The sequence below is a fragment of the Chelatococcus sp. YT9 genome (assembly GCF_018398315.1).
Classification (GTDB): domain Bacteria; phylum Pseudomonadota; class Alphaproteobacteria; order Rhizobiales; family Beijerinckiaceae; genus Chelatococcus.
Map to the genome: position 1 here is coordinate 3490921 of NZ_JAHBRW010000001.1, position 57671 is coordinate 3548591.

The 57671-nt window shown below is 60.9% G+C and carries 46 protein-coding genes (1 of these 46 running past the window's edge); 23 read left to right on the plus strand and 23 right to left on the minus strand.

The window, feature by feature from the left end:
- The first annotated feature begins 610 nt into the window (after positions 1–610).
- On the plus strand, positions 611–1261 hold the full coding sequence (locus KIO76_RS16180) for a LysE family translocator (RefSeq protein ID WP_213324226.1): 651 nt from the start codon (positions 611–613) through the stop codon (positions 1259–1261).
- 563 nt (positions 1262–1824) lie between these two features.
- Here KIO76_RS16180 and KIO76_RS16185 read toward each other — a convergent pair.
- Both KIO76_RS16185 and KIO76_RS16190 read right to left on the minus strand, forming a co-directional pair.
- Positions 1825–2844 carry an LLM class flavin-dependent oxidoreductase gene (locus KIO76_RS16185; RefSeq protein WP_213324227.1) on the minus strand — a complete coding sequence of 340 codons (1020 nt, stop codon included), beginning with the start codon at positions 2842–2844 and terminating at the stop codon, positions 1825–1827.
- Positions 2845–3018: 174 nt separating this feature from the next.
- Positions 3019–3870 (minus strand): sulfite exporter TauE/SafE family protein, encoded by an 852-nt coding sequence (locus tag KIO76_RS16190; protein ID WP_213325292.1) that lies wholly within the window; start codon positions 3868–3870, stop codon positions 3019–3021.
- 552 nt (positions 3871–4422) lie between these two features.
- On the opposite strand from KIO76_RS16190, the gene KIO76_RS16195 reads away from it, so the two are divergent.
- The 5 genes from KIO76_RS16195 (at position 4423) to KIO76_RS16215 (ending at position 10289) form a co-directional block, all read left to right on the plus strand.
- Entirely contained in the window at positions 4423–5694 is a 1272-nt protein-coding gene (locus KIO76_RS16195) for an ABC transporter substrate-binding protein (protein ID WP_213324228.1), read from the plus strand.
- A gap of 163 nt (positions 5695–5857) precedes the next feature.
- Positions 5858–7819, plus strand: a complete 1962-nt coding sequence (locus KIO76_RS16200) for an FAD-dependent oxidoreductase (protein WP_213324229.1) — start codon at positions 5858–5860, stop codon at positions 7817–7819.
- Positions 7816–8742: a carbohydrate ABC transporter permease gene (locus tag KIO76_RS16205; RefSeq protein ID WP_213324230.1), complete on the plus strand. Its 927-nt coding sequence runs from the start codon at positions 7816–7818 to the stop codon at positions 8740–8742. The genes KIO76_RS16200 and KIO76_RS16205 overlap by 4 nt, the downstream gene beginning before the upstream one ends.
- Positions 8743–8754: 12 nt before the next feature.
- A complete protein-coding gene (locus KIO76_RS16210) occupies positions 8755–9591 on the plus strand; it encodes a carbohydrate ABC transporter permease (RefSeq protein ID WP_213324231.1) in 837 nt (278 codons plus the stop codon).
- An 8-nt stretch (positions 9592–9599) separates the two neighbouring features.
- Positions 9600–10289, plus strand: coding sequence for a GntR family transcriptional regulator (locus KIO76_RS16215; RefSeq protein WP_213324232.1), 690 nt, complete (start codon positions 9600–9602; stop codon positions 10287–10289).
- Positions 10290–10664: 375 nt separating this feature from the next.
- On the opposite strand, the gene KIO76_RS16220 is transcribed toward KIO76_RS16215, so the two are convergent.
- Positions 10665–11384, minus strand: coding sequence for a response regulator transcription factor (locus KIO76_RS16220; protein ID WP_213324233.1), 720 nt, complete (start codon positions 11382–11384; stop codon positions 10665–10667).
- Between the two features lie 406 nt (positions 11385–11790).
- A complete protein-coding gene (locus tag KIO76_RS16225) occupies positions 11791–12261 on the minus strand; it encodes an NUDIX hydrolase (protein ID WP_213324234.1) in 471 nt (156 codons plus the stop codon).
- A gap of 308 nt (positions 12262–12569) precedes the next feature.
- Between KIO76_RS16225 and KIO76_RS16230 the strand changes: the two genes are divergently transcribed.
- The 3 genes from KIO76_RS16230 to KIO76_RS16240 all read left to right on the plus strand — a co-directional run bounded on the left by KIO76_RS16230 (position 12570) and on the right by KIO76_RS16240 (position 15247).
- The gene (locus tag KIO76_RS16230) at positions 12570–13493 is read left to right on the plus strand and encodes a DMT family transporter (protein WP_213325293.1); all 924 of its coding nucleotides are present in this window, start codon (positions 12570–12572) and stop codon (positions 13491–13493) included.
- Between the two features lie 139 nt (positions 13494–13632).
- Complete coding sequence (locus KIO76_RS16235; RefSeq protein WP_213324235.1) at positions 13633–14040, plus strand: VOC family protein; 408 nt, start codon at positions 13633–13635, stop codon at positions 14038–14040.
- A gap of 166 nt (positions 14041–14206) precedes the next feature.
- Complete coding sequence (locus KIO76_RS16240) at positions 14207–15247, plus strand: aldo/keto reductase (protein ID WP_213324236.1); 1041 nt, start codon at positions 14207–14209, stop codon at positions 15245–15247.
- A gap of 10 nt (positions 15248–15257) precedes the next feature.
- Here KIO76_RS16240 and KIO76_RS16245 read toward each other — a convergent pair whose 3' ends face one another.
- The 8 genes from KIO76_RS16245 to mgtE form a co-directional block, all read right to left on the minus strand.
- On the minus strand, positions 15258–15785 hold the full coding sequence (locus tag KIO76_RS16245) for a chromate transporter (protein WP_213324237.1): 528 nt from the start codon (positions 15783–15785) through the stop codon (positions 15258–15260).
- Positions 15778–16443, minus strand: coding sequence for a chromate transporter (locus KIO76_RS16250; RefSeq protein WP_213324238.1), 666 nt, complete (start codon positions 16441–16443; stop codon positions 15778–15780). Before KIO76_RS16250 ends, KIO76_RS16245 begins: the two co-directional genes overlap by 8 nt.
- Positions 16440–17276 (minus strand): hypothetical protein, encoded by an 837-nt coding sequence (locus tag KIO76_RS16255; protein WP_213324239.1) that lies wholly within the window; start codon positions 17274–17276, stop codon positions 16440–16442. Before KIO76_RS16255 ends, KIO76_RS16250 begins: the two co-directional genes overlap by 4 nt.
- Positions 17277–17516: 240 nt before the next feature.
- Positions 17517–19286, minus strand: a complete 1770-nt coding sequence (locus tag KIO76_RS16260; protein ID WP_213324240.1) for a S8 family serine peptidase — start codon at positions 19284–19286, stop codon at positions 17517–17519.
- A gap of 34 nt (positions 19287–19320) precedes the next feature.
- Positions 19321–20016 carry a hypothetical protein gene (locus tag KIO76_RS16265; protein WP_213324241.1) on the minus strand — a complete coding sequence of 232 codons (696 nt, stop codon included), beginning with the start codon at positions 20014–20016 and terminating at the stop codon, positions 19321–19323.
- Positions 20013–20573, minus strand: a complete 561-nt coding sequence (locus KIO76_RS16270; protein WP_502761859.1) for a sigma-70 family RNA polymerase sigma factor — start codon at positions 20571–20573, stop codon at positions 20013–20015. The genes KIO76_RS16265 and KIO76_RS16270 overlap by 4 nt, the downstream gene beginning before the upstream one ends.
- Positions 20574–20740: 167 nt before the next feature.
- Entirely contained in the window at positions 20741–21181 is a 441-nt protein-coding gene (locus KIO76_RS16275; RefSeq protein ID WP_213324242.1) for a hypothetical protein, read from the minus strand.
- 137 nt (positions 21182–21318) lie between these two features.
- Complete coding sequence (gene mgtE, locus KIO76_RS16280) at positions 21319–22698, minus strand: magnesium transporter (RefSeq protein ID WP_249729619.1); 1380 nt, start codon at positions 22696–22698, stop codon at positions 21319–21321.
- A 305-nt stretch (positions 22699–23003) separates the two neighbouring features.
- Here mgtE and pyrC point away from each other — a divergent pair, with 305 nt between their 5' ends.
- The 9 genes from pyrC to KIO76_RS16325 all read left to right on the plus strand — a co-directional run bounded on the left by pyrC (position 23004) and on the right by KIO76_RS16325 (position 36218).
- On the plus strand, positions 23004–24044 hold the full coding sequence (gene pyrC / locus KIO76_RS16285; protein WP_213324243.1) for a dihydroorotase: 1041 nt from the start codon (positions 23004–23006) through the stop codon (positions 24042–24044).
- A gap of 186 nt (positions 24045–24230) precedes the next feature.
- Positions 24231–27689 (plus strand): pyruvate carboxylase, encoded by a 3459-nt coding sequence (gene pyc / locus KIO76_RS16290; RefSeq protein WP_213324244.1) that lies wholly within the window; start codon positions 24231–24233, stop codon positions 27687–27689.
- 626 nt (positions 27690–28315) lie between these two features.
- A complete protein-coding gene (locus KIO76_RS31405; RefSeq protein WP_349629390.1) occupies positions 28316–28849 on the plus strand; it encodes a cold-shock protein in 534 nt (177 codons plus the stop codon).
- Between the two features lie 332 nt (positions 28850–29181).
- The gene (locus KIO76_RS16300) at positions 29182–30351 is read left to right on the plus strand and encodes a patatin-like phospholipase family protein (RefSeq protein WP_213325296.1); all 1170 of its coding nucleotides are present in this window, start codon (positions 29182–29184) and stop codon (positions 30349–30351) included.
- 53 nt (positions 30352–30404) lie between these two features.
- Positions 30405–31142, plus strand: coding sequence for an acetoacetate decarboxylase (locus KIO76_RS16305; RefSeq protein ID WP_213324246.1), 738 nt, complete (start codon positions 30405–30407; stop codon positions 31140–31142).
- 325 nt (positions 31143–31467) lie between these two features.
- Positions 31468–32061: a hemerythrin domain-containing protein gene (locus KIO76_RS16310; protein WP_213324247.1), complete on the plus strand. Its 594-nt coding sequence runs from the start codon at positions 31468–31470 to the stop codon at positions 32059–32061.
- Positions 32062–32409: 348 nt separating this feature from the next.
- Positions 32410–33210 carry an N-acetylmuramoyl-L-alanine amidase gene (locus tag KIO76_RS16315; RefSeq protein WP_213324248.1) on the plus strand — a complete coding sequence of 267 codons (801 nt, stop codon included), beginning with the start codon at positions 32410–32412 and terminating at the stop codon, positions 33208–33210.
- A gap of 859 nt (positions 33211–34069) precedes the next feature.
- On the plus strand, positions 34070–35107 hold the full coding sequence (locus KIO76_RS16320; protein ID WP_213324249.1) for a LacI family DNA-binding transcriptional regulator: 1038 nt from the start codon (positions 34070–34072) through the stop codon (positions 35105–35107).
- Positions 35108–35225: 118 nt separating this feature from the next.
- Positions 35226–36218 carry a dienelactone hydrolase family protein gene (locus KIO76_RS16325; protein ID WP_213324250.1) on the plus strand — a complete coding sequence of 331 codons (993 nt, stop codon included), beginning with the start codon at positions 35226–35228 and terminating at the stop codon, positions 36216–36218.
- Positions 36219–36261: 43 nt separating this feature from the next.
- Here KIO76_RS16325 and KIO76_RS16330 read toward each other — a convergent pair whose 3' ends face one another.
- The 6 genes from KIO76_RS16330 to KIO76_RS16355 all read right to left on the minus strand — a co-directional run bounded on the left by KIO76_RS16330 (position 36262) and on the right by KIO76_RS16355 (position 43589).
- Positions 36262–37038 carry an ATP-binding cassette domain-containing protein gene (locus KIO76_RS16330; protein ID WP_213324251.1) on the minus strand — a complete coding sequence of 259 codons (777 nt, stop codon included), beginning with the start codon at positions 37036–37038 and terminating at the stop codon, positions 36262–36264.
- The gene (locus KIO76_RS16335; protein ID WP_213324252.1) at positions 37035–39329 is read right to left on the minus strand and encodes an ABC transporter permease; all 2295 of its coding nucleotides are present in this window, start codon (positions 39327–39329) and stop codon (positions 37035–37037) included. The genes KIO76_RS16330 and KIO76_RS16335 overlap by 4 nt, the downstream gene beginning before the upstream one ends.
- 224 nt (positions 39330–39553) lie before the next feature.
- Complete coding sequence (locus KIO76_RS16340; protein WP_213324253.1) at positions 39554–40636, minus strand: substrate-binding domain-containing protein; 1083 nt, start codon at positions 40634–40636, stop codon at positions 39554–39556.
- 155 nt (positions 40637–40791) lie between these two features.
- The gene (locus KIO76_RS16345) at positions 40792–41742 is read right to left on the minus strand and encodes a sugar-binding protein (RefSeq protein WP_213324254.1); all 951 of its coding nucleotides are present in this window, start codon (positions 41740–41742) and stop codon (positions 40792–40794) included.
- A 66-nt stretch (positions 41743–41808) separates the two neighbouring features.
- Positions 41809–42849, minus strand: coding sequence for an ABC transporter permease (locus KIO76_RS16350; protein WP_213324255.1), 1041 nt, complete (start codon positions 42847–42849; stop codon positions 41809–41811).
- Positions 42849–43589: an ATP-binding cassette domain-containing protein gene (locus KIO76_RS16355; RefSeq protein ID WP_249729620.1), complete on the minus strand. Its 741-nt coding sequence runs from the start codon at positions 43587–43589 to the stop codon at positions 42849–42851. Before KIO76_RS16355 ends, KIO76_RS16350 begins: the two co-directional genes overlap by 1 nt.
- A gap of 357 nt (positions 43590–43946) precedes the next feature.
- On the opposite strand from KIO76_RS16355, the gene KIO76_RS16360 reads away from it, so the two are divergent.
- The 3 genes from KIO76_RS16360 to KIO76_RS16370 all read left to right on the plus strand — a co-directional run bounded on the left by KIO76_RS16360 (position 43947) and on the right by KIO76_RS16370 (position 48763).
- Positions 43947–44705, plus strand: a complete 759-nt coding sequence (locus KIO76_RS16360) for an SDR family NAD(P)-dependent oxidoreductase (protein WP_213324257.1) — start codon at positions 43947–43949, stop codon at positions 44703–44705.
- 776 nt (positions 44706–45481) lie between these two features.
- On the plus strand, positions 45482–46834 hold the full coding sequence (locus KIO76_RS16365; RefSeq protein WP_213324258.1) for a porin: 1353 nt from the start codon (positions 45482–45484) through the stop codon (positions 46832–46834).
- A gap of 642 nt (positions 46835–47476) precedes the next feature.
- The gene (locus KIO76_RS16370; protein ID WP_213324259.1) at positions 47477–48763 is read left to right on the plus strand and encodes a porin; all 1287 of its coding nucleotides are present in this window, start codon (positions 47477–47479) and stop codon (positions 48761–48763) included.
- A gap of 275 nt (positions 48764–49038) precedes the next feature.
- On the opposite strand, the gene KIO76_RS16375 is transcribed toward KIO76_RS16370, so the two are convergent.
- From KIO76_RS16375 to KIO76_RS16390, 4 genes are all read right to left on the minus strand, one after another.
- Positions 49039–50436, minus strand: a complete 1398-nt coding sequence (locus KIO76_RS16375) for an O-antigen ligase family protein (protein WP_213324260.1) — start codon at positions 50434–50436, stop codon at positions 49039–49041.
- Positions 50437–50542: 106 nt separating this feature from the next.
- Positions 50543–52060 (minus strand): undecaprenyl-phosphate glucose phosphotransferase, encoded by a 1518-nt coding sequence (locus tag KIO76_RS16380; protein WP_213324261.1) that lies wholly within the window; start codon positions 52058–52060, stop codon positions 50543–50545.
- Positions 52061–52176: 116 nt separating this feature from the next.
- Positions 52177–53307: a glycosyltransferase gene (locus KIO76_RS16385; RefSeq protein WP_349629391.1), complete on the minus strand. Its 1131-nt coding sequence runs from the start codon at positions 53305–53307 to the stop codon at positions 52177–52179.
- A gap of 93 nt (positions 53308–53400) precedes the next feature.
- Positions 53401–53964, minus strand: a complete 564-nt coding sequence (locus KIO76_RS16390; protein ID WP_213324262.1) for a polysaccharide biosynthesis/export family protein — start codon at positions 53962–53964, stop codon at positions 53401–53403.
- A 174-nt stretch (positions 53965–54138) separates the two neighbouring features.
- On the opposite strand from KIO76_RS16390, the gene KIO76_RS16395 reads away from it, so the two are divergent.
- Positions 54139–56292, plus strand: coding sequence for a GumC family protein (locus tag KIO76_RS16395; protein WP_213324263.1), 2154 nt, complete (start codon positions 54139–54141; stop codon positions 56290–56292).
- Between the two features lie 180 nt (positions 56293–56472).
- The gene (locus tag KIO76_RS16400) at positions 56473–56928 is read left to right on the plus strand and encodes a cupin domain-containing protein (RefSeq protein ID WP_213325298.1); all 456 of its coding nucleotides are present in this window, start codon (positions 56473–56475) and stop codon (positions 56926–56928) included.
- Between the two features lie 27 nt (positions 56929–56955).
- On the opposite strand, the gene KIO76_RS16405 is transcribed toward KIO76_RS16400, so the two are convergent.
- On the minus strand, positions 56956–57671 hold the 3' portion of the coding sequence (locus KIO76_RS16405) for a GNAT family N-acetyltransferase (protein WP_213324264.1). The gene runs 502 nt beyond the window's last position; 716 of the gene's 1218 nt are visible here — the last part of the coding sequence; its start codon lies beyond the right edge, outside the window; it ends in the stop codon at positions 56956–56958.

Here is a 57671-nt window from a genome sequence, read left to right on the forward strand (position 1 = left end):
AGGGGAATGGTGCCTGTGCGTTTAGGCCTGCGAACGGGGTGTTCAGAGGGCCGCTGAGCAATTTTGACGTGGCCGACCAAGGGCGCGACCACATCGTTCAGCGAGCGCGAATGGTGCGGGGAGATGGACTGTTTTCTAGCGTAGCTCGATCGCGCATGGATAGGATTGGAATTTGAGCTCGGGCGAGGTCGTGGCCGCAAGAAGGATAAGCCGAAGCTGGGAATATCGGGGTATTTTCCCGGGTATTATAAAATGATCTAAAAATTTAATATAAAGGAAATCAGTATCTTATGATAAAGACTCGACGGCCTCCGTCTCCGCCATCTTCCCCTTAACCTATTGATATTCAGCGGGTTTAGATGGCCGGCGTGCTTGATCGAAAAGCTACGCATGAATTAATCTCGATGGGTTCTTCGGACTCATCGCGTAATCGGTCCACCAGCCGGGCGACGCAGGACTATCGGGCCTAGCGGCCTGTGTGCGTGGTTCTCGTCATTGCGAAGAGCCTTCGGGAGCATTCCATCTGCCTCCACGCTCTAGACGCATGTCGGCTTGCCGTTTAACTCGGCGTGCGACTCCAGCGTTCACGCGATCATCGGTGCCGTTCTTCATGTCGGACTTAACTCAGCTCCTTGTCTACTTGGCCGCCGCTCTCGTCCTGGCCGTCACGCCTGGTCCCAGCATATTCTACGTTGCCTCGCGGACGCTGGCTGGCGGTCGGGCGGAGGGTATCGCATCCAGTCTGGGAACAGGGCTCGGAGGCATGGCCCATGTCGTCGCTGGAAGCCTTGGGGTATCCGCCATCGTGCTTGCGAGCGCGGAACTCTTCACCTTGCTGAAGCTGATCGGTGCCGCCTACCTGGTGTGGCTCGGGTTCCGTACCTTTCGGACCGCGCGCCGTGACGCCGCGGCAGCCTTGGCGAGTGGCGTCGCCGCGCCTCCGATAGGGGCGAAGCGGGCGTTCCGTGAAGGGGTGTTGGTCGAAGCGCTCAATCCGAAAACGGCCGCTTTTTTCCTCGCTCTTATCCCGCAGTTTGTCGACCCGCAAGCGGGGCATGTAGCGCTTCAATTCGTGGTGCTTGGGTTCGTGTCCGTGGCGCTCAACACACTTGCCGACACGGTCGTCGCCTTTGCCGCGAGCAGTATCCGCGAAAGCGCGGCGGCACGCCCAGGTTCGATCCAACGGCTGCGCGAGTTTTCGGGCGGCGCGATGATCGCGCTTGGGATCGGCCTCGCCCTTGCGAAACGTCCCGTCACATAAGGGGCCGGCCTCGTCACGGCTGAAAGCTGCGGTTTGCGTTGGCGACGCGGTAATCGGCGGTTGATGTGGAAATGATGGCTAAGCCCACAACCGCCGGTGGCGGGAGCGTCAGATCTGGCTCGGGGCATCGGCAATATGACGGTTAGATCGCAAGCCGTGCCAGTTGCGTTGCGAGAGGTGCATGGCTGGCATGATCCATGCTGCGTTGCACAAAGCCCGGGCGGACCTCATATCACCTGCGGCTGAAGACGTTGGGCTCCGCACCCCTCCCGGCGTAGAGCTTGTTTTCGGCCGTTCCCCTCTGGAATGTTTCGATTTCGGAACATTTTGACTGGGCCGGCTCTCCTTAGGGAAAGTCGGCCCTTTTTTTGGCGTACTGCTGAACAAGCTTGCAAACTGGGTATGGATATCCGGCGGATGATCAAGGGCGGCATTGGCCAGAGTGAAGAACTTCCGCCCGAGGATTCAAGCGCCTCGCAAGTCTGATCTGCAATCTCACGAGGCGTTCGTTCGGTCGGCTATTCGGTAGTAGAAGGCCCGTGCTAAGCCGATAGACGTTTGCCTCAGCGCCACCCCATGGCTGGCGCAACGTGCGTGAGAATCGCATTGATCACATGGGCGTTGTAATCAACGCCGAGCTGGTTTGGCACTGTCAGCAGTAGCGTGTCGGCTTCGGCAATCGCCGTGTCTTCCTTCAATTGCCCGATGAGACGGTCCGGCTCGGCGGCGTAGCTGCGCCCGAAGACTGCGAGCTTCTCCGGTTCGATATAGCCGAAATGATCCTCGTTCTCATTGCCGCCGAAATAGGCCCGATCGCGATCATTCACCAGTGCGAAGATGCTGCGGCTGATGGAAACGCGCGGCTCATGCGCGTGCCCCGCGGCTTTCCAAGCTTCGCGATAGACCCGGATTTGCTCCGCTTGCTGCACATGGAAAGGCTCTCCGCTCTCGTCGAACTTGAGTGTGGAGCTCTGGAGGTTCATGCCAAGCTTGGCGGCCCATTCCGCGGTGGCGTTGGTGGCTGCGCCCCACCACACCCGGTTGCGCAGCCCTTCGGAATGCGGCTCGAGGCGTAGCAACCCTGGAGGATTGGGGAACATCGGTCGGGGATTGGGCTGGGCGAAGCCTTTGCCACGCAGCACATCGAGGAACACTTCGGTGTGACGTCGGGCCATGTCGGCATCGGTCTCGCCCTCGGCGGGTTGATAGCCAAAGTAGCGCCATCCATCGATGACCTGCTCGGGCGATCCACGGCTAATGCCGAGTTGAAGACGCCCATTGGCGATCAGATCCGCCGCGCCGGCATCCTCCGCCATGTACAGCGGGTTCTCATAGCGCATGTCAATGACGGCCGTCCCGATCTCGATGCGGCTGGTCTTCGCGCCAACAGCCGCCAGCAGCGGAAACGGAGAGCCGAGCTGGCGTGCGAAATGATGAACGCGAAAATAGGCCCCGTCCGCACCCAATTCCTCGGCGGCGACAGCAAGGTCGATTGATTGCAGGAGCGCGTCGGATGCCGAGCGCGTTCCGGATTGGGGGGAGGGCGACCAATGCCCGAATGATAGGAAGCCGATCTTCTTCATGAGAATGCTGCGCCCCGGGTGACGTTGTCCCCGCTTATGTAGGCCTCGAACAGCGCGGCCGCCAGCCGATGGTCAGCGGCCGGCCCCTCGCGGTGTGATGCGACACGGGGCGGCAAATTTGAGAGAGCCCAGCGTGCAGATCAAGCCGAGGTGAACGGCTACATCAACGTTCTGTTAGGTAACAAGGCTGAGGAGAAAGCGGGCGCTTACCAGGAGCAGGAAGACGCCGAAGGCGATCTCGAGCTTGCGCTTGGGCATGGCGTGGGCGAGCCTGACGCCGAGCGGGGCGGTGAGCACGCTCGTCGGAATGAACAGGATGAGGCCGACCAGCGAGACATAGCCGAGAGCCAGGGGCGGCTGGAGCGCGGCGACTTGCGGAAATTCAGCCGCGCGCGGCCAGCCGGCGTAGATATAGCCAAGCGTGCCGGGTATCGAGATGAGGACACCGAGACCCGAGGACGTCGCCACGGCTTGGTGGATCGGCCGGCCATAGAATGTCATGAAGAGATTGGAAAGCTGGCCCCCGCCGATCCCCATGAGGCTGGACAGCACGCCGATCAGCCAGCCATAAACCGTCATGATGCCCTTGCGCGGCATCTCAAGGCCGAGATTCCATGAATCCTTTCCGAACAGCAGGCGGATTGCCGATACACCGGCGACGACCACGAATACGGCTTTGAAGAGCGCCTCCGGTGCATATCGCGCCACGAAACTGCCCATGGCGACCCCTACCACGACCGGTATCGCCCACTGCCGCAGGATCGTCATATCGACCGCGCCTCTCGCTCTATGGGCGTTGAAAGAGCGGATGGAGGTCGGGATGATGATCGCAAGGGAGGTGCCGATGCAGAGCGGCATGCGGACCTCCTCGGGCACGCCCGTCACCCGGAAAAGCTCGTAGAGCACGGGCACGGCTACCGCCCCGCCGCCGACGCCGAATACACCAGCCAGAAGACCCGTGACCGCTCCCGCGCAGAGCAAGGCGACCACCAACCAGGTGAGGTCGTACAACGGTATTCCATACATGCCGGAGATCCACAGAAGCGATGTGTTGGTGGCGGGGCTGGCGATGATGCTGGAGTAGCCTGCTGCGAGAGCCAAGCAAAGACCCGAGACGGATTTATTCTGGTGGGCTTCGCGCGGTGGGACACCGTCAGCGCCTCTCAGGCTGATGATTGCCATTGTTTCACGGATCGCGTGAGGGCCCTGAGTAGGCGATCGAGCGAGGTGTTCTCGAGCCTGTCAACAATAGTGCATGGATGTGATTAGACGCCGCCGCTAACAGTCCGGCGCTGATGGGTTTGAGCATTCAGGTTCGCCAGAGCTTCATTCTCCCCACCTCGGCAACTGCGCCACGAAAGCGCGACACCTCGTTCCGGCGCACGAGCCTCTTGGGTCCGGTTCTGTCTTCGAGAGGACGCAGATCGCCACGGTCATGGGCATTTGCAACTAACATGTTAGTTGACTGTAATTCGGCAATTAGCTAGGTGTTACGTGGATTTGGCGCCGCCCCATTCGACGCATGCGCGCTGAACCACACAAGCCGCTTGGGCGGAAACAATGGGGAGGGAACATTTCATGCGGTGGATTTTGGCGGTGGCTACGGGTATCGGCTTTGCCGTTACAGCGGCCCAGGCTGACGCGGCGACGTTGCGCATCTTCGCGAATTCGGCTCATCAGGCAGCGTTGCAGGGCAATCCCAAAGTGCCAGGCAGCAATCTCCAGGAAAAATTCGAGAAAGACACGGGCATCACCCTTGATTGGGAGACTGTTCCGTGGCCGCAGATGCAGCAGAATCTCCTCCGTGCGCTCTCGTCCGGGAGTTCTCAGTTCGATGTCGTGATGATCGAGAGCAGCTGGCCGGCGCGCGACGTGCTCGACAAGCTGGTCACCTTCGAGACGCCTTCAGGGTCTGCGGAAGCCAGGGAGTTTGACGCCATCTTCCCGCGCATGCGTGCGGCCTACACACTGGCCGGACAATTGAAGGGAATCCCGATCCGTTCCAACCCGCAGATCGTTCACTACAACAAGGCGATCTTCGAGGCGCGGGGCATTACGGAACCCAAGACTTTCGCAGATCTCCTGGCGGCCGCGGAGAAGGCGAGCTTCAAGCGGGACGACGGCGCGCCCGTGTACGGGCTCGCCATCAAACCCGATGAAGATATCATTGCTGTTGTCAAAGCCATGGGCGGCAATATTCTGACGGACGATTTCGCCGTGGTCCTCAATTCCGCCGAGACGAAAGCCGCTGTTGAGCGACTGAGAGACCTGTTCAACAAGGGTGCGCTTCCGCCCAATTTCTTCTCGATGGACGCGACCTCCGTTCAGACCATGATGCGTGAGGGACTGGTCGCCATGTCGTTGTTCGGCGACAACTATTTCAACCGTTTCAATGACCCTGCTTCGTCGCGCATCGCTGGCAAGGCCGGCTTCTTCGCCATTCCTGGCACCCCACCCCAGACTTACGCTCCGGCCAAAGTGGCGTTCTGGGCGGCCGCCTTGCCCAAGAATGGCCGGCCGGACAATCAGGAGGCCGCGAAGACCTTCATCCGCTATCTGGCCTCGGCACCGGTGCAGCTCCAGATGGCGTTGAACGGCAATGGCCCCGTCCGGACCGACACGCTGCGGGACGAGGCGTTCCTCAAGGGCGCGCCTTACGCGTCGGCGTCGATAGCCGCTCTCGACAATGCGACCCAGCCGCTGCCTATCTTTGAGGGCACCAATCAGGTGCGCGACATCTTCGTCAAGGAGGCTGTCGCCGCCATCATCGGCAAAAAGCCGGTCGATGAGGCGCTGAAGACCGCTGAAACCGAGATCAAGGCGATCGTCGAAAAGCGGCGGGACCGCTGAAGGACTGCTTGCCCCCTGGGAAACCCATCGGTTCGGGGTGTCGGGGCTCCCATCGGCCTCCTCGGGGGAAGACGAAATGGGGCGGGTCCTGAACGTTGATCGGACAGAAGCGGAGCTATCGAGGTGCCTGCTGCCCGGGCACTCCGCAGATATGGCTGAATTGATGCAACCCTATACCTTGTCCAGAACAGCCCTCGTACGCCGCCCGATCGACGTCCTCGTCATCGGCGGCGGCATGGCAGGCACATTTGCCGCCCTTGCAGCCAAACGGGCTGATCCCTCCCGTTCTGTGGTGATCGTCGAGCGAAGCAATATCCTTGGTGGGCAAGGTACGGTTGGCGGCGTCGCGGGTTTTGTCGGTGACACCGCGCGGGTCAATGCAATCTTCGCAGAACTCATCGCGCGGCTCGAAAGGGCGGGCAAGATCGATCCTTATCGCAGCAACGATGACCGGCGCGCCTACGATCTCGAGAGCTGCGGCTACTATCTCCAGGCGATGGTCGCCGAAGCCGGCATTGAGACGTGGCTGCATGCTGTCGCGCTCGACGGCAAGGCGCGCGACGGCTGGGTGAAGGAGGTTTTGGTCAGCGTGGGGCCTACTCTGGCGGTCGTTGAGCCGGGGATCGTGATCGACACGACGGGCAATGCCCTCATCGCGGATATTCTGGACCTCCCAACGCGCCATCTCGGCGCGTTGGCGCAGTTGCCGATGAGCCTTTACTTTACGCTGTGGGACACCGGGCAGCCCGTGCGCCCGTTCCTGCCAGAAGGCTGCCCCCGCTGGGACAATGACGATGATCTGCCGATGACGTCCCTGCACAGCTTTGCTGACGGGCGTCTTGAGGTGAAGATGAAGGTCGTCGGCTTCGATGCCGCCGACGGCTTCAGTCTTTCCGAGGCAGAGATCCATGGCCGTCGACAGATGATGGGCCTCATCTACCATCTGCAGACGCGCGGTTACAGGGGCAGGCATGCCGCCGGTGGCGGTAAGCCGCTCGCGACCTATACGCTGGCTTCCGTATCCCGGGCGATAGGCCAGCGGGAAGGGCGCCGCATTGTCGGCGATGCGACCCTAAGCGAGGACGACGTTCGCCATGCGGCTGTCTTCGACGACGCGGTGGCGGTCGGCACCTATCACCTCGATTTCCACTGGCCTGATACGGACAAGCGCGCTGGCACCGGTATCACCGACATGGTGGAGCCCTACCATATTCCGCTCGGTGCCATGCGGCCCCGAGGTATGCACAACCTGCTCTGCCCGGGGCGTTCCTTGTCAGGCGACCAGATGGCGCTGAGTTCCTATCGGGCAATGGCCACCTGCGCGCAGATGGGCTTCGGGGCTGGAACCGCGGCAGCGCTCGCATTGTCAACCGCCGGCTCCCTCGCGCACCTCGATCCGGCTGCGCTCCGGGTGGCCATCGAGTCCGGCGGCCAGAGCCTCGATCTCTCTTTCTACGGGGACTATCTGCGTTGTCTGCAACTCATCGAGGAGAGAATCCCGATCGATGCGCGCAACGGGGACCGGTTGATACTAAACCGCCTGTCCAACGGACGCACGCTCGCCACGCTCATCAGCGGCAACGACGTTGTGGCCTCCGCCCTTCGCGAGCGCGCTGCCTGGACCGAGGTCGCTGCACGCGACCCGTCGGAGCCGTTCGCACCGGAGGAGCGACCTAATGCCATCATGGCCGAGGTGCGCTTCGACACGGCCGGCTCGATCCTGGCCTTTGCCGAGGTTCATCAGTCTGCACTGGCGGCCGGGGAGGGCACGGGTGCATGCGTCCTGTTGAAACGCTGTCAACGCGGGGAAGAGCGATGGGAGTTGCACGCGACAACCGATGAGCCGGGCAGGCTGTTTGTGCTGATCATGGGCGGCGGCCAGGTGCGTTATCGCGTCTTATCCACGAACTACGATAGAGCGGTCTTGCCGGACCTGATCCCGACAGCTATCGGCGGTGCCGTAGCCTTCACCAATTGCAATGGCGATGTTCGCTTCTGGGAGGGCTCGGAAGACCGCTTCGCGCCCGTCGGCGAGCAGGAGCCGACTCCGCAGGCTCTTAAACAACGGCCTTATGAAGACCACGTGCTGCTTGCGGAAGTGTCACGCATGGAGCGCGCGTTGTGACGGAATTTGCCCTGCAGTGCCAGGTCCAAGGTCAGCGCGGGTCGGTGGTGAGTATCCGCGAAGTCGCGCAGGGCTGGTCACTGGTCGCGCCGCTATATCTCTTCGTCACCGCCGTCATCGTCATTCCAGAGATATGGGCCCTTTATCTCAGCTTCACAGACTATTCCGTCGGACGAACGCCGCAGTTCGTCGGTCTGGCGAACTATCGTGCCACTCTCTCGGCGGCGGAATTCTGGATGGCGGCCTGGCGGACACTGCTGTTCGTTATCATCGCCGTCTCGCTCGAGATCATCGTCGGTCTGTGGATTGCCTGCATTCTGGCCCGTCTGCGCGCCTTTCGCGGCATCATCATTGCTTGTCTGATTGCGCCCATTGCCATGAGCCATGCGGTGACGGCAACCATGTGGGGCTATCTGCTCGATCTGAATGTCGGGCCCGTCAATTTTCTAACTGAGATCATGGGCTTCGGGCGCCTTCCATGGCTGTCGTCGGAAACGCTTGCTTTGCCAACCGTGGCCTTCATCGAGTTTTGGGCCGGCATGCCGCATGTGCTGATCATGCTGTTTCCCGTGCGTGCGGCACTATCCCCGGATATCTATGAGGCGGCTGATCTTGATGGCGCCACGGCCATACAAAGCTTCTGGCGCATTACCCTGCCGCTTCTGATGCCGGCTTTGCTGATCGCGGTGATCTTCCGCATCATCATCACGATGAGGGCCTTCGGCACTGTCTGGATATTGACGAAGGGTGGACCCCTCGAGTCGACGGAGTTGCTGTCGATCTACCTGTACAAGACCGGCTTCAGCTATTGGAATTTTGGCCAGGCCGCGGCCATTGCCTGGCTGATGCTGTTGCTAACCGCGGCTGCCTCATCCCTCTACATGGTGCGTCTCTATCGGGACGCCGCGGGAACCACGGCCTGAGCAGGAGCCGAGATGGACAATCGCACCTCCGTCACCTGGCTGGACCGCGCGGTCCTCGCGGCCGCCATCGCCTTGGCGGTGATTCCGATCATTGTCGTCATCGCCTCCTCTTTCAAGGAAGGGCGGGATATCTTTTCCTACCGCCCCGTCGTCCTGTTCTGGCCGACGCTCGACAACTACGCCAGTCTAGGCATGCGCTGGGGGAAGTTTCAGCTTGGACTTGCAAACAGCGCTGTCGTGACTGCGGGGTCGATCGCGCTCGTGCTCGCAGTTTGCCTGCCGGCTGCCTATGCCCTGTCTCGTCTCCCCCGGCATGGTGTCGGGCGTTCGTCCAGCGTTCTGCTGGTCATCAAGATGCTGCCACCCCTTGTCGTCACCGTGCCGCTCTTCCCCATTTTTTCAACGGTCGGACTTGATAACTCGCGCATCGGGCTGATGCTGGTCTATGCGGCCTTCGAGGTCAGTCTCAGCGTGATGATCCTGAAGACATTCATCGACAATGTTCCGCTGGAAGTGGAGGAGGCCGCGTTCCTCGATGGATGCGACCGTCTGCAAGCGTTCCGGCGGGTCATCATGCCGCTCATCTGGCCGGGCATGATCACGGTGGCGATCTTCGTCGCCCTTTTCGCGTGGAACGACTACATGTTCGGCCTGATCCTGACCACGTCACGCACCGTGACGGCCCCGGTCGTCCTCGCTGACATGCTCTCGGGCATCGGTGAGGGAACGGCGACTTGGGGCGAGGTATTCGCCGCTGCAACGCTGCAGATGATCCCCGTGCTCGCTTTCGCCTGGATCGTCCAGCGGCAGATGTTCTTCGGTGCCCTCCGCGGCGCGACAAAGGGATAGGGACCGACATGGTCGCATCTGAACAGCAGTCCTCGCGTCAGAAAGCCTACGAAACCTTCACCCGCCACCTCCTCGCGCATGCGGTGCGTCCCGGCCAATTCGTGTCCCAGCGCGAGCTGGTGGAATTGACAGGCCTGCCGGTCGGGGTGGTGCGTGAGCTGGTCTCGCGGCTGGAGGCCGAGGGGCTCGTCATGACGGTGCCGCATCGCGGCATGCAGATCGCCTATGTCGGGATCGATCTCATCCGCGATGCCTTTCAGTATCGCTCCATGATCGAACGGGAAGCGGTCGCGGTGTTCACCACCAGCGTATCCGCTGAGGAAATCGCCGATTGGCGGCGCGCCCATGAGGCCATCCTGGAGACTTGCGAGCGTGGCCTTGGCGAAAAAGACCCCTCGACCTTCCTGGCGGAGGCCCAGGCGATGGATTTCAAATTCCATACCACAGTTGTAGACGCCCTCGGTAATGCCATCATATCCGATGCCTACCGGGTGAACTCCCTGAAGCTGAGCCTCGTCCGCCAGGAGCGTGGCCGCTTGACCATGGCCTTGCTCCCGCTCGCCATGAAGGACCATCTGGCCATCATCACGGCGATCGAACGACGAGACGCGGCCGGCGCAGCGCAAGCCATGGCCACGCATATCATGCGCGGTCGCAATCGTTCCCTCGGTATCGACAGCGAGGACGAGCCGCGTTGAGGCACGGCTGGCGGGTGAGCCGTAACAACCCGCTCGCCGGAACATACACCGGTTTCTCCGGATTAGAATTTTGGGTGCGCGCTGGCGAGATCCGACAGGCTAATCTCAATGGAGACCACCATGACACAGAAACCACCGCCGATCCCCCCCGCGAACAGGCCGGACAAAGGGCAACCGGCTTCCGGGACAGGTAATGAGAAACCGCGGGACGTGAAAGCTAACGAGAATCCCGCACAAAAGAGGCAGCAAGCTAATATCCGGCAGAACACCACCCATCAGGGATATCAGCAGGATCGCTGATCCTCCAGCGGAGCCCCAGGCTATAGCATGAGCATGTTACCGGCCGCTGCACCAGTAGGATGCGGGAGGGGGTGGTTAAGCTGCGCGTAGCCGGGGCAAAGCGAGTTGAGATGTTCTGGTGGATCCGCGATAGACGTAGCCCTTGCCGCGCGCAGTTTCGATCGGGTCGCAGGCATATCTTGTATTTCTGAGTTTCCGCCGCAACCGCGTGATACGTGTGTCGATGCTGCGGTCCAACGGGTCGTCTCCATGGGCAGGTGCAAGCTGCAGAAGATCGTCCCGGCTGAGCATCCGCCCGGCATTCATGGCGAAGGCCGCGACGAGGTCGATCTCGGTTGGAAACAGCGGGAGCTCCGTGCCATCCGCGTCGAGCAGCTTCCAGTTCTTGCGATCGAGAGAGAACACACCGAAAGGTAGGATGTCAGACTCGAGAACCCGGCGTCGCCGCAGCACGGCGTCGATGCGAGCTGAGAGTTCTCGGAGAGAGAACGGTTTCGTCATATAATCATCAGCTCCGGCCTCCAATCCCAGAACCCTGTGGGTCACATCGTCGGCGCCTGTGAGCATGATGATGCCGAGGCTGCGTGAATGTCTTAGCCGGCGCGCGATGCTGAACCCATCTTCGCTCGGCAGCCCCATGTCCAGAATGATCAATTCCGGAGTGGGTTTGACGAGAAGCTCATCCAACGCGGCAGCGCCCTCGGCGGTGCGAACAATATGGCCGGCGAGCGAAAGGCCATCTTCCAGCCTGGCCCGGAATGCAGGGTCGTCATCAACAACGATGATATCAGCCATGGTTTGTGGCCCGCTAACGAAATGCGGTCCAAGGAACGATGATGGCTTCCGCGGGAATGGAAAGTCCTAATGGCCGCGAGGACGCGACCTTATTCTCCTGCACCACGACGTTCATCTCCCGCGAATTAAGTATCGCAAAAACGCCGGCAAAATTAGACGTAACGCCGGCGAGTTTCTCTGCGGGAAACGAAGTGAGGATAGGGAAATTGCGAACTCGGAGGCCGAGTTTAGCGGGCCGTTGATGGGTGGGCTGTGATGCTTACTTTGCGCGAGTTATTCAGGTTGTTGCGGCGACCAAGCTGGAAGCTTCGCTGACGCTGCACGCTGCATTGCCCCGCTTCCCAAGCTGCTGGGCGCGGTCCACCCTGGTTTGGGATCCCTCAAATGGCGTGGGCACAGGAGAGGACTAGCTGCCTTTAGCGCTCGCTATCGAGCTCTCGTCCGCAAAGCTTTCGATAAGCTGGTGCAACTGCGGCTCATCAATGAGAAGAACCGCGTCGCTGATCGGCAGCCAGCGACGAAAACGCTGTCGTCTCTCCGGCCAGCGCTTCAGGTGTTTCTGCACCTTCAAGGGATAAACATCGACTTCAACGAGCGCGAAGTGATCTGAGAGGCGCTTCCAGTAAATATAGCGTCCAATCGGCTTGCGCTTCACCTTTCCGATCACCCCGGCCTCTTCCCGGGCTTCCTGGGCGGCGGACCTCCACGCCTTGTGTCGGCGTCCGATCCAACCCTTGGGCAGGATAAACCGGCGAGTTTCGCGGGAAGTCAGCACCAGAACCTCGATCTCGCCAGCTTCCGTCAGACGAAACGGCAAAGCTGCTACCTGACGCAGCGGTTTCCCATTTCGAGCAGCTCTGCGGTGTGTCGACTTCATCGGTGGGTTCAGGAATCCTGGCTCATTGAATAAAAACGGAATTGTCCCCGGAATAACCCGCTCATGCAAGCACCACGCAGCGTTGCCCCGTCGGAGCTCTCCTGGCGCTCCCGATGCGGCTCGTCCGTTCAACGCATATCGGATCGCAACCGCGGATGCACAGAGTGCGGCGCCAGAAAAGGTTTCAGAACAAGAATCAGATAGCCTGCCGGCACGGCTTTGGAGCATACATGGCGGCCTATCGGGCATTGTCTGAAGCTCGGCACGGAGAAAACGCGGTGTCTCAACGGCTCCCGGCCAACCGGCCGATGACAGCGCTCGAATGGGGAATGCTGATTGCGCTGGCCGCGGTCTGGGGCGGCTCTTTCTTTTTCAACGGTGTCGCCATTCGCGAATTGCCGGTGTTCACGGTGGTGGTCTCGCGCGTGGCGCTTGGCGCGATCATGTTGCTTATCATTCTGAAGCTGACTGGAGGACGTATGCCGGCGGACCGGCGCGTCTGGGGCGCCTTCTTTGGGATGGGTTTGCTCAACAACGCCATCCCCTTCACGCTGATCGTGTGGGGGCAGCAGTATATCGCGTCCGGGGTCGCCTCCATCCTGAACGCCTCAGCGCCGCTGTTCACCGTCATCTTTGCGCATTTGCTGACGAGCGACGAGAAAATGAGTGGCGGGCGGTTAGCGGGGGTTCTGATCGGCTTTGCCGGAGTCGCCGTGATAATCGGGTTTGATGCGGTGGAAGCGCTCGGCGTTCATGTCACGGCGCAGTTGATGTGCTTGGCGGGCGCAGTGTCCTACGCTCTGGCCGGTATCTACGGGCGCCGCTTCCACCGGATGGGCGTCTCCCCCATGGCGACCGCGGCAGGGCAGGTCATTGCCTCGAGCATCCTGCTTTTCCCTTTGATGCTCGTGATCGATCGGCCCTGGACGCTTCCCATGCCGAGCCTTGCGACGATTGGCGCCTTGGTCGGCGTCGCGGCGATCTCGACCGCGTTCGCCTATGTTCTCTTCTTCCGCATTCTCGCGACCGCTGGCGCGACGAACCTGCTGCTGGTGACGTTCATCATTCCCGTGAGCGCCATACTTCTCGGCATTCTGTTTCTTGATGAAAGTCTGCTGCCCAAGCACGTGATGGGCATCGTTCTGATCGGCCTAGGGCTCGCGGCGATCGACGGGCGGCCATGGCAGGCCTTGCGCAGATTGCGGGCCCCGGCTGTCCCGAGGAGTGAGTAGCAGCGCGAAGGGCCTCGCAACACAAACAACGGCACCGGCTGTAGCACGAGGCGAAAAGTCTACCTTCATACCCTTGCAGTTCGTGCGTATAGTCACGACATAGCCGCAAGATCGGTCACCGATTAGGGAGATCCTGCCTATGCAATTGCACCGCGGTCGCCTGATCGATCATCTCCACCTCAAGGTTCGGGATCTGGGCGCGTCGAGGCGCTTCTACGGGGCGGTACTGGGGGCGGTAGGGGTCCCTGTCGTCGACGGAGACGGCTACTTCTTCGCGGACGAGCTATGGGTCGACGAGGGAACGCCTCAGCAAATCAGCCATGTCCATGTCGCCTTCCAGGCTGCTGATCGCGCCATGGTCGATCGCTTCCATCATGCGGGGCTCGGCGCCGGTGGCCGTGACAATGGTCCACCGGGCCTTCGTGACTATCATCCCGGCTACTATGCCGCTTTCCTTCTCGATCCGGACGGAAATAACATCGAGGCTGTTTTTCACGGTCCGGCCGAGCGATCCGTCCCGTCGGTCGTTGTGTCCTGGGATGGCTGACGAGCTGTTCTGTCGTCGCTGCCGGCCTTCACACGATGGCGCTGCGCAGGTCTCATAAATCGATACCGCGTTCGGCTCGCAGCGCGATCATCCATACTTTCCCATCCATGTTGTCTCGCCCGTTATCGCGCCGCGTGCGGGCCTGCTTTCTCAGGGATTTCCAGCCATGCGTTACAACACTCTTGGCCAAACAGGCCTGTTCGTCTCGGAACTGTGCCTTGGCACCATGACCTTCGGCGGGAGCGAAGGGATCTGGCACAACATGGGCGGCCTCCAGCAGGCCGAGGCGGACGAGCTCGTCCGCACCGCGCTCGACGCCGGCATCAACTTCATCGATACGGCGAATGTCTATTCCGCTGGGCTGTCGGAGCAGATTACCGGCCAGGCGTTACGCAATCTGGGCGTCGCCCGGGACCAGGTCGTGATCGCGACCAAGGCCTTCGGTCGGGTTGGGGAGGGCCCCAACAATTCCGGTGCAAGCCGTGTCCATCTTCTTGATCAGGTCAAGGCGAGCCTCAAGCGTCTCCAGCTCGACCATATTGATCTTTACCAGATCCACGGGTTCGACACCGTGACGCCGATGGAGGAAACGCTCGAGGCGCTCGATATCCTGGTGCGTCACGGGCACGTCCGCTACATCGGTGTGTCGAATTGGGCGGCTTGGCATGTGGCCAAGGCGCTTGGTATCGCCGAGCGGCGCCATCTCTCGCCGATCCGCTCGCTGCAGTCCTACTACACTCTGGCGGGGCGTGATCTCGAACGTGAGATAGTCCCGATGCTGATGTCGGAGAAGGTCGGGCTGATGGTGTGGAGCCCGCTCGCCGGTGGCCTCTTGTCGGGCAAGTATGCCGGCAATGGTGCCGGTGCCGGCGAAGGCCGGCGTGCGAATTTCGACTTCCCTCCCGTCGCGCGCGACCGCGCAGATGCGATCATCGACGCTATTCGACCGATCGCCGAGGCGCGGCACGCAACGATCGCGCAAGTCGCGCTGGCCTGGCTGTTGCATCAGTCCGTGGTTACGAGCGTCATTATCGGCGCAAAGCGTGTCTCACAGCTCACGGAGAACATTGGCGCCACCAAGGTCGAACTCTCTGCGGACGATTTGGCGGCACTCGACGCGGTTAGCGCTCTGTCACCGGAGTATCCCGGCTGGATGCTGGCACGGCAGGGTGCCAACCGGACCCAGCCATCGCCTCGCCGCGGATAGTCGCCGCGCGCTACTGGAGAGCGAGAAAGCCGATCGCCCCGCCTGCCAGAATGAACAAGGCGGGGTTGACGCGCTTGACGAAATAGACGCCAAGAAAGACGACGATCGCCATGGCGATCGTCACAGCCCCCTCGATAGCGGTCCGCGCGATGGCGATCGCGCCGGCCGCCATAAGTCCTACAACGAGCGGGGCCAGTCCTCTCTGGAGGGACTCTCGCCAGGGCGAGCCTTCGAAGTGGTCCCAGACACGCGATGCGCCAAGGGAGATGAGGCTCGCCGGCAGGAAAAAACCGATGAACGCAAGCAGCGCGCCGAGATAGCCTGAGACATGATAGCCGATCACCAGCACCATCAGCATGTTGGGTCCGGGGGCGACTTGGCCGAGGCCGTAGATGTCACGAAACTGGTCGTCGCTCAGCCACTGATGGCTGTTGACGACGAGTTCCTTCATCTCGGGAAGAACGGCCGTTCCACCGCCGACGGCAAGCACGGAAAGAAGTGAGAAGACGCCAAAGACGCTGAGATTTGAATCACTCATGCCCACTGGCCCTCGAGGCTTTACCCGCCCTGGCGCTGGACGGGGCATTGGATGCGGAATCGTGGGGCAAAGGTGCTGCCGTCGATCGCGCTCGAGCCTTTGGCCGGTAAAGGAAAACGGCGACAGGTCCCACGGTGAACAATACGACCAGCAGTGAAACGCGAAAGTAGCTCACCAGAACGATCGTTGCGATGATGATCGCAATGTCGATCAAGGAGCCGAGCTGCTTGCGTCCGATTTGCAACGTGACAGCGGACAGCATGCCGACGGACGCGGCACCGACGCCCACGAGGGCTGCATTCACAGCCGGATTGTGGGAATGTGCGGCGTAAAGGACGCCGAGCACCATGACCAGCGTCGCGCCAGGAAGCGTCATGCCGAGGAACGCGATGAAGGCACCTATCGGCCCGCGCAGCCGGTCGCCCACAATGACGCTCATGTTGGTCGCGTTTAGCCCCGGCAGGGTCTGGGCAATCTCGAGCGCTGAGAGGAAGCGCTCCTCATCCAACCAGCCTTTCTGCAAGACGAGACTGTTGCGCAGATAAGCGACGACGCCACCGCCGAAGCTAGTGGCACCGATCACGAGAAAGGTCAGAAAGATCTCGACCAGCCCAACGTGCGCCGGTCGGTCAGTGCTGATGGATGCCGGGGCGATCATTCGTGGCCGACCGTGACGGTCTTACCGAGCCCGTACACAAGGGCTGTCTTGGTCGTTCCTAGCGCGACCCACTCCGGTTCCTGCGTCTGTATTTCCAGAAAGAAGTCCTTGGACCGCTTCTTGGCCTTGGCGTGCATGTCGTCGTAGCGGTTGAACTTCGTCTGGAACGCAAATTCTCCGATGAGCGGCGTCTCACTCGCACGGTTGCGCCACAGGGCAATTGTCGCCTTGGCATCGAGGTTGCGACCGAACGAGAAGGTGCCGACATTCACCTGTACTTCCTCGACTGAGAGATTATTGACAAGCTTGATCTTGGACGCGCCACCGCCACCGAGCCGCCCAAGCGCTGGGAATACGTTCGCAATGTGCTCGATGTTTTGGTTCAGCTCGAGAGCCGGGCTCATCAGCACGCAATTGTGGGAATAAAGGCTGCGCGTTCCTCCGAGGCGATCCTTGAGAGGGAGAACCTCCTCCTTGAACTTGATGGCCGCGCTGCATTGCAGATGCGGCGTGACATCGACGGCCGCCGCACTGTCGAGATTGGGATGCCGGTATTTGAACGTCAGCTCATGCGCAGGATCTGGCCAGCCGTCCGTATAGAAGGTCCGCCGACGCAAGATGAACGCGTTCTTGTACAGCGCATGGTCATTCGTATCGTAGAAAAGGACCTCCCGCACCTGGCGCTGGAATGCGTTCTTGTTAGTTTCCACCTCGACCTTGTGCTTGGCGGCAATTGCGCTGATTTTCTTCCAGAAAACCTCGAATTGCTGAGGATTGAAGAAACGCTCCGGTCGCAAAAGTATTTTGTATTCGCGATAGTGAAGATCTTCCATTCCCAAACTCGCGACATGAATGGCGGTATTACCGAGATGGCACGCATGAATATTCCGAGGCGCGAATATTCAGATGCAGTCGTGCCGTGCGCTTTTGAAAACAGGCCTGTCCCGTTCGTCAGAGCACCATTGCGACTGTCACACCAATGTCATGCGGTATCGGTTGTGGGTTTTCAACGGCAAAATTGCATTGTCCTAGTGGCGCTCATGGCGATCAACGTCGTCGCTGCCGAAGTTGCGTCAAGGCGCAGCGGTGAGGGTGGGCATCGGGCGGGGCTCTGCCGCTTGGCCCGGTTGCGCAATCCGGGCTAGGGCAGCCGCAGCATCGACGAGGCCTGCCCCGAAGGTCTCGTCGCGGCCCGTCCGGCCGAGATCGCGCGCGGTCGCGGCGAGCGCCGCGCGCAACTCCTCCGTGGTGAGGCCGGGTCGCGTTTCGCGCAGGAGGGCTGCGGTCCCGCTCACATGGGCGGCTGCGAATGACGTGCCGGACGATTGCTCATAGGCACCGGCTGGAATGGGAACGAGAATATCGACGCCTGGCGCCGCGACCGCTACATGCGGCCCCGCTGCCGACTTGTCGTAAATGCGTGTCTCGACATCGACGGCCGTGACAGCGATGACGTCGGCATGGGCCGCCGGAAAAACAGGGGAAGCCTTTGGCCCTCCGTTGCCAGCGGCCGCAATGAGCAACAGACCACGCTGGCTGCTTGCCCTCAGCGCCCGCGAGAGAAGCCCGTCACGTGGGCCGGCGAAGCTGAGATTGGCAATATCGGCGCCACGCTTGACCGCCGTGTCGAGCCCGCTCACGACATCAAGACTCGTGCCGCTCACGCTGTCGCCCGATTCGCTGAAGGCGTCGATGCCGAGAATTCGAACAGCAGGGGCGGCGCCAATCATCCGCGCGCGGGCGGCGATGATCCCGGCGATACCCGTCCCATGGGAAGAAGGTTTTCGCGCGCTTGACTGAGGCATGAGGCTGCCGGAGAGCTCGGGGTGGGCACCGTCTATGGCCGAATCGATAACCGCGACAATGATGCCATTCCCCCGTGCGATAGCATGTGCGGTGCGAAGATTCATGGCTTCCAGAGCGTATTGCACGCTTGCGAGATTGGCCGAACCCGCGACGGCTGGCGTGGCGGCGGCGGTGCTTGCTGCCGGCGCCGCTGGCGCGGGCAGCTCTCCTTTCAGAACGCTGTCCTCCTGCAGTCGAAAAATATGATTGGGTTGGGCGCTTGCGACGCGCTGGTCAGCAGTTAGCGCACGTACGACCGCGGGGACATTCTGGCCCCGTGGCAGGCGTGCGCGGATGATGGTGACCCCGAGCAGATCGATCGGCCGGCGTTCCAGAACGGTCAGATTGAAGCGTTGTGCGACCGCGTCAGCGTGGGCCGTGGCCGCATCGGCATTCAACTCGAAGAGAACCTCATCGACGACGAACTGGTCGCTGGCGACCGCCACGAAGGGGGAGGCCGGTGGTGCCGCACGGGCCGGGGCGTTCGCTGGCGGCTTCTTTGCCGGCGGCTGTCTGACCGCTTTTTTCGGGGACTGTTTTACCGGTTGGACCGCGTTGGGACGGCGTGGGCGCGGTTCAGCCTCGTATCCGTCGTCGACGTAAACCGGCGGCCGGGAAGGGCGGACGAATGGAGGCACGATCGGGCCCCCATAGAGCGGCGAGCCACCATAACCGGGCGGGCGCCAGGGGCGCTCCGGGCGGCCGGGATAGCCCGGGTCGCGTGGGGGGCGCGGCGTATCATAGCCGCCACGTGGCATACGCTCTGGCCGCTGGTCGTAGCGTGGGGACGTTTCGCTCGGATAGCGCCCGCTCGCCTGCGCCATGAGCTGGCCGCGTCCATGGCCGGCCAGGATGTCAGCCTTGGCCGGCTCCGCCGAGGTAAAGCACACCAGACTTGAGAAGCCGGCCAAGAGGGCAAGAGCCGCCGTGAGGCGGTTATCGTGGAGTGTCTTTCCCGGTCGCGCTGTGGCCGGCGCAAGATTTGCTGTCCCTGGCATTTACGCCTCCTCTCCCACCGGACACCGGCATGCGTCAGTTGGCCGGAGCGACCAGCCGCACGATGCCCTTCGCGTTGTTCAGCCGCGCCAGGCGAGACGCCATGGCCGCGCTGTTGCCACCGTCGGCGAAGCGAACCCGAAATAGGCCCCCTGCGCGCGGTCCCTCGACAATGGATGCATTGAGCTCGCCAAGCAGCGCCGTGATCTGGTCGAGCCGCGCCGTGGGTTCAAAGGCGACGAGTACGGAACTCCCGACCGCCGCTGTGCTGCCCGGGCCTGAGGCGACCTCGTAGCTCGCGCCCGGGGTGCGCGCGGCCATCAACGCGGCAACGATGCCGGCCTGCAGGGCCACCAGTGCGGCGGCGGACAGCGCCGCGAAGGCGAGCTTGCGCGGCGTCAGCGCTCCGATCCAGATGCCGAGCTGTTCGAGCCAGGAGCCCTTGCCTGCCGGCCGCCGCACCACAGCGGGCGTGGGCTCTGCATCGATTGCTGCGAACAGTTTCCCCGCCATACGGGTAGATGGCGCGGTGATGCTTTCCGCGGCATGGATGGTTTCGGACTGATCTTCGCGGATCAGGGCAAGCTGAGCGCGCAGTCCTGCGTCATTGGCCAGCGCCTTCTCGACCGCTGCTGTCTCCGCCGCGTCGAGGGTGCCGGCCGCATACCAGGGTAGCAGAGCCTCAATCGGCTCCGGCGCGTCGCCCGGGTGTTGCGTCGTGGTTAGGCTCATGGCCACCCCCTGTCCAATCCAGCCGCCTTGCAGAGTTCCGACAAGCGCTTGCGTGCATGAAACATCCGCGTCTTCACCGTGTTCTCGGGGATCCCGAGAATGCGGCTGACGGCTTCGATCGGCTCTTCGTGATAATAGACCAGATCCATGACCATGCGGTGCTCTGGCGAGAGCTTGTCGAGGCACTGGCGCATGATCGCGGCCTTGTTCATCTTCTGGGCACTAATTTCCGGACTGTCGTCCTGGTCCGGAAGTGCCTCGGCCACGCCGTCGTCCAGCTGTTCCTCCTTTCGTCGGCGCAGGCTGGAGTAGGCCTTGTTGCGGGCTATCACCAGAAGCCAGGTGGAGAGGCTCGATCGCTGCTCGAACTGGCCGGCCTGTCGCCAGAGGTCGAGAAAGACCTCGGTCACTACATCTTCGGCAACATCCTCCCGCTCCACCAGCCGCACCACGAAGCGGAAGACCCGCAGATGATGAGCGGTGAAGATCGCCCGCATGGCGGCCCTGTCGCCAGCCATCAGACGTTCCAGCAGCTCCGCGTCAGACATCCCCGCCATCATTTCTTCCGGCCGCTGCCACCGAGCAGCATAGCGTGAGCCTGCCGCAGTCTGATACCATTGCCAATTGCTTATGATGATCATGCGCCGTTTGCTGCCTTATGATCAGGGGACGGATGGCTGTCCGCCCCCTCCTTGGCTCCGCATGCAGGCGCTGCCGCACATCATCAATCGCAGATGGTGACGGGGCGCACCACGCGGCCGACGCCCTTCACAAAAACCTTGCGATAGACCCTGTAGCAGTCCGGCCCGCTTGCGTAGGCAGTGGCGCCTGCAATTCCGATGGCGATGGGAAGGCCTGCATAAAAGGCGCCGCGCGGTCCCCAATAGCCGGGGCGATGCGGGCGGTGGCCACCCCAGTGTGGACCGGGCTTACCAGGGCCGCCCCAACCGTGGCCGCCCCCATTCCCACCGCCCCCATGCCCACCGCCCCCATGCCCACCGCCGCCGTGACCACCGGGGGCGGCGATCTTGCCAGGCCCGCCAAACCCCGGGCCGGCATAGGCCGCGCTCGTGAAGGACGAGACGGTGAAAGCGGCTGCGGCCAGGGCGAAGGCTGCTAGGGCAGTCTTCAGGGACGATGCGGATTTCGTAGAACGAGCGGTCATCGGTGTTCTCCATCTGAATTTGGCATCGCTCTCTGCGATCCCGATGGACCATTGGTCGCGGCGGGGCGTCAAAAGGTTCACGCCCGCCGCCATTTTTTCTGATTTTTTTGCGATGTGGGATCAGATCTCGCGGAAGCCTAAAGCAGCGTTCCGCTGAGAATCACTGTCGCCACCGAGAAATAGATGATGAGACCTGTGACATCGACCAGGGTGGCGACGAAAGGCGCGGACGCGCTGGCGGGATCGAAGCCGAGGCGCTGCAGGATGAAGGGTAGCATGGCCCCCGCCATCGAGCCGAAAGTCACGATGCCGACCAGTCCTGCGCCCACCGTTGCCGCGATCAGCATCCAGTAAGGCCCATAATCATAGAGTCCCAGCCCCTGCCAGATGCCGATGCGCGCGATGCCGATGGCGCCGAGAATGATGCCGAGCATGAGCCCGGCGGGCATCTCGCGCAGCGCCACCCTCCACCAGTCCCGCAGCTTGACCTGGCCGAGCGCAAGCGCCCGGATCAGAAGCGACGTGGCTTGGCTGCCAGAATTGCCGCCCGAACTCATGATGAGGGGAATGAAAAGGGTCAGCACAATGGCGCGCTCCAGTTCCGCTTCGAAATGCTGCATCGCGGATGCGGTCAGCATTTCGGAGAGAAACAAGGCGCAGAGCCAGCCGGCGCGTTTGTGGATCATCGACAGGAAGCCGACCTGCAGATAGGGCTCATGAAACGCCTCCACGCCACCAAATTTGTGCACATCTTCCGTCGTCTCGGCGATGATTGCGTCGAGCACGTCGTCGACGGTGACAATCCCGAGGATATGTCCGGCCTCATCGACGACTGGCACGGCGAGTAGGTCGTGTTGGCGGATCTTCGCTGCAACCGTTTCCCTGTCCGTATCGGAGCGGACGACGACCGGCGGCCGCCCCGCGGAGAGCGATATGATGGTGGTGGAGGGATCAGCCGAGATCAGCCGGCGCAATGTTATCGCGGCCGTCAGCCGTTGTTCGTTGTCGACGACATAGATGGCATAGATGGTTTCGCGGCTCTGCTCTACCGTGCGGATATGGGAGAGCGCGCTTGCGACCGTCGTCATCTCCGGCAGAGCGACGAATTCGGTGGTCATGATCCCGCCTGCCGTGTCCACCGGATAGGCCAGGAGCTGCTTTAATGTGGCCCGGGTGCGAGGCTCAATTCGCGCGAGGAGTTCGTTGCGCAAAGGCGCTGCGAAGGCGCCCAGCACGTCGGTCGCGCGGTCGGCCGACATGTCCGTGAGAAAAGCGGCCGCCTCCTGGCGTGGGAGCGCCGCGAGAACCTCGGGTGCTGTCAGGAATTCGGGGCGGTCGCAGACCGCAACCGCGCGGCGACGCGGCAGGACGAGGAGCGCCGACGCCGCATCGCTCGGATCAAGCGCGATGAGACGCTCGACGAGAAGGGCAGTAGAGGGGTTGTCGACATTCAGGTCTCGTGCCGACAATTCTTGCGCCAAGATGGCGCGGCCCCGCATCAAGATATCGTTCTGCATGGCTTACTCCGTTGCCGCGCCAAGGATAGGGCGGCACGGTAAGCCATCAGGCTCAGCGGGCAGCCATCTCCGGACGGGCGGTACTACTGTCGCTTGACATGGTGAGAATGGCTCCAAAGCCCCGACCATGGTGGCCGGATGCGGGTGTCATGAACCGATTGCTGTGTTGCGTCAATCGTCCGTCACGCTTTCCATGGTCCCCATATGTGCGGCCAAGAGCCTTTTGTCCATGGCGCCATCTGCGATTGGCATCTGTTCTTGTCCATAGCGCTGGTCTATGACGCCGTGACAGACTGGAGTTGAGCATGAGCGAACGCATCACCATCCGCCGCCCCGATGACTGGCATGTCCATCTGCGCGATGGCGCGATGCTCGAGGCGGTCGTTTCCCACACCGCCGCGCAGTTCGGCCGGGCGATCATCATGCCCAATCTGGTGCCTCCGGTCGTCACGACCGCCGACGCGCTTGCCTATCGCCAGCGCATCGAAGCGGCTCTGCCTCAAGGCATCGACTTCAAGCCGCTGATGACCCTCTACATGACCGACGATACCGACGCCGAGGATGTCGTTGCCGGCTATACCAACGGCACGATTGCGGCGGTGAAGCTCTATCCGCAGCATGCAACGACCAATTCGCATTTTGGTATCTCGCGCATCGAGGCCGTTTACTCCGTCCTCGCCGCGATGGAACGAACCGGCGTGCCGCTCCTGATGCACGGCGAGGTTACGGATGGGGACATCGACATCTTCGATCGTGAAGCTGTGTTCGTGGAACGGGTGCTCGAACCGCTGGCGAAGCGTTTTCCGGGCCTCATCATCACGATGGAGCACGTCACGAGCGCCGAAGGCGTCGCCTATGTCGAGGGTGCGCGGCCGGGCATAGGCGCGACTATCACGCCACACCATCTGATGTTCAACCGCAATGCCATCTTTCAGGGCGGCATCCGCCCGCATTACTATTGCCTGCCGATCGCCAAGCGTGAGGTTCACCGCCAGGCGCTACGGCGGGCCGCGACATCCGGCAACGAACGCTTCTTCCTTGGGACCGATACCGCTCCTCATACACGCGCGGCCAAGGAGGCAGCCTGTGGTTGCGCTGGCCTGTTTGTTGCGCCCGTTGCGCTTGCAACCTATGTGCAGGTTTTCGACGAGGAGGGGGCGCTCGACAAGTTCGAAGCCTTCGCCAGCCTCAACGGCGCGCGACATTATGGGCTTGAGCCAAATCAAGGCACCGTCACGCTGCTCAAGAAGCCCCGTTTCATCGCCGAGGATGTCGCGCTGGGGACCGGTGAAGCCGTGCATGTCTATCGCGGGGGGGAGGAAACCGCCTGGTCCGTCGAGACTTGAGCTGATCCACGCTCGCCTGCCTCAGGATCGCTCCCGCAGCGTTGGAGCTGCGGGCGAACGTCTCTGCGCAAGCGGTCGTTGGCGCTCGCTGACATGTCAGGCTTGTGTTTCTCTTCAATATAGTCTGAATATTGCATCGCAGCAAAAAAAGGTGCGCCGCAATGCGCCCGTCAGGAGCGATGCATAATGAAGATCAAAAGGCTGTTAGTCGCCAACCGTTCGGAAATCGCGATCCGTGTTTTCCGCGCCGCCACAGAACTCGGCATCCAAACGGTCGCGATCTACGCCGAGGAGGACAAGCTCTCGCTTCACCGCTTCAAGGCTGACGAGGCCTACCAGGTGGGGCGCGGTGCCCATGGAGAGAAGACGCTAGGTCCGTTGGAGGCTTATCTCGCAATCGATGAGGTAATCCGCGTCGCCAAGGCCGCGAAAGTCGACGCGATCCATCCCGGCTATGGCTTCCTCTCGGAAAGTCCTGAATTCGCTGAGGCCTGCGCCTCCGCTGGAATAGCGTTCATCGGTCCGCGCCCTCAGACGATGCGGACGCTGGGCAACAAGGTGGCCGCGCGCAATCTCGCGATCAGCGTCGGCGTGCCGGTCATGCCTGCGACGGATCCGCTGCCCGAAGACCCATCGGAAATCAAGCGGTTAGCTGCTGAGATCCGCTATCCCGTAATGCTGAAGGCGTCATGGGGCGGCGGCGGGCGCGGCATGCGCCCGATCGAAAGTGAAGACGCTCTCATTGATTCGGTGACGACGGCGCGCCGTGAGGCTAAGGCGGCTTTCGGCAAAGACGAGGTCTATCTGGAAAAGCTCGTGCGCCGCGCTCGCCATGTCGAGGTGCAGCTTCTCGGGGACACGCATGGCAACCTCGTTCATGTATTCGAGCGCGACTGCTCCATCCAACGCCGCCACCAGAAAGTGGTGGAGCGTGCGCCGGCGCCGTTCCTTGAGGATGATCAGCGACAAGGGCTTTGCGAGGCTGCCCTCAAGATCGGCAGCGCCACCGGCTATGTGGGAGCTGGTACAGTCGAATTTCTCATGGATGCCGATACCGGCGCCTTCTATTTCATCGAGGTCAATCCCCGCATACAGGTGGAGCATACCGTCACCGAGGTCGTGACCGGGCTCGATATCGTCAAGGCGCAGATCAAGATTGCCGAGGGTGGTCATATAGGCGATGTCGCCGAGACCGGCATCCCGACACAGGACGGCATTCGCCTCAACGGTCATGCCCTGCAGTGCCGCATCACAACCGAGAACCCGGAGAACAACTTCATTCCGGATTACGGGCGGATCTCGGCCTATCGCGGCGCCTTCGGCTTTGGTATCCGCGTCGACGGCGGCACGGCCTATTCCGGGGCGGTCGTGACGCGTTACTATGATCCCATGCTGGAGAAGGTGACGGCCTGGGCCCAGACGCCTGAGGAGGCGACGCACCGGATGAACCGCGCGTTACGAGAATATCGCATCCGCGGCGTTGCCACCAATCTCACCTTCCTCGAAGCGCTGCTCGACCATCCGAGCTTTATCAGGGCCGAATATACGACGCGCTTCATCGACGATACGCCGGAGCTCTTCCAGTTCAGCCGGCGTCGTGACCGCGCGACCAAGCTTTTGACCTATGTGGCCGACGTCACGGTGAATGGCCATCCCGAGGTCAAGAATCGTCCGCGTCCCCCGGCTGAGGCGCGTAAGCCCTTGGCGCCGGTTTTTGCCGCCGAGAAGCCAGCGGGCACCAAGCAAAGGCTGGATAGTCTAGGCGCCAAGGCTTTTGGTCAGTGGATGCGTGCAGAAGAGCGGGTCCTGTTCACGGACACCACCATGCGCGACGCGCATCAGTCGCTAATCGCGACGCGCATGCGCACACATGACATCGTGGGGATAGCCGACGCCTATGCATCCGGGTTGCCGCAACTTCTGTCACTCGAATGCTGGGGCGGCGCGACATTTGACGTCGCCATGCGCTTCCTCAACGAGGATCCATGGGAGCGTCTGGCACTTCTGCGCGAGCGGGTGCCCAATCTCATGCTCCAGATGTTGCTCCGGGGCGCTAACGGCGTCGGATACACGAACTATCCCGATAATGTCGTGCGCTTCTTCGTGGGGCAGGCTGCCAAGGGTGGTATTGATCTCTTCCGCATCTTCGACTGCCTTAACTGGGTCGAGAACATGCGGGTCGCGATCGATGCCGTCGGCGAAACAGGCAAGATCGCGGAAGGTGCCATCTGCTACACCGGTGACATTCTCGACCCGGACCGCTCGAAGTATTCACTGAAGTACTATGTCGGCCTTGCTAAGGAGTTGGAGGCCGCCGGCTGTCATGTCCTCGGATTGAAGGACATGGGAGGGGTGCTGCGTCCGGCTGCCGCGCGCGTTCTCGTGAAGGCGCTGCGGGAAGAGGTGGGCCTGCCGCTTCATGTTCATACCCACGACACGTCGGGCATCTCCGCGGCGAGCATGCTGGCGGCCATCGAGGCCGGCGCGGACGCGGTCGATGGCGCGATGGACGCCATGTCCGGCCTGACCTCGCAGCCGTGTCTCGGGTCGATGGTGGAGGCCTTGCGCCACAGCGAGCGCGAGAGCGGTCTCGACCCCGAGGCCATCCGCCAGATCAGCTTTTACTGGGAGGCGGTACGAGCGCAGTATGCCGCCTTCGAGAGCGACCTCAAGGCGGGCGCCTCTGAGGTTTATCTCCACGAAATGCCGGGTGGCCAGTTTACCAATCTCAAGGAGCAAGCGCGTTCTCTCGGCCTCGAGACTCGCTGGCACGATGTCGCCAAAGCCTATCGCGCGGCGAACGATCTCTTTGGGGACATCGTAAAGGTGACGCCGTCGTCCAAGGTCGTTGGTGATCTCGCGCTCACCATGGTCGCGCAGGACCTCACGCCTGGGGACGTTCTCGATCCCAACCGGGAGATTGCTTTCCCAGCCTCGGTCGTCGAGATGCTGCGGGGCGATCTTGGTCAGCCACCTGGTGGATGGCCCGAGGAGCTCGTCAGGAAGGCGCTCAAGGGCGAGGTGCCATCCACGGCGCGGCCGGGCTCGCTTCTAGCGGATTGTGACCTCGATGCCGCGCGTGCCGATGCCGCGAAGGTGCTTGATGAGGACGCGGATGACGCGGCGTTGGCTGCCCATCTGATGTACCCCAAGGTGTTCGCGGAATTCGCGGGCGCGCAGCGTAAATATGGGCCTGTGTCGATGCTGCCGACGCCTGTATTTTTTTACGGGATGGCGGTCGGTGACGAGATCTCCGTGGAAATCGAGAAAGGCAAGGCCCTCGTCGTTCGCCTGCAGGCGATCGGCGAGACCGATGAAGAGGGGCAGGTGCGGGTTTTCTTCGAGCTCAACGGGCAGCCGCGCATAGCCAAGGTTCCGAACCGCGCCGCTGTTGCCTCGCAGCCTGAACGCCGCAAGGCCGAGGACGGCAATGACGGCCATGTAGCCGCGCCGATGCCGGGGTCGGTTTCCTCGATTGCCGTAACAGTCGGCCAGCCTGTAAAGGCGGGCGATGTCCTCCTGACAATCGAGGCCATGAAGATGGAGACCACGCTGCATGCGCCGCGTGACGGAACGGTGGCCGAGATTCTCGTCCATCGTGCCAGTCCGATCGACGCGAAGGACCTCCTGCTCGTCCTGGCTTAGGCGGTCAGACGCCGGGGCAGCCGATCGGACGATCGCATCGGCTGCTCCATCCCCAGTACCGTAAAGCTAAAGCGACGTTAGGTTTGCCGGCCCCGTGGATTGACCCAAATTCTCATGAGTGAAACCTAAGTTTTTGAAATAGAATTTATATTATGTCCGGCGCCTCTTCTGTTGTTGAGTCTTTTTGTTGGGGGCGTAACTCGCCCGCGCAGGCTCGCAGATGGACTCTAACCGCTGAAGGTCGTGGCGAGTCGCGAAAAGGACGATCCGCAAGACAGCGCTTGACCCGCCTTCTTCACCGGCATCGCGTCGCGAACGCGGCCAAAAAAACTTGCAATTTTACCGCAATTGGGTGCTCGCGTGTTGCCCAAATCGAGGTTATGATTTCGCTCGCCACGAGCATGAGGGTTGAATAAAGTTAAGACGTGTAAACGTGTGGTGCGCCGAAACCTTGTTCGGATAAAAGCTATATCTCTCTAGTTGGATCTTCCTGTATGAACCGATATGATGATTCCCGTGATGCGCGCCGCCGGGGCGGCCGTAGAGACGGTTTTGACGCGCGCGATAGCGGCTTTGGGGGCCCGCGCTCTGGTGGAGATCCGCGTGGCGGAGATCCGAGAGACAGCATGTTCGCACCGCCCTCCGGTCCTGTCATTGAAGCGACCGTCAAATGGTTTAATCCCAGCAAGGGCTTTGGCTTCGTTGCCTGCTCCGACGGCTCAGGGGACGCGTTCCTGTCGTTGCGTACGCTTGAGGCCGCAGGCCACGCCGGTGCAGAGGCAGGCGCCCGCGCCATGGTCCGCCTCCGCGACGGACCCAAGGGTCCGCAGGTGTCCGAAGTTGTGGAACTCGAGGACCTGCCACCGCAGCAGCGGGCGCCGCGTCCAGCTGCGCCGCGTTTCGGCGGTGGCGGTGGTGGCGGCTATCCGCCCCGCGCCGACGGACCGTCAGAGGAACTGAACGGCACAGTTAAGTGGTATAACCGCGACAAGGGCTTCGGCTTTGTCCAGCCGGACGACGGCGGACGGGACGTATTCGTGCACGCCTCGACTCTCCAGCGTGCCGGCCTCAACGATCTCGCTGAAGGTCAGCGGGTGCAGATGAGCGTGGTTGCTGGCGCGAAGGGTCGCGAAGCCGCGAATATCGCCGAGAGTTACTGATCTTCGCTCAGGCGAAGGACCATCGCAGCTCTCTCCTGAATGCGTGGTGCGCATTTGGGCCGGTTGTGTATAGGCATATTGCTCGTGGCGCCTATATCAGAGGCTTCAGTTGATGGCCACAAGAGCCCTCGGGTCATTCCGGGGGTTTTTTGTTTGGGATGGTGTGGCGAAGTAGCTATGTCTCGCTTCTCTCAATAGGCCTGCTATTAACTCTTTCCTCAACCATACTTACCAAGTGTCTCTAGCTTCGTCAGGGCAAGTCACGCTACCTTTAATCGATAGCGCTAGTGGTCTGTTATGAACGCACTTGCAGGTGGCGAGAGGAGTTGGCCATGCCGAAAAAAGGGCTGAGAAAGAGCCATAGAACGCTCCAGCGACCGCCGTTTGATTCCATTGCCCTATTGCTCCAGGGGGGTGGGGCGCTTGGATCGTACCAAGCGGGCGTCTACGAGGCGCTGGCAGAGGCAGAGCTTCATCCGGACTGGATTGCCGGCATCTCTATCGGAGCGATCAATTCCGCCATTATCGCTGGCAACGCACCGAATGAGCGAGTGAGCAAGCTACGCCAATTCTGGGAAGAGATAACCGCACGCCCTTATTGGGATTTCCTGACGCCGGTAGCTCAGAAGGCGGCTCGTGGCGATGCGGCCCGCAGCGTGTTCAACCAGTATAGTGCCCTCTATGCTCTCTCTGGGGGTGCTCCCGGGTTCTTTACGCCGCGCTATCCGCCACCCTGGATGATGCCGGCGGGATCTCCCCAGGCGACGAGCTACTATGATACGAGCGAGCTGCGCGGCACTCTGGAGCGTCTCATTGATTTCGACCGGTTGAACCACGATGGGATGCGGCTCAGCGTTGGCGCCGTCAACGTCCGCAGCGGCAATTTCTCCTACTTCGACACGGCCACGCACGTCATTCGCCCTGAGCATATCATGGCGAGTGGCGCGCTGCCGCCCGGATTTCCAGCCGTCGAGATTGACGGAGAATTCTACTGGGATGGTGGCCTCGTCTCCAACACACCGCTGCAGTGGGTCGTGCAGAACTCGCGGCAGGACACTCTGGCTTTCCAGGTGGATCTCTGGAGCGCGCGTGGCCAGTTCCCCGCTGATTTGACGCAGGTCTCTGTCCGGCAGAAAGAAGTGCAGTTCTCTAGCCGAACACGTGCAAGCACCGATCAATTCAAGCGCATTCAGCGGCTCCGTGTGACACTGGCGGATTTTCTTGCCACTTTGCCGGATGAATACAAGACTGGTTCTGATTACGATATCTTGAAAGGCGCATCTGATCGCCACGTCTATAACATAGTTCATCTTATTTACAGATCGAAAAACTATGAGGGTGATAGCAAAGATTACGAATTTTCTCGCGTGAGCATGGAAGAGCATTGGCGCGCGGGATATCACGATGCTGTCCGCTCCCTCCGACACGAGGAAATCTATCAGCGCCCGACAAATATCGAGGGCGTGATGACCTTCGACTGTGCGACGAGCGGCTACGACTGAGCGGTAGCGCGCACCCTGTGTATGAACGGCCGTCTTGGATTGAGGAGTGCGTCATGAAAGAACATGAAGTGCGTGAACAGGCTTTCGCCATGCCTCTGACAAGCCCGGCCTATCCGCCCGGGCCTTATCGCTTCGTGGACCGCGAATACATGATCATCACGTATCGGACGGACCCCGAGCGATTGAGGGCGTTGGTGCCGGAACCGCTGGAAATCACCGAGCCGGTCGTGAAGTACGAATTCATCCGCATGCCCAATTCCACTGGCTTTGGCGATTATACCGAAACCGGACAGGTCATTCCTGTCTCCTTCCAGGGGCGGAAGGGCGGCTACACGCATTGTATGTTCCTGAACGACCATCCACCGATCGCCGGCGGGCGTGAGCTTTGGGGTTTCCCCAAGAAGCTCGCATCTCCGGTCCTGCGCGCCGAGATCGATACGCTTGTTGGCACGCTCGACTATGGCCCAGTCCGGGTCGCCACCGGGACTATGGGGTACAAGCACAAGGTCGTGCCGGAGGAGACGGTGAAAGCAGCGCTGCTGGCGCCAAACTTTCTCCTGAAGATCGTTCCGCATGTCGATGGGTCGCCTCGCATCTGCGAGATCGTCGAGTATTATCTCGAAGATGTCACGATAGAAGGAGCGTGGTCAGGCCCTGCGGCACTGTCGTTGGAGCCCCATGCGCTGGCGCCTGTTGCCGAACTGCCCGTACTGGAGGTCGTATCGGCGGTCCACATCATCGCGGATCTGACTTTGGGGCTTGGCAAGGTCGTGCACGACTACTTGCGCTGAAGCGCACACGCGCTTGTGAAGCCGCAGGTCCAGAGCGCCGCGGGTCGGAGACGCGCTATTTCAGCGATGCTTACCTCGCAGTCGTGCACAAAATGCAAGTTTGATGGCGGCATTCTGCGGCTGTTATCATTTTGTAACTTTTCAAAAATTCGCCTTATGATTGGATGATCGCATGAATGCTTTGCGATCGCGGCGGTTCTTGAAGTTTTGGCCGCTCCTTATCGATAATTTGGGCGTGTTCTGATCGGGAAGCTGCGTTCACCCTCGGATATCAAATTCCAGGGATGTGCTGCCTCGGCCATGCCCTGAGGGCGAAAGCGTAGTCATGATATCGGAAAGCCTCTCCTGCGCGTTGATGTCGAGAGCCGATCTCGATCTTTGCACTGATCCGGTCGATATATTGTTTGTGGAGCACGCTCGCCAACGAGCGAACCTCGATCGCATCATCCGGGCCATCGAGGACCAGAATATCGATGTTGCAACCGTGGCCGGCGTTGTACGTCCTTTGACAGTCGATGCCCCGCTTCATCGCGCTGATGAGGAGGAGAGCTTGTTCCCTTTGCTGTTCCAGCGCAAACGCCGCGAGGACAACATGGAACCGCTGATCAGGCAGTTGCTGGGGGAGCACTCAGTTCTGGAGGATGCCGCCGCCGTGGTCATGGTGCAACTCGCAAACTGCCGTCAGAATGGCTGTGTGCAACTTCCGGTAGCGCTCCGGGCTGACTTGCTGAAGCTGATCTTTCTGGCAGAAGCGCACCTGGCGCTTGAGAACGGCATCATACTGCCCATCGCCCACCAGCGTCTGACGCTCTGCGATCGCCTGTGGATCGGACGTGATTTTCGCTCACGGCGTACACGCTCGCGGGCCTTTGCAGGCTCTCATCTTGTGCATAGCGCCCCGTCTTACTTTCCCCATTAGCGCACGTTCGAATTCGGCGAAACCGGTTCGCTAGAACGGAGAGGCGAGAGAAGGACCTGGCATCCGCCGATGTTGGAGTGCACCCGAGAGGGCCGCAAGGGCGTGAGCGAGAACAGTGATTCTCGCCCTCCGTCTACCAATGAGAGTCGTCAATCAAGGGATCTCGGATGGCCGGGTGCTTCGGCCATCGGTCTTCGCTATCATTCCAAGTCATCGAGAAGGACCACATTCTCGAGCTGTGTGAGATGCTTGGCGGTTTGCCACAGGTTGCGGCCGGGCGGGTCATATGGGACACCAGCGTGCCTGCCGCTATGCGCGAAGAATGCCTTCCTAGGAAGACGCCTGCTGATGACCGAACCGCCGAGCCGCCTACCACGTCCGGATAGTCCCGTTGCCGCGAAGGTTTTCGCCTCTCCCAACCACGGTGAGCGCCTCATCAAGGGTGTGCCCCCCGAGAGCGATGGCGTCCGCGCGCCGGACATGCTCATTCTGCACTACACCGGGATGCCGGAGGCCGGGGAGGCGTTGAACCGGCTGTGCAGCCCGGTCTCGGAGGTCTCAGCCCACTATTTCGTATTCGAGAATGGGCATGTTCTGCAGCTCGTGCCCGAGGCGCGGCGCGCCTGGCACGCCGGTCGCTCGTTTTGGCAGGGCGAGACGGACATCAATTCAGCGTCGATCGGCATTGAAATCGCGAATCCCGGCCACCCCGGCGGCATGCCTTCATATCCCGAGGCGCAGATCGCTTCGGTCGTCGCCCTTTCCCGAGACATCGTTACACGCTGGGGAATCCGCGCGGACCGCGTTCTTGCCCATTCCGACGTTGCCCCGGTACGCAAGTCGGATCCGGGTGAGGTGTTTCCGTGGGAACGTCTTTATGAGGCGGGAGTCGGGCATTGGGTCCGTCCCGCTCCAATCGCAGGCGGACGCTTTTTCAGCCCGGGGGACACGGGGCAGCCGATCGAGGCCGTCCAAGCCATGTTCGCGCTGTATGGCTATGGCATCACGATCACGGGCGTGTACGACGCAGAGACGGAAGCGGTCGTTACAGCCTTCCAACGCCATTTCCGGCCCTCGCGTGTCGACGGGATCGCGGATGGCTCGACATTGACAACGTTGCGCGATCTGATTGCCCTAAGGCCGGCGTGATCGCCGCCTGAGGCGCTCGCCCCTGTGTTAGCAACAATTCTTTCGCCGCCCGCGGTGTTTTCTGCGCATAATGCCGCTTTCCCGTCCGCTTCTGGGAAGATTTTGGGCTCCCACCGCATCCATCGCGCATTTGAGAGTGGTTTTAGAGCGATCCGCAAAAAATAGGAAGAAAGCGCTGATTTCCGCTTGCCATGCGCTGCGGTTTCGTGTGCAACTATAGCCCTGCGCCCAAGTCGCAGGAGGAAACAGCACGACCGCCCCCGAACCAGGATGGGCGGTCTTGCTCTTGTAGAGGGTTTTTTCGGGGTCAGAGGGAGCCGCGCGGTATAGACCGGTCGGCGGACATAGTCGCTGCCCTCCCTAAAAAGAAAGAAGGCCGCGCTACACGCGCGGCCCAAGTCTAGGGAGGAAACGCCCAAGGAGGGCAGCGACATGACATCGCCATATCGCAACGCAACATTACTTCGCTGGCGCAAAGGTTGCAAGTGTCAATCTATGCTCTGTATGCATGGCACCCAAACGGCGCGATCTGGAGAGTGACGCACGAGCCAAGGTGCCAGAATGCCTCTCCCGCCGAAAACCCATTATGGAATAAACCTATAGCCGAATAGCTGTTTTATGCGGATGCAACGTTGACGTCGTACCGCAGTGGCATTGCGCGCGCATGATCATGCTCGACATGCTGATGTTTGTTGCGTGTGTTGCGGATAAGGCACAGGCGGCATTGCCGAATGCGGGCGCTTTGTGGGTAAACTCTAGCGCCCATGCAAATTGGAATTTGCGTCGAGATCTGTTTCATTCCTGGGGCCGATGGCGCATGAGTTGCGCACCTCAAACAATGAGGGCAGCATGGGACATCATGATTGTTCCCATAGCACGAGTCACACTCCAGGATGTCGCTGACGAGGCAGGTGTTTCGCTCGCCACAGTGGACCGCGTCCTCAATGGTCGGCCGGGTGTCAGGGCTCGCACGATGGCGCGGGTGCAGACTGCCATCGATCGGTTGGGCTATCGGCCTGATCCGTTGGCGGCGCGACTTGCCCGCAATGAGACGTTCCGCTTCTGCTTCATCATGCCCGCTGGTAGCAACAGCTTCATGCGTCTCCTTGAGGAACAGATCGCTGCGACGGCCGATTGGCTGGCGGGCCAGCGCGCTTTCATCGACGTGCGGCGCGTCGATGTCTTCGACCCCGAGACTCTGGCGCAGGCGCTGGAAGCGCTCGACACGCGGTACCGAGGCGTCGCGGTTGTTGCCCTTGACCATCCGCGCGTGAGAGCAGCGATTGATGATCTCGTCGGGCGAGGCGTCGCCGTGGTTACATTGGTGTCAGATGCACCGGCCTCAAGGCGGCTGCGTTATGTCGGCATCGACAATACGGCGGCCGGACGCACGGCAGGAGCGCTGCTCGGTCGCTTCGCGGCCGGGCGTAAGGGGACCATAGGTGTGGTTGCCGGTTCTCTGGCGTTGCGCGACCATGCTGAACGCCTGTTGGGATTCTTCCAGGTCGTTTCCGGCGAGTTCGAGGGCCTTCGCGTGCTCGCCGCGGAGGAGGGCAGGGACGATATCGCCCTGACTCAAAAGGTCGTCGAACAGATCATTTCCCGTAATCCCGATCTGGTGGGGCTCTATAACGCGGGCGCCGGTCTGCAAGGTTTGGCAGCGGCCGTCCGAGCGGCTCGGCGCGATCAGGACCTGATCATTGTTGGCCACGAATTGACCGGCCATTCGAGACGCCTCCTGCTGCACGGCGTGATCGATGCTGTCATCAATCAGGATCCGGGACACGAGGCCCGTTCGGCCGCCCGCATTCTGCTGGCGCATTGCAGCGGCGAGCCGATCATCGCGGAGCAAGAACGCATCCGCATCGACATATTCCTCCGCGACAACCTGCCATAGCCCGCCATCGCCGTCTTTGGCCACAACTGCGGGGCTGGAGGCAGGCTCGGGCTGAGCCTTAGATTCGTCGTGATTGCGATGAGAGATTGCAATGGAATAACCTGGCTAGGAGGCCCGAATGCGCGCCGTTGTTGCGGGGTTCTTGTTGTGCGTGGCCGCGGTGGGCTTATGCCAGGCTGCGCCAGTTTCCGATCTCAAAGATGGGCGCGTCGGTACCATTGCGTTCGCCTCGCGAACACCGACTGGCCCCACCGAGATGATGGCCGGTGGCGGGCGACAATCGACGATCACCGGTCAGCTGGTTATTCCGACCACGTCGCAGACGCCCGCACCTGCGATGATCATCATGCACGGCAGTGGCGGCATTCTTCCGGGACGTGAGAATGAGTGGGCGGCACGTTTGAATGAGATGGGCGTGGCGACATTCGTGGTCGACAGCTTCGGGCCTCGCGGCTTCACAAGCACCGGCGATGATCAGAGCAGGCTTCCACTGGCTGCGAGCGTGACCGATGCACTGACTGCGTTGAAGCTGCTCAGCTCTCATCCTGGCATCGCCCGTGACCGCATCGGAATCGTCGGATACTCAAAGGGCGGTCAAATAGCGTTGTATACGACGCTCGAGCCTTTCCGGCGGGCGGTCATCGACGATGACCTGCGCTTTGCATTGCACATCGCCTTCTATTCATCTTGCTCGATTCCTTACAAATCGGAGGAGGTGTCGGCCGCGCCTGTCTTCCTCCTGCTCGGCGGCGACGATGACTACACGCCCGCAGCTCATTGTGGTCGTTACGTGGATTTTCTCCGCAGCAAGGGTGCCCCGGTGGAGATGTTCGTCTTCACCGGCGCCCATCATGGCTTTGATTTGCCGACGCCGGTGCGCTATCTGCCCCGAGCTCAAACTGCGCGGGACTGCGGCCTCGATATCGCGCTTGACCCGGTGGTGGCGCGGCGCTGGGACACAGGCCTGGTCGTCCCGCCAAGCGATATCGGTGCCTATTTACGTTCGTGCATGCAGCGCGGGGCTTCCTACGGGGGCAATCCCTCGGCGCGCGCCGAGGCCGGCCAAATCGTGGACCGTGCAGTCCAGACATTCCTGCTGAAGCGGCAATAGCAAGGACCTGCGCCTGCCTGACAAGGGAGCATCGCAATTTTGCCTAAGCTGCCTTCTTCATGGCTTCATCCGCTGTCAATGCCGTCTCGCGTGTACCGGAAACGATCAGTTCCAGCACCTCACGTTCGGAGGTATGGGCGATGTAGCGATCACCGACATTCTCGCCTCGCTTCAGCACCATAATGCGGTCACCGACCTCGAAGATATCGGTGAGGCGGTGCGAGATGATGATTTGCGCAACACCCTGGCGTTTGAGCTCGCTCATGGTCTCGAGCAGCCGTTCGGTCGCCATGACGGACAGATTGGCGGTGGGCTCATCGAAGATAACGACTTTCGGATTGAAGGAGATGGCGCGCGCAATGGCTACCGATTGCTGCCGGCCGCCAGAGAGGCTCTCGACTTTCTGGAAGACGGAGTTGACGTCCACTTTTAACCGGGAGAGGACCGCCCGGGCCTCCTCATACATTCTCGGCCGGTCGACGAAGAGGCCGAAACGCCTTGGCCAGCGGCCGAGAAAGATATTCTGTCCGACGTCCATGTTTCCGCAGAGCGCGAAATCCTGATAGATCATTTCGATCCCAAGATCACGGCTTTCATGCGGGCTCTTGAAGTGGGTGATCTCGCCATTCACGAGCACATCGCCGCCGTCGCGCGTGTAAGCACCGGTCAGGACCTTCATAAGAGTGGATTTGCCTGCGGAGTTGTCGCCCACGAGGCCGAGAATCTCACCCGGCATGAGATGGAGATCGACATCCCGCAGGGCTTGGACGGCGCCGAAAGTCTTGATGATGCCGCGCATCGTGATGATCGGGGTGGTCATGCTGCTACTCCTGCCGCGCGGGCATCGTGACGGGCCTGGGCGCGGGCTTGTCGCCGCCGCTTCCATTCTCCCAAGATGTTGTTCTGCCGGAACCAGATGTCACCGATTACCGCCGCCAAAAGAATGAGGCCGATGAATACGTTCATCCAATGTTGTGGCATAACGAAGGACGAGCCATCGCTGAGGAAAATCTGCAGTGACAGCAGCGCCCGGATGAGGGTTATGACAGCCGCACCGGCGAGCGAGCCAATGATCGTGCCATAGCCGCCGAAGATCGAGCCACCGCCAATGATCACCGAGGCTATCGCGTCGAGCTCGCGCAACTGGCCAGCGGCCGGATTGAAGCTCCGATAATAGGCGACATAGATGACGCCGGCCGCCGCCGCACAGAGCGAGGAGAACACGAGCGACAGGAGGCGCACGCGCTTGGTGTTGATGCCCGCGTAGCTGGCCGCCCGCTCGTTGCCGCCCGTGGCATAGACCTTCTGGCCAAAGGACATGGCCCCGAGAACAACCGCGGCGAGGATAGCGACGATAGCTAGGAACAGGGTCTGCACGCTGACCGCACGCGCCACTGCGGCAAAGGCTCCTGTCGCATGAACGCCAAACGATTCGAGCACGACCGAAAGGTTGCGGCCGAGGAGATTATAGGCTTCCGGAAAGCCCGACAGCTGACGCCCGGAGACAAGCCAGGCGGCCAGCCCGCGTGCGATATAGAACATGCCGAGCGTTGCGACGAAGGCTGGCATGCCAATCTTGGCAGTGAGCCAACCGTTGAACAGCCCGCAGGCAAGCCCAGCGGCAAGCGCCAGTACCACGGCGGTTGCGGGATCACCGCCAAGTTCCTTCATGGTGAAGGCCGCGACCGCGCCCGAGAGGGCGAGCACCGAGCCGACCGAAAGGTCGATATCGCCATTGGCAATGACATAGGTGAGGCCAAGCGACAGCAGGCCGATCTCCGTGAACGCCAAGAGCAGGTTGAAGGAGTTGTCAAGCGAACCCCAGAAATCCGGTCGCAGCCAGAAGCCAGCCGCCCACAACACCACCATCAGGATAATGGCCGCAGCGTCACGGCGGTGCAGGAAAGCACGCAACCCACGCAGGCCGACACCGCGTGCATCGCTCGCCGCGCCCATGGTCTTAACACCCACGATCGCAATACCGCCGCTATCTGCGGAAGCCGGCACGTCACGCCGCAGCAGCCAACCCTTCAGCCGGCCCAGCACGTTGCCGCGTACAACCAGAGGTTCAAGCAACACGGCGCCCAGCAGCAGAAGGCCAAGGAACGCTGGTACGGCGCCGGGCGGCAGTTGCGCCATCGCCGCCACTTCCATTTTGACACCGCCAACATCAATGACCCGCGTCGTCGGCACTCCTTCCCGCAGCACCTTGTCAATGAGCACGACCAGCGCCGCGCCGAGGCATGCGCCGAGCACACGACCACGCCCGCCAGCAATCGAGGCGCCGCCAACAATGACGGCCGCGATGACGATGAGCTCCGCACCCTGGCCGTATTGCGATGTCACGCCCTTGTCCTGGGCGACATTCATCAGGCCGGCCACCGCCGCGCAGAAGGAAGACAGCATGAAGGCACGGACACGCACCCAGCGTGTGTTGATGCCGGCGTATTGGGCAGCCTGGTCATTGCCGCCTGTCGCGTAGGTCTCGTAGCCGATGCGGGTCTTCGCAAGCAGCAGGGCGCCGACGGCCGCGAAAAGCAGGAAGATAAGGATCTGGTTGTTGAAGCCGAGTCCGTTGGTTTCGCCCAGGGCGAAGAAGCCATAGTCGCGCGCCTTGATGTCGTAGCCGATGGTCTTGCCACCGGTTAGCCCGAGCACAACACCGCGCCCGATGAACAGCATCGTCAGCGTCGCGATGAAGGGCGGAACGCGCAGAATGGCGACGAGGACACCGTTGATCAACCCGACCAGAAGGCCAAGGCCAAGGCAGATCGCCGTGGCTGTGCCCGCATCGATATCGAGATGCGTCGGGGCGAACAGGATCGAGAAGCTGACAGCGACGAGCCCGAGTGTCGATCCGACCGAAAGATCGAGATCGCGGTTGACGATCACGAAGGTCATGCCAACTGCCATGACCCCGAAGCGTGCCGTGTCGCGCAGAACCGCCGAAATTGCATCAGTCGTGCCGAAAAAGGCGGGGTTGATCAATACGCCCGCCAGATAGAGCAGGGCCATAAAGGCGAGAAGGCCGGCCTCCCAGCTGCCCAGCAACTGCGAGGGCAACTTCACCCGTCCACGTGGGGTGGGGCCGGCGGTCATTTCAAGCGACATACAGCTTCCATTCTCAAACGCGCTGGCGCGGGGCCGCCATCACGAACACGCCTCGGCAAGGGGCGCGTTCGACATATCAGCAGCGAGCCGATCGAAGCAGGACGAGGCGGCAAAAGCTGCCGGGATTGGCGGGCTCTTGCCGCTCGCATCGATCGCCCCGCGCCTGTTTGTTGCGCTCGCAAGGCCACGCTGATCGGTGCAGCTGTGGCTCTTGCGGAAATCAATCAGTTTTCGAAGCGCTTTCCGACTTTGTCGACGCTGTCCTTGGTCACAAGCTGGGCGCGCGTGTCCAGGTTGGCTGCCGAAATGCCCCGGTCGATCTGCAGATAGAGCTGCGCCACCGGCCAGAAGCCTTGCAAGAAGGGCTGCTGACCGAGCGAGCCGGTGAGCGCGCCCGTCCGGATTTGCTCCTGCTGCTTCGGGCCTAGGTCAAAGCCGAAGGCACAAACCTTCCCGTTCAGCTTGAGCTGGCTAATGGCATCCCCAAGGGCCGGGGTCACGAAGCCATTGGCGGCGAAGGCGCCGACAACATCCTTGCGGCTTTCAATCAGGGTCACGATTGAGCCCACGATGTTGTCCTTGTCGACGTCAATTCCGATGTTCTGAGGACCGGCGTCGACTTTGAAATCCTTCAGCTTGCCTGCCGCGTTCAGCGCCTTCACCGTGGCTTGAAAGGCGGCGGTGATGCGGTTGTTCACCTCGACATTGCCGAGAGTGGTGGTTGATGGAAAGATGATGCTGCCGCCCTTGACGTCATTTTTGATCAGGCACTGCGCCAGAGCCTCACCGCCGATTGCGGCTGCGCCGGCGTCCTGCCCGGTATGAGATATCTGCGAACGGCTGGCGAGATTAGGATCGAACGAATTGGTGGTAGCGACCGGGATGCCCTTGGCCTGGAGCTTCTTGACGATGTCGTCGTAGGCGCCGGACTGCGGCGTGGTCATGATCACGCCGTCGATCGTCGGGTCGTTGATCACCTGGTTGATGATCTCGATCTCACGCGGAATGTCGTCGACAGGCGCCTCCGACCCGAGCGTGATGAGATTGATCCCGAAGGCGTTGGCCGCTGCTTTTGCCCCGACATATGTGGGGTCGAAGAACCCGTTGCCAGCCGTATGGGTTATGATGGCGAAGGTCAGCTTGCCATCCTTCGAGTTGAAATTCTTAGTATCTGGCGATTCCTTCGCTGCGTCTTCGAAGGAATAACCACCCACGGCCTTCGAGAGCGCGCCGGACTGAGCATGGGCCGCAACACTGCCCAAGGAAACGCCAGCCACAAGCGCGGTGGCAAGAGCGAAGGTTTTCATTTGATGCCTCCCCAACAGGTCATTTGATAAAGCGCCGGACAACGCTGCCCGTGCCTGTACATGTTTATGCTGCACTAATCTTTTGCAGGATGGATCCCGATACTTGCAATTTGTGCGGCGCGGAAGGGAGAGCTGACCTTTCCCTTCGCGATGGCTCACTTCAGAAACTCGGCCACATTGTCTTTGGTGACGACATCAAGGCCAACATAGGTGATCGGCTCGACCTTCTCGCCTTTCTTCAGCGCCAACAGGATGTCCATCGCCTTCTCGCCCATTTCGAAGGGACGCTGTCCCACGAGCACATTGGCGTAGCCGTCGCGCAGGAGCTCAAGCTCCACCTTGAGAGTGTCAGGCATCACGAGTGCGAGCTTGCCGCTCTCGTAGTTTTTCTTGTGGGCATTCACGAAGCCCTTGTAGGCCTCGGGAGCAAAGAGCGCCCATCCTCCGACCGGCACCACCGCATCCACATCGGGATTGGCCGTGACCATGTCACTAAGCTGCTGAACAGCGAGCGCCGAGTCGTCATTGCAGTAGCTCGGCGATCCGCTGGCTTCCTTCCAGCCCGCCGCCTTCACCACTTCATAGAGGCCGGCAAGCCGCTCGTTCAGATTCTCGGCGGCCGGTCCTCCGGATTGGGTGATGAACGCGCCGGGCTGTGGCTTGCGCTTGATAAGCTCGCGCCCGAGCTGGCGTCCCATTTCCTTGTTGTCCGTGCCGACATAGGCTTGGCGCGCAGACTTCGGTGAATCCGCATCGAAGGTGATGACGGCGATGCCCGCGTCGCGCGCCTGCTTGATGACATTGACTGCAGCCTCGGCATCGGACACTGAGATCGCCAATCCGTCCACCCGCTGCGTGATGAGATCCTGAATGATCTGCACTTGGCTTGCGGGCTCGTGCTCGATCGGCCCTTTGTAGATGCATTCTACGTTGCCAAGTTCCTTCGCGCGCTTCATGCACCCGTCGCGTGACAGGTCGAAATACGGGTTGTTCATCGCCTTCGGGACAATGGCGAAGCGCATTGTCTGTTGAGCCACAGCGGGCGGCGCTAGAGCCGGCGCTGCGATGGCGGCTGCTGCGAGAGCCGCTAAAAGAAAGCGTTTCATCATTTCTCTCCCTACCTTGCGCGTGAGGCTTATCGTGCCCCTGTGACGTATGTGCCGGCGGCCTGCTCAAGCCGCGCGGAGGCTCCTTAATCGGTCGACGATGGCGGCGAAGATGATGATCATGCCAATGATTGCGGTTTGCCAGTAGCTATCCGCGCCGGCCAGCACGAGACCGTTGCGGATGACTTCTATCAGCGCGGCGCCGATGATCGCACCAACGGGCCCGCCCGTTCCACCGGCGAGGTTTGCGCCACCGATCACCGCGGCGGCGATAATGGTGAGTTCGTAGCCTGTAGCCAGGTTAGCCTGCGCCGCGCCAAGCCAGCCTGACATGAGAATGCCGGCGAAGCCGGCGGTGGCGCTGCAGGCGACGTAGACCCCGATCTTGACGCGTTCCACGGCAACGCCCGTCAAGGCGGCGGCGCGTTCATTGCCCCCGATTGCGAAGATATGGCGCCCAGCTGCCGTGTGATGCAGCACGAAGCCCATGATCGCCGCCCCGACGAGAAGATAAACGAGCGGGATGGGCAATCCGAACAGCTTGCCGTTGGTCAGGGCATAGAATGTATCGACTCCGGGTCCTCCCGGTGCCTGGCTGCGGCCTTTGGTGATCACATAGGTGAGCCCGCGGCAGATCGACAGCATGCCGAGCGTCACCACGAACGGCGAAAGCTTGAGACGCGCGATGAGTAAGCCGTTCACGAGCCCGATGAAGCCCGAGATCGCCAGTCCGATGAGCAGCGCAAGAGGCATGGAGACGAAGCCGAGTGCTGTCTCCGCAATCCACTTCATGACGATCATCGTCACGACTGCTGTCAGCGCCATGACGGATCCGACCGAAAGGTCGATCCCGCCTGTAATGATGACGAGCGTCGCACCGAGCGCCACGATGCCGACATAAGAAAAGTTCTGCGATGTGCGCAGCAGGTTCTCCGGGCTGAGGAAATTGTCGGCCACGAAGGAGATGGCAATGGTGATGATGAGGAAGGCCAGGACGACATAGGCCGTCTGCGACGCAAAAAAGCCGCGCTGCCACCAAGCCGCGCGGCCAACATTGGTAAAACCGTTTTCGCTCGTATGTCGTCCGGCCGTCGATAAATCGTCCATCAGGCGGCCTCCTTGGCCCCGGTGATAAGGGCGGTGACCTCTTCCGGGCTCGAGCTTCCAATCGGCTTATCAGCCACCTTGGATCCGCGCCGCAGCACCACAACGCGATCGCAAACGGTGAAGACATCCGGCATGCGATGCGAAATCAATATCACCGCGATACCAGCGTCGCGCAGGCGGCGGATCAGATCGAGCACCTCTGCGACCTGGCGCACCGAAATTGCCGCGGTCGGCTCGTCCATCAGCACGAGCTTGGCCTTCTTGAGCCGCGTGCGAGCGATGGCAACGGCCTGGCGCTGGCCACCGGACATCTGCCGTACGAGATCATCGGCGCGCGTTTCCGACTTCAGTTCCTGGAACAGTTCCGAAGCGCGCTTGTTCATCGCCGCATGATCGAGAACCATCACAGGCCCCAGCCGCCGCTTGAGTTCACGGCCGAGAAAGACGTTGGCTGCGGCTGTCAGATTATCGGCGAGAGCAAGGTCCTGATAGACCACCTCGATGCCGACGGAGCGTGCATCGATCGGACGCGAAAAATGCATGGGCTGATCATCGAAGACCATCGTGCCGTGAGAGGGTGGGAAATTGCCCGCAATGATCTTTACGAGCGTAGATTTCCCAGCGCCATTATCGCCCATCAGGCCCACGACTTCGCCGGCCGCGACCGTGAGGTCGATCTCCGACAAGGCGCGTATGGCGCCGAATTCCTTGCTCACCCCCTGCAGTCTCAGGAGCGTCAAGTGTCTCTCCCTAATCTGGTTGATGGCCTTCAGTGGGCGCGTTGATGTGACGATGCCTAAAGGCTCTGGCTTCCGCAAGCCCTCATTTGGTCCAATAGCGCAGAATAATGACGTTCGACCATCAGGCATATTATCCTATCGTCTTGCCGGATCGAGATCGAGACGCTCTGGATTAAGATCATGATACTTCTGTTAAATATGAGGTCGCCGAGCAATCTGAGAGGCGACGATGCCGTCGATTTATGGGGCACGCGGTGCGCCCGGGGTTGACGTGCGGCGGGGTTTCGCCGCCTCTTGAGAGGCGATCATCAGAATTGAGGCCGGCTCGATTTCGGCCGGCGAGAAGGAGGGCAGCCCATGTCAGCAATCTATCCTGATCTAGCTAGCAAGACTGTTGTGGTAACCGGTGGCGGCTCCGGTATTGGGGCGAGCATAGTGAGGCGTTTCGCGAGCCAAGGCGCCAGCGTAGGCTTTCTTGATATAAAGGAGACGGAATCCCGCGCGCTTGTAGACGAACTGCGCGCAGCAGGCGGTTCTGTCCATTTCGAAAGGGCTGACGTAACGGATATTGACGCTCTCGTCGCGGCGATTGCCGCGATACGCAGTCAGTATGGCCCCATCGACATTCTCATCAATAACGCTGCTCACGATGAGCGCCACGCGACGGAAACGGTCACACCCGCTTATTGGGACGATCGCATCGCCGTGAATTTGAAGCACCAGTTCTTTGCCGCGCAGGCGGTTCTGCCGGACATGAAAGCCAGGAAGAGCGGAGTTATCATCAACTTTGGCTCGACGTCCTGGATGGTCGGACAGGGAAATATGGCTGTCTATACTGCTTCGAAATCGGCGGTTCTCGGCCTCACCCGGTCGCTTGCCCGCGATTTCGGGCCTGACAATATCCGCGTCAATGCCATAGCACCGGGTTGGATCATGACAGAGCGGCAGATCGAGAAGTGGCTGACCCCGGAAGGTGAAGAGGAACTGATGCGAAGACAGTGTTTGAAGCGCAAGCTGGTTCCCGACGAATTGGCGCGTTTCACCGTATTTCTCGCATCGGAGGAAGCGTCAGCGTGCACCAATCAGCACTATGTCGTTGACGGGGGCTGGGTCTAGACGGGAACCAGCGCCCACGACAGGCTGGCTCCCGCGTGGCGCGGCCTTGGCTGCCGGTGCTTATGCGCAAAATGCAAAGCGCCGGCGAATGCGCAACCCTAGATTGTAAGCAACTCGGCGATTCGCAAGGCGGCTCAGGCGTTGCCCCCGTGTTTCGCAGGTCAGATTGGTAAAGCCAAGGCAGCTTCCAAGTGGCTGTGCGGCTTCGCGTTTGTGCGGCTATCAGGCCGACAGTCCCCTCGACATAAGTTCTTGAAGTCGTGCGTCGTCCACGGTGCTCATAGATAAGTACCGGTCGGCGCGCGATGACGTTCAGCTCGCGGCAAAAAGAACCATGCGGCTGACTCAAGCGGGTAGAGGCGAGTTTGATTCTCCAAACCGTGCTGCGGTGACGCTGCATTTTTGAGGCGTTGAGAATGCGGACGTGGATTGTGCAATGCGACATCTTATCGACGAGCGCTCGAGCGGACTGAAACGGCCGCTAGCCGGGCGATTAAGGTGTCGTTTATGCAACATTTAGTCAGAAAACACAGATAATATTGCTACTTTGATTTGGATCCGATTGAACCTGAAGCGTCCGTCCAGCATGGTAATGAGGCGTCGGGGAGCACCCGTTACGCATCGCGGGTTGAACCGCTGGCACGGCTCCGGGGAGCGGGTGATCAGGGGAAAACCCGCAAGAAAGCGGGGAAAAGGGTACCTTCGAAGTTCAGCTTTCTCTCGAGCTTCGAAATTAAGCCTGCTCCCAATGGGGTCTCGATTTTTTGGAGGTCAGAATGAAGCTCGTTAAGAGCCTTCTACTCGGTAGCGCCGCCGGCTTCGCCGCGGTTGCCGGGGCTCAAGCCGCAGATCTTCCCATGACGAAGGCTGCGCCGGTCGACTATGTTCGCATTTGCTCGGTCCACGGCGCGGGCTTCTTCTACATTCCAGGCAGCGACACCTGCATCAAGATCGGTGGTCGTGTCCGTGCCGAGTTCCAGTATCAAGAGCCGCTGAATACGTTCCAGAACGGCCCGCTGACTGCAATGCCCGGCAGAAACCGACTTGGCACCGGCCGTTATCGCGATGCCACCGGCTTCCGTGGCCGTGCTCAGCTCGACGTCGATGCGCGTACGTCTTCCGAGTGGGGCACTGTCCGCGCCTTTTTCCGTTTCCAGCTGACCCGCGATTCAGGCGTTTATCGTCCACAGGCGGCTTATACGGCTGAAGGTTTTACCGTCGCGGGCAACCAGGGCAGCACCACGACCTCGAACTTGGATAAGGCGTTTATCCAGTTCGCAGGCTTCACGGCCGGTGTCGCGCAGTCGTTCTTCGATTTCTATGCTGAATCGCTGAACTGGGGCACGGCCAACGGCTTCATCCCCGGCTCGGATAACGGCGCGACCCAGCTTCTCGCCTACACCGCAACCTTTGGTTCCGGCTTCTCCGCAACCATCGCAATAGAAGATCGTAACCAGCGCAATGTCACGACGGTTGGTTACGGCTGGAATCCCGCTGGCCAGCGCATGCCTGACGTCGTCGGTGTTCTCCGTGTCGATCAGGGTTGGGGCTCTGCTCAGCTGTCGGGGGCTGTCCACCAGCTGAACACGGGTACGCTCAACCATTGGGGCGGCCGTATCGATGATGAATACGGTTATGCAGTGCAAGCCGGTGTGAAGATCAACCTGCCGATGCTCGCAGCTGGTGATCAGCTCTGTTTGCAGGCCGCTTATGCGGATGGCGCGTTGAGCTACCTCGGCGTGACGGGCAGCCCGGTCGTGGGTGAATACACCGGTTACCTGCCGATGACCGATGCCGTTCGATACCACGATACAATCAAGCGTACGAAGGGTTGGAATATCCTCGGTGCTTTCTTGCACTACTGGACGCCGAGCTTGCGCTCGACGCTCTGGGGTAGCTACACTGCGATCGACTACTCTGGCCCCGTTGCCGCGGGAGGTTACTTCCGCGACGCGAAGGTTTATCAGGTCGCTTCAGCTCTGATCTGGTCGCCGGTGAAGGCTATGGATATCGGTGTGGAAGTGCTCTACGCCAAGTATGACACGAAGCGGACTTGGGCGACGCCCGTCGGCCTTGTGGGTTCTGAGGATCAGTGGCAGGGACGTATCCGCTTCCAGCGCGATTTCTAATCCCATCTGAACTCGCTGAGTTTACCGAGCCCCGGTGCTAAGCACCGGGGTTTTTTTATTATCGAGTCAGCGGCTCCGTGAGCCGGAATGGGATTGACACGCGGGGGCTGGACGGGCGCTCGTTCTGCTTCCGCCGTCGCTGGAAGCCTGCGGGGGCGGCCCCATTAGCGCGCCCTATCCACCGTGACGATATCGTTCCCAAATAAACAATTTGGCACAGCTAAATATATTATCCAAATTTCTCCGAAGCCATTCATAAATCTTTATTATGTCAAAAACACGATAACTTGATGAGCGATTCGTTTAATCAAGATGTGTCGTTTTCTTTACTTTAGGTTAAAGGTACAAAGTTCAAACCATTGAGAAAATTTCTCCCAGTAAAGCCGGATCGATCATTTCATAGGCGAGAATCTGGATTTTTCCGAAGATAATACATGAATATTACATTGTCTGAGCCGTGAATGCTCATATATTGGGCTTTTTTCGTTATAAATGAATATTTATTACTCATATACATGTTGCCAATTTGCAGCATATGAAGTTTTGCGGGATTTAGCAGACGATTTTAATCGACTGGCGCCGGAATTCGCACCTAAAGTGCAGTCTGGATACTACGGCCTTTTGCCGTTGGGGGAGACTCTAATGCGTTTGGCTTCTGTTGTGCTTTTGAGCTCTGTTGCCGCTTTTTCCGTCATGTCGCAAGGCCTGGCCGCCGATCTGCCGATGGCAAAGGCGGCGCCTGTCGATTATGTCCGGGTCTGCTCGATTCACGGGGCGGGCTTCTTCTACATCCCGGGTGGCGATGTCTGCTTGAAGGTCGGCGGCTATGTTCGCGCCGAATATCTCTACGCGCAGCCCAAGTGGTCGGTGCCCGGCAACGGTCGTTACGCGGACGCAACCGGCTTTTTAGCAAGGGGCCGCCTCGAGGTTGATGCGCGTTCGTCGTCCGAATGGGGTACGATCCGCGCCTTCTTCCGCTTTGAGCTGACCCGCACGTCGGGGGCCTACCGCGCCTTGGGCATCCCGGCTGGTAGCGTCACGGATTCAAGTCTCGACAAGGCCTTCATTCAGTTTGCGGGATTCACAGCCGGCGTTGCCCAATCGTTCTTTGATTTCTACGCCAATGATCTGAACTACGGAGGCTCGCTCGGCTCCGATAACGGCCAGACCCAGTTGCTGGCTTATTCCGCGACATTCGGCTCGGGCTTTTCGGCGACCATCGCGCTGGAAGACCGCAATCAGCGCAATGTCGGAACGAGCTATTATGATGTCGCCGGCCAGCGCATGCCGGACGTCGTGGGCAATTTGCTCGTGGATCAGGAGTGGGGCTCGGCGCAGCTCTCCGGCGCGGTCCATCAGCTTAATTCCGGCGCAATCTATGGCTCGAACGTTTTCGCAAGCCGGGTCGATTCCACCTATGGCTTTGCTCTGCAAGGCGGCGTGAAGGTGAAGCTCCCCATGCTCGCCGCCGGTGATTACCTGTGGCTACAGGCAGCCTACACCGATGGTGCGCTCAGCTATATCGGCATCAATGGCGACCAAGCCATCGGGCCATTGGCCACCATCGCCACGGATGGGGCGATCGTCAACGGAGACATCAAGAAGACCAAGGGCTGGAACGCTCTTGCTGCGATGCTCCATTACTGGACGCCGAATATCCGCCAGAGCGTGTTTGGAGGCTACACCAAGGTCAATTATTCGGGCGCGGTCACCTCCACCTATAACGGATTGAACGACTTCAATACCTGGACTGTGGGCTCCAATCTCATCTGGTCGCCGGTGAGCGCGATGGATATCGGCCTGGAGGTCCTCTACACCAAGCTCGACCCGAACGGCCGCACGCTTGTCTACGACAATGGCGTCACTGCGATTTACAAGTCTTCCGAGAACCAGTGGCAGACGCGCCTGCGCTTCCAGCGCGATTTCTGAAGGCTGCCTGCGAGGCTCACCTTTTTCGGCGTTTCAGGATGGCGACCCGACATGGTCGCCGTCCTTGCTTGTGAGATGCCAGCTCGCTCATAGCTCAGCTTGCGTGAGGCCTCGCCCACCTGAGTGCCGGTCGCGCAGTAGCGGGTTGGACCCATGACATATCGGCCGTTTTGGGCAATGCACGGGGTACCGGAGACAAAAAAGGCGTCAAAAGCGCTTTTTATTTTTGCCTCGCGGTGATTCACCCCGCATGGGCGCTTCATGTAGAGGGGTGATCATCCCATACGGTCGCCTTCTCGTGGCGTATGGCTCAGAGCACGCGTTTGATAGGTGAGAGCCTGCTGGCGTTGGGGCCCCTGGAGCAGCAGCGCGTTGCCGGTTGCCGGGATGCTTGCCGTTGAAAGGGTCTTGCTCGCGGCAGCAATGCCCCAGGTCAAGCCAAGCATGAGGTAGAACTGGCGCCAATGGTCGGTGTCGATCTGAAAGCCCTGGATTATTATCACGATCAGCGCGGACCAGACCGCGATCGCGTGGGATTGCAAGGGGCTGCGTCGGAATACGGTGCGCCAGGCGATCACCCACGTTGCGATGATCAGCGTCAAGTAGGATAGACCACCAAGCCACCCATAGGATGCAAAGGCATTGATATAGACGCTGTGGGGGTCGGCGTTGAAATAGTAGTGAAAACGCAGCGGCCCAAGACCGTTCACATGATCGAGGAGGAGAGGAATGCTGCGCAACTGGTTGCCGAAGCGGCCTGTTGCACCTTCGTCGTAATCTTGCGAGAGCGAGGCCCGCATTGTGAAGATCTCGCGCACCCCATCGATGGACAGGGCAATGCCCAGCATGACCACGAGAACGGCCATGCAGCCGAGCGCATAGACGATCATCATGCGCCTTTGGGCGAGGGTCGCGCCGGTGACGAAACTGAGTGCGAATAGGAGCCCCAGTGCACCTACCAGATCGGCCCAGGCGCCTCTCGAGAACGACAGGAACAGCGCCAGGAGCGGCACGCTGAGCAGGACGATCGTTTTCAACGCGCCGCTGCGCCGCTCGATGAACCCCTGAACGATATAGACGATGGGCAGCACCATGTAGGGGCCCATGACATTTGGATCCTTGAACGTACCGGACGCTCTTCCGTAAACGGTGAAGATGCTGCCGAGGCCAGCCACGTCGAAATATCCCAGGAGGCCGGCGATGCCGGCGGGCCAAGCCGACCAGATCAGGGCCGACCGGATCGTTTCCAGCCGCCGCTCTGGCTCATGTGTGAGGACCGAAGCAAAAAAGACTGACGTCATCGCGAGATAGATCGAGATGACGATGAACATGACGCTGCGGCTCTCGTCGAGGTAGGGCATCAATGCAAACGCCCCGCCCATGTTGAACAATGTCAACAGAACGATCAGCGGCGCTGCGCTGGCAGGGATCCGGAAGCCGATAAGCAGGGCGACGCCGAGAGCGAGTGGAAATAGCAACTCGTACAGAGAGGGCTCGATGAGGACGAACGCGCCGGCGAATACAAAGAGCCAAAGCGTGAGACTATCAAGGCGAGCTAGCCTTACGCGAAGTCCAGGTGCGCGTTGTGACGCATTCTGACTGGCACCCGCACCCTTTCGCAACGTGTCCCCATTGGCGCCGCGCGTTTTGGCTATGGGGTGAGCCTGGGCCATGATTCCGCCGGCAGGGAGTGCAGAGAACGGGAGCGCTGCACGACGGGCGCGGCTCCCCGGTGGCGAGCGACGGCCTTCTGCGTATCCAGCTTGGGCATCCACACGGTCAATAGGCGTTCTCCGTGGAGAGTAACGCAAATGGGGTGCGCGCCAAGATATAGAGATCGAAGAGCACCGACCAGTTCTCGATATAGAAAAGGTCGTGCTCGACACGGCGCTGGAGTTTCTCCTCGGTATCGGTCTCGCCACGCCACCCGTTGATTTGCGCCCAGCCGGTGATACCGGGCTTCACGCGATGGCGCGCAAAATAGCCGTCAACCACCTTGTCATAGAGCCGGTTCTCGGCTTTGGCCTTGACAGCATGGGGACGCGGGCCGACCAGCGACAGATCGCCCTTGAACACCACGTTGAATAGTTGCGGCAATTCATCGAGCGAGGTCTTGCGGATAAAGCGCCCGACCCGTGTCACCCGCGGATCTCCCTTTGTGACGAGGCGGGCGGCGTCCGCGTCGGACTGGTCCACATACATCGAGCGGAATTTGAAGACCTCGATCAGCTCATTGTTAAAGCCGTAGCGCTTCTGGCGAAACAAGATGGGACCACGTGAATCAAGCTTCACCGCGATCGCCGTCGCTGCCAACACAGGCGAGAGCAGGATAATGAGAAGTCCGCCGACGATTTTATCGAAGAGCCACTTCAGAACCAGATCCCAATCAGCGATCGGTTTGTCGAACACGTCTAGGACCGGCACGGCGCCAATGTAGGAATAGGCGCGAGGACGCAGCCTCAGCTTATTGCGATGCGCCGCGAGCCTTATGTCGATGGGAAGCACCCACAGCTTCCGCAACATGGAAAGGAGCCGATCTTCTGCCGTGATCGGGAGCGTAAAGATGACGAGGTCGAGATGCGCGCGGCGCGCAAATTCGACGAGGTCGCTCACATTGCCAAGCTTGGGATAGCCGGCGACGATGTCGGGCGAGCGTTCGTCGCTACGGTCATCGAAGACGCCGCAGATACGCAGGCCGGTGTCCGGCTGGGCATCGAGCGCACGGATGAGTTCCTCCGCCGCAGGCCCCCCGCCGACGATCGCTGTACGCCTGTCAAGCCGTCCGGCTCGAGTCAAGGCCTTCACGGCATAGGACAGGATGGTACGTCCCACCACCAGAAGGATGAGCCCTGCCACGAACCAGCTCGCGAGCCAGACGCGTGAAAAATCCTCGCCGCGCTTGGCGAAGAAGAGGGCGGCCATCAGAATGAGGAAGATCCCGCACCATCCTCCGAGAAGGCGCAGTCCCTGGGTGACCATCGCGCGGAATGAGCTGACGTGATAGATGCCGAGCGCTTGAAACACAACGACGGTCAGCATCGCGATGGCCAGGATCGTGAAGCCGTGGATGATCGGGAACTGGCTGCCTGGCGTCAGATAGAGGGCGTGCACGGCAAGGCCGGTGACCGCGACGATGACGAAATCAACAACGCGCGCTATTCCGGCTAGAACGACCGGGGAATAGGTCGGCTTGATGGGGCGCGCTGCGATCTCCTCCGCGAGGGGGGGCAGCGGCCGCTCGGCGTCGTCCGGGAGCATCGGCTGCTTGAGAAGATCACGAATGTCGTAGGTAGGCATAGGCCGCCTCTTTGCCGGCTCAAGACCCCGCGCGAGCCGGCGAGTATCATCCACCACGATGTGTGGCGACGGGTCACTTCGGCACGAATGCCTAATTGATAAGCGTCACGGAAGCTTTAACGCCGCACTTCTGCTCGATGTCGGACCGCGGCATCATATCCCAACAGAATACCGTCTACCATCTGAGCGATCAGGAAATGGGCACGGACATAATCGCGCAGTGCGAGCGCATCCGCGGTTGCGCGATCGGGATCGCCCAGGGTTCGTGCGATCGCGTCAGCGAGCGCGGGCGCGTCCGCAGGCGGAACTAGTCGCGCGCCGGCCGGGCCGAAGATCTCGGGTATGCCGCCCACATGGGTCGCGATGAGCGGCTGCCCGGCGGCCGCTGCTTCCAGGATCACGTAGGGCAGGGATTCCGCGCGCGATGGGACGACCATTGCACGGGCATCGCCCAGCACATGGCGGATCGGCGATGGCCGCCTCATCGTCACGGTGGAGGCCAGCCCGAGCTTGGCGATCTGAGCCTGGAAGGCCGCCTCGTCGGGGCCGGCCCCTACGATCAGGAGCCGTGGGACAGGATGGCCCCGGTCCCGAAGCAGCGCGATCGCATCCAGCAGGACATCCACACCCTTCAGGACACGGAGTTCACCGATGAAAAGAAGATCGAAGGCCGGAGAAGGATGTGAGAGGAGGGAAAACTCCTCCTCGGAGAGGCCGTTGTGGACGACCTTCTCCAATTGCCCGGAAGGGCCGAGGTAGCGGTGAAACTGGGCGCGAACGAAGTCGCTTTCAAAGATAAAGAGATCGGTGCGCCGCGCGAGATAGCGTTCCGCAGCCATATAGAGGTGGTGAGCGGGATGTCCGGGGCCATAGTGGAAACTGCCGCCGTGGGGTGTATAGACGAGCGCTGGACCACGCCCCCGCCTGGTCGCCAGCCGAGCAAACAGGCCGCCTTTGGCGCCATGGCCATGGATGACGTCGGGACGAAGCTGTCGGGCATGGGCGGCGACCCTGCGGATCGTCACAATGTCTCCAAGTCCAGGCAGACGGCCCATGGGGACACGCTTGACGCTTAGCGACAATGTGGCCTCTAGCCCCGCAAGCGCCGCATCCGCGCGCGCGCCGCCCGTGGTCGCATCGCATATGATGCCAACATCATGGCCGCGCTCGGTTTGGCCGCGAGCCAGATCCATCACATGGCGAAAGAGGCCGCCGACCGGCGTGCGGAAGACATGCAGAATGCGCACGGCAGTTCCCCCAGCATCCGTTGGCGGCACCCATTGTTGCCCTTCCTGATGAAGGGATCAAGGCTTGAACTTGAGCGGATGATCCGGCTGTCCTCAGAACCAGCGTTCCTTCAGCATGATCGTATCGCCGGGTTGCACCGGATAAGTGAGCGGGACGGTGCCGATGACGACCTTGCCGCCTTGTTGGCGGGTGATCTGGGCTTCGTTTTGGTCAGCGCGCGGCGAGAAACCACCCGCGATGGCGACGGCAGTCTGCACGGTCATGCCGCTGACGAACGGATACTGACCTGAGCTCTGCACCTCACCCAGAATGAAGAACGGACGATAGGTATCGACCTCTACAGTCACACGCGGCTCGCGCAGATAGCTGGCGCGCAGCTTCTGCTCGATGAGTTTCGCGAGATCCTGGGTCGTGCGCCCTGTCGCCGGGATCGTGCCCACGAGTGGCATCGTGATGCGGCCCTGCGCATCCACCGTGTAGATGTTTGAAAGGTTATCCTGGGAGAATACGATCACGCGAAGTTTGTCACCCGGGCCGAGGGTATAGGGCTGAGATGGCAGAGCGCGAAAGACCTCGACCGCGGGTTGACGTTGCGCGCAGGCTGCGCAGGCGAGGCCAATAAGGAGGGCATAAACAAGCGAATGTGTGCGCGCCATGATCTTGCTGCTGTTAATGCTGCACTGCACGGTAGCCTCGCATGGTTAATAAAGAATTAGCAGGGCCGGTCCTGCGTACCCCCTGTTGGGAGCAGCACGCGATGGGTGCGGTCTTAACTCTACGGCAACCAAGAAGTGATTTTCTTTTGGCGCAAAACATGCGTGGGTGAGCCTATGTCGAAGTTCTTTGGCGCCGGTGCAGCAGACAGAGGCGCCGTTTCGCGGCCGGTGGACGATCTTGATGTGGGTCAAATCTGGCGCGCCGTCGTGGCGCGGCGGCTTTGGATCATCATACCCACCCTGTTGGCGTGCATAGGTGCGGCGGTTGCCGTCAATCTGATGGCTCCGCGCTACACCGCGGAAACCCGGATCTTCCTGCAGAACGGAGACAACTTCTACACGCGTCCAGGGGGGGCCCCTGAGTTACAGGGGCAGATTGATGGCGAGGCTGTGCAGAGCCAGGTCCAGCTGATCATGTCGCGGGATCTCGCACGCGAGGCGATCCGCAAACTCGACTTGACCAATAATCCGCTCTTCAACAATCCCGATGCGCCGCCCGGCCTGGTCCGCCGTCTCACCAATGCCGTTGGCATCAAGAGCCAGGCGCCGGCGGGCAATTCCGAAGAGCGCGCTCTCGACAAGTTTGCGGAGCGGCTGCAGGTTTTCCAGGTTGGGAAATCGCGCGTGCTCGCGATCGAGTTTACCGCTGAGGACCCCGATCTCGCGGCGCGTGTCGCCAATACGGTTGCCGAGCTCTACATCGCCCTGCAGCAGACGGTGAAGCAAGAGGCGGCCCGTTCAGCTTCTGAATGGCTCGCCAGCAATATCGAGCCATTGCGCAAGCGGGTCGCCGAGGCTGAGGCGCGTGTTGAAGATTTCCGTGCCAAGACGGGGCTTCTGCTTGGAAGCGGAACAGCTACTCTGCCAACGCAGCAACTTGCCGATCTCTCAGCACAGCTTGCCGCGTCGCGCACCGCGCAATCCGACGCGCAGGCGAAGGCGAAGATGATCCGCAGCATGTTAGGATCCGGCAATCTTCTCGAGATTCCTGAAGTTGCCAACAATGATCTCGTGCGCCGGCTGACGGAGCAGCGTATTGCGCTGCGAACCCAGCTTGCCCTGGAATCGCGCAACCTTCTGCCGGAGCATCCGCGCATCAAGGAACTGAACGCCCAGCTCAGCGACCTCGATGGCCAGATCCGGATGGCTGCCGAGCGTGCGGTGCGTGCCTTCGAAAGCGATGCGCGCCTTGCGGGATCACGGGTGGACAGCCTGGTCGCTGCGATCAACGCACAGAAGCAGGTTGCTGTCGACGCCAATGAAAATGAGGTCAAGCTTCGGGCGCTGGAGCTGGATGCACGCAGTGAACGCGAGCAGCTGGAGGGCTTTCTCGCCAAGTACCGCGAGGCCCAGGTGCGCGATAGCCGTGATGCCGCGCCAGCGGATGCTCGTATTGTTTCGCGAGCGGTTGCGCCGAGCGCGCCGACCTTCCCGAAGAAGGTCCCGATCATTCTCATCGCCACACTTGCGACTTTCGCCCTCACATCTGTCGCCGTCCTTTCTCTGGAACTGATCTCCGGCCGGGCAACGATTGCGCGTGAGGAGGAGAGTTATGGCCCCGCTCCGCAGCCGATGACACAAGCGACGCAGGAGCCCTTTCTGACGCTGCCAGCGCCGATCGACGCGGAGTTCCGTGATGTCGTCGCGCCTGCGGCCATGTCGGCGGAAGACCCTCCCGACAACGCAGGCGGCAGTTTCGACGTCATCCTGTCCAAGCTCGCCTTGCCGGAGCACAAGGGGAGGGGACGCCGGCTATTCGTCGCGGAAGCCAACGTTACTGCCGGCAGTACCGACATGGCCCGTGCCCTAGCCCGTCACCTGTCGCGCACCGCACGGACGGTGCTCATCAATCTCGTCGTTGTGAAGGACGTAGACTTCGAGGAGCCGGGCCTGACCGACCTGGTCACCGAGCGCGCCGGTTTTTCTGAAGTGCTCGGGCGTGAGGCAGGTTCGCGCTTGCATGTAGTCGCGCACGGCACGCAACCATCGGAGGTGCTGGTTCGCGACCCGGACGCTGTCGCGCTGTCGCTTTCGGCGCTCGATCAGACCTATGAGTGGGTCGTATGTGGTCTGTCGCCCGGACTGGACCCGGCGATTCTCGGCGCCTTCGCAAGCCGCACGGATGGCTCCGTCCTGGTGTCCCGCGAGGCCGACGACGAGGAGGCGACTTTGAAAGCCTACCAGAACTTGCAGGGCCTCGGGGCTCAGAACATCGTTGTCGCGGTTACGCCGTCGGAGAACGACGGTCCGCTGCACCGGGCGGCGTGAGTGGCTTTGTGCCCATGGTGTCAGCCCAGATTCTCTGATGCGGTACGCGGATCTTGATCGCTGGCGCGATCACACGCCAGTTTCGTCGTGCAATGCGCCAGTTTTATCTGGCATTTAGCGCAGATTTGCGAGAAAACTCCCCCTTATCTTGTTGAAATCAATCAACAACGGGTGGGAGCGATGGCGCATTTGGGCAACTTCAGCGCTTGTGTGATCGGCGGGACTACGGCCGCACTCTTGGTCATCTGCCCGGCGCGAGCCTTCGACAATCATAGCGCCGGCATGCCGGGCGTTGTCGTGACGCCTTTGGTGGCCACGACAATAACCGCGAGCGGTCAGCCTATCACGCTGCCGAAAGGCAATGCGGAGGTCATCGTCTCGACGTTCGATATCGCGCCAGGCGCAACGCTGCCGGTGCACAAACACCCATTCCCGCGCTACGCCTATGTGCTTGCCGGAGATCTTCGTGTGACGAATACCGACACCAAGAAAAGCGATGATTACAAGGCGGGTGATTTCATCGTCGAGATGATAGGGGAGTGGCACCAGGGCACGAATATCGGCACGACGCCCGTCAAACTGCTCGTCATCGACCAGGTCGACAAAGGCGCGGTCAATACCGTTCTCCGCGATTGAGCCATGCGCGTCCGGGCGCGTACATAATCAGGGCAATCTTTGGCGTACGCGCTCGAGCAGTGCTTTGGCCCAGGGCGTCTGCTTCACCCATCGCTTCGCTGCGCGCATGCCGCCGTCGGCCAAGCCATAGGCTTGTCCTTTGAGGCTCACTGGCAGGTATGTGTCCGTGAGCTCTTCGATCTTGTTGCAGACGACAAGCTTGTAAGGAGCCTCGCCCACCCCGAGATCGAATGTTGCGAGGCCCCGCCGGCATTGGGTCTCGATCACATAGGTCAACAGGAGATCACCGGGACTGGACTTGATGACATCGTCCTCGGTGCAGAAGGAATTGAACATTCCGCAGAAGCGCGTGCCCGCGCTCGTGCCACCGAAGGTTGCTATAATCCGGTCTCCAACTGTGAGAGCGTAAAGTTCGATTGCCGGCTCTTGATTTTCTATCCTCTCGCTTCCGCGCTGCAGGAATGCGATCGCTGCGGGATTGGCGAAGGGATTGTTGATGTGCTTCTGTTGAAAGCGCAGGCCCTTCTGGTCAAGAAAAGCATCTAGCACTTTCGCCGCTTCCACAGGATCCTCCACCCGCCGGTAGTCGAGCACGCCTATTTCCGAGAGGCGCCGCTCCTTTTTACGCATCTTCTTCCGCGTCTCTCCACCGTGCAGCACATGCGCTGTCTTGTCGGGGGGAAAGTCGAGGTCCCGCTTGAAGCCGGGGCTGGGACTGCGATGTCCGCCGAGGCTGGCGAACG

Coding starts and splice junctions, on each gene's coding strand:
- KIO76_RS16180 (WP_213324226.1), top strand. CDS start 611: ATGTCGGACTTAACTCAGCTCCTTGTCTACTTGGCCGCCGCTCTCGTC.
- KIO76_RS16185 (WP_213324227.1), bottom strand. CDS start 2,844: ATGAAGAAGATCGGCTTCCTATCATTCGGGCATTGGTCGCCCTCCCCC.
- KIO76_RS16190 (WP_213325292.1), bottom strand. CDS start 3,870: ATGTATGGAATACCGTTGTACGACCTCACCTGGTTGGTGGTCGCCTTG.
- KIO76_RS16195 (WP_213324228.1), top strand. CDS start 4,423: ATGCGGTGGATTTTGGCGGTGGCTACGGGTATCGGCTTTGCCGTTACA.
- KIO76_RS16200 (WP_213324229.1), top strand. CDS start 5,858: ATGCAACCCTATACCTTGTCCAGAACAGCCCTCGTACGCCGCCCGATC.
- KIO76_RS16210 (WP_213324231.1), top strand. CDS start 8,755: ATGGACAATCGCACCTCCGTCACCTGGCTGGACCGCGCGGTCCTCGCG.
- KIO76_RS16215 (WP_213324232.1), top strand. CDS start 9,600: ATGGTCGCATCTGAACAGCAGTCCTCGCGTCAGAAAGCCTACGAAACC.
- KIO76_RS16220 (WP_213324233.1), bottom strand. CDS start 11,384: ATGGCTGATATCATCGTTGTTGATGACGACCCTGCATTCCGGGCCAGG.
- KIO76_RS16225 (WP_213324234.1), bottom strand. CDS start 12,261: ATGAAGTCGACACACCGCAGAGCTGCTCGAAATGGGAAACCGCTGCGT.
- KIO76_RS16230 (WP_213325293.1), top strand. CDS start 12,570: ATGACAGCGCTCGAATGGGGAATGCTGATTGCGCTGGCCGCGGTCTGG.
- KIO76_RS16235 (WP_213324235.1), top strand. CDS start 13,633: ATGCAATTGCACCGCGGTCGCCTGATCGATCATCTCCACCTCAAGGTT.
- KIO76_RS16240 (WP_213324236.1), top strand. CDS start 14,207: ATGCGTTACAACACTCTTGGCCAAACAGGCCTGTTCGTCTCGGAACTG.
- KIO76_RS16245 (WP_213324237.1), bottom strand. CDS start 15,785: ATGAGTGATTCAAATCTCAGCGTCTTTGGCGTCTTCTCACTTCTTTCC.
- KIO76_RS16250 (WP_213324238.1), bottom strand. CDS start 16,443: ATGATCGCCCCGGCATCCATCAGCACTGACCGACCGGCGCACGTTGGG.
- KIO76_RS16255 (WP_213324239.1), bottom strand. CDS start 17,276: ATGGAAGATCTTCACTATCGCGAATACAAAATACTTTTGCGACCGGAG.
- KIO76_RS16260 (WP_213324240.1), bottom strand. CDS start 19,286: ATGCCAGGGACAGCAAATCTTGCGCCGGCCACAGCGCGACCGGGAAAG.
- KIO76_RS16265 (WP_213324241.1), bottom strand. CDS start 20,016: ATGAGCCTAACCACGACGCAACACCCGGGCGACGCGCCGGAGCCGATT.
- KIO76_RS16270 (WP_502761859.1), bottom strand. CDS start 20,573: ATGGCGGGGATGTCTGACGCGGAGCTGCTGGAACGTCTGATGGCTGGC.
- KIO76_RS16275 (WP_213324242.1), bottom strand. CDS start 21,181: ATGACCGCTCGTTCTACGAAATCCGCATCGTCCCTGAAGACTGCCCTA.
- mgtE (WP_249729619.1), bottom strand. CDS start 22,698: ATGCAGAACGATATCTTGATGCGGGGCCGCGCCATCTTGGCGCAAGAA.
- pyrC (WP_213324243.1), top strand. CDS start 23,004: ATGAGCGAACGCATCACCATCCGCCGCCCCGATGACTGGCATGTCCAT.
- pyc (WP_213324244.1), top strand. CDS start 24,231: ATGAAGATCAAAAGGCTGTTAGTCGCCAACCGTTCGGAAATCGCGATC.
- KIO76_RS31405 (WP_349629390.1), top strand. CDS start 28,316: ATGTTCGCACCGCCCTCCGGTCCTGTCATTGAAGCGACCGTCAAATGG.
- KIO76_RS16300 (WP_213325296.1), top strand. CDS start 29,182: ATGCCGAAAAAAGGGCTGAGAAAGAGCCATAGAACGCTCCAGCGACCG.
- KIO76_RS16305 (WP_213324246.1), top strand. CDS start 30,405: ATGAAAGAACATGAAGTGCGTGAACAGGCTTTCGCCATGCCTCTGACA.
- KIO76_RS16310 (WP_213324247.1), top strand. CDS start 31,468: ATGATATCGGAAAGCCTCTCCTGCGCGTTGATGTCGAGAGCCGATCTC.
- KIO76_RS16315 (WP_213324248.1), top strand. CDS start 32,410: ATGACCGAACCGCCGAGCCGCCTACCACGTCCGGATAGTCCCGTTGCC.
- KIO76_RS16320 (WP_213324249.1), top strand. CDS start 34,070: ATGATTGTTCCCATAGCACGAGTCACACTCCAGGATGTCGCTGACGAG.
- KIO76_RS16325 (WP_213324250.1), top strand. CDS start 35,226: ATGCGCGCCGTTGTTGCGGGGTTCTTGTTGTGCGTGGCCGCGGTGGGC.
- KIO76_RS16330 (WP_213324251.1), bottom strand. CDS start 37,038: ATGACCACCCCGATCATCACGATGCGCGGCATCATCAAGACTTTCGGC.
- KIO76_RS16335 (WP_213324252.1), bottom strand. CDS start 39,329: ATGTCGCTTGAAATGACCGCCGGCCCCACCCCACGTGGACGGGTGAAG.
- KIO76_RS16340 (WP_213324253.1), bottom strand. CDS start 40,636: ATGAAAACCTTCGCTCTTGCCACCGCGCTTGTGGCTGGCGTTTCCTTG.
- KIO76_RS16345 (WP_213324254.1), bottom strand. CDS start 41,742: ATGAAACGCTTTCTTTTAGCGGCTCTCGCAGCAGCCGCCATCGCAGCG.
- KIO76_RS16350 (WP_213324255.1), bottom strand. CDS start 42,849: ATGGACGATTTATCGACGGCCGGACGACATACGAGCGAAAACGGTTTT.
- KIO76_RS16360 (WP_213324257.1), top strand. CDS start 43,947: ATGTCAGCAATCTATCCTGATCTAGCTAGCAAGACTGTTGTGGTAACC.
- KIO76_RS16365 (WP_213324258.1), top strand. CDS start 45,482: ATGAAGCTCGTTAAGAGCCTTCTACTCGGTAGCGCCGCCGGCTTCGCC.
- KIO76_RS16370 (WP_213324259.1), top strand. CDS start 47,477: ATGCGTTTGGCTTCTGTTGTGCTTTTGAGCTCTGTTGCCGCTTTTTCC.
- KIO76_RS16375 (WP_213324260.1), bottom strand. CDS start 50,436: ATGGCCCAGGCTCACCCCATAGCCAAAACGCGCGGCGCCAATGGGGAC.
- KIO76_RS16380 (WP_213324261.1), bottom strand. CDS start 52,060: ATGCCTACCTACGACATTCGTGATCTTCTCAAGCAGCCGATGCTCCCG.
- KIO76_RS16390 (WP_213324262.1), bottom strand. CDS start 53,964: ATGGCGCGCACACATTCGCTTGTTTATGCCCTCCTTATTGGCCTCGCC.
- KIO76_RS16395 (WP_213324263.1), top strand. CDS start 54,139: ATGTCGAAGTTCTTTGGCGCCGGTGCAGCAGACAGAGGCGCCGTTTCG.
- KIO76_RS16400 (WP_213325298.1), top strand. CDS start 56,473: ATGGCGCATTTGGGCAACTTCAGCGCTTGTGTGATCGGCGGGACTACG.